Origin of the sequence: Streptomyces sp. NEAU-W12 (genome assembly GCF_026242095.1) — a bacterium.
Classification (GTDB): domain Bacteria; phylum Actinomycetota; class Actinomycetes; order Streptomycetales; family Streptomycetaceae; genus Streptomyces.
Genome location: NZ_JAPJDM010000005.1, coordinates 1 through 57,671, shown reverse-complemented (window position 1 = coordinate 57,671; position 57,671 = coordinate 1). Strand labels below are relative to the sequence as shown.

Sequence of the window (57,671 nt, the reverse complement as noted above, 5' to 3'; positions counted from 1 at the left end):
AGACCCGTGCCGGACCACCACGGAGACAGCTGGTTGCCGGTCGCTGAGCGCATAGCCGCACGTGCGTGCCTGGGCGAGGATCCCCCTGAGCCGGCCGCTGTCGGTGAGCGTGAACGGGGTGTGCCGGGGTATCGTCCGCGCGAGAGCCTCCTCCTGAACGGCTGCCGGTGCGTGAGCGAGCAGCACCAGTCCTGCCGCTGTCGTGGTGATGCCCAGCCGTCCTCCGACTCGTGTCAGCGTGGGCACGGCACAGCTCGGCGCGATGCGTTCGATGAAGACCACCTCGCTTGCGTCACGGACGGCGAGCTGGACGTTCTCACGGACGAGGGTGGAGAGGTCTTCCAGGTAGGGCAGTGCGCGCTCGCGCAGTCCTTGACTGCGCGGAGCCAAGGACGCGACCTCCCACAGTCGCAGCCCGATGCGGTAGCGGCCTTGCGCGTCGCGTTCCAGAGCGCCCCACACGAGCAGGTCGCCCAGCATGCGGTGCACGGTGGAGACGGGCAGACCTGATCGCCGGGCCAGCTCGCTCAGGGACAGGTGAGGATGTTGTGCGCTGAAGGCACCGAGGATGCGCAGAGCCCGGCCGATGACGGGCCCTGTTGCGGTGGCGGGCGAGGAACCGGATTCCTGCGGGGAAGGAGAGGAAGGCGCGCTGCGCAGGGTGTGACGGGTCAAGGCGTGAGTCCTTCCTCGCTACCTGGACATCCCGCGCTTCACCGACTCACGGGCCGTCGCTGAGTGCCTCGGCGTCCAGCGACGCGATTTTGCGGAGGACGTCGACGGCGAGCTTGCGTTCGTCACCGGGAAGCGCGTCGAGCAGTTGCTCGTTGACGGCCTTGGCCGGACCGATCAGGGAGTCGAGCAGTTCGGCTCCCTGATCGGTGAGGCTCAGCAGGGTCCGCCGACGGTCCTCCTCGTCGCGTACCTGACTGACGTAGTGCTGCTCGGCCAGCCGACGGACGATGTGGTTGACCGTCGAACGGTCCAGTGACGTGAAGCGCGCCAGGGTGCGCTGGTCGATGCCGGGGTCACGGCTGAGAGCGTTGAGGACGGCGAACTGCTGGGAGGTGATCTCCCTGGACACGTGCCGGTACCACAGGGCGGTGTGCACCTGTTCCGCGCGCCGGATCAGGTGTCCGACGTAGTTGTGCAGTTCCAGTGCGTGCGCCACAGTCTTCCGTCCGTCTGTCGCCGGGGTGGTGCCGGCCGGGTGCCGGCCGGTGGGGGGAGTCTACGAGTGCCGGCACCACCCCGGCGGCGACCGCGTGGTCAGCGGCTGCGGCGGCCGGGGCGCTGGTCGTAAGCAAGGGCACGAGAACCGTCGACACCGACCTCCAGGCGACCGACCTTCTCGATGTCCAGGACCACGCGATCTCCATGGCTGAGCGGTCCCACTCCGGCCGGGGTGCCGGTCGCGATCACGTCGCCCGGGTGCAGGGTCATGACGGAGGAGGTATAGGCGATCAGTTCGCGGACGCCGAAGATGAGGTCCGCGGTGTTGGTGCGCTGCCGGGTGGTGCCGCCGACGTCGCAGCGCAGGTCGAGGGTGTCCGGGTCCGGGATCTCGTCGGCGGTCACGATCCAGGGGCCGAGCGGGGTGAACGTGTCGAAGGACTTGCGGGTGGAGCGGTCCTCGCCGGAGCGGACGGTGATGTCCAGGACGCAGGTGTAGCCGAAGACGTGGTCCAGGGCTTCGTCCGTGCTCACGTGCGAGGCGGTGCGGCCGATGACGACGCCCAGTTCGCCTTCCTGGTCGGTGCGCTTGTCGGAGTAGGGGAGGAGGATGTCCTGGCCCGGGCCGATGACGGAGGAGTTCGCCTTGAGGAACACACCGAGGTCGGCCACCGAGGTGGTGTACTCCATCTCGGCCTTGTGGTCGAGGTAGTTGACCGGTGCGCCGATGATCTTCCCGGGGCGGGGGAGCGGGGCCTCCAGGACCGCTTCGGCCAGGGGGATGCGGGGCCGGCCGGCTGCTTCGAAACGGGCCGTCTCCCCGTCGGCGGCCGCCTCGACGTACCGCTGGAGCGCACCGACGGGGCCGGCGGTGTCGGCTCCGGCGACCTGGTCGGTCACGTCGACGAGGTCGTCACCGACGATGAGTCCGAGGCGTCCCTTGTTGAACAGTGCCAGACGCATGCTGGCCTCCTTGTGGGTGTCGGGTGGGAGGGTCAGGCGCCGGGGTCGGCGTCTTCGGTGCGGTAGAGGCCGAGGGAGCGCATGACTGGCTCGTCGCTGTAGGAGAAGAGGACGGCGTCCGCGGAGGCCGAGGTGTTGACGTGCCGGTAGGAGGCCCAGCCGGGGACGGCGAAGGTGTCGTGCTCGGACCACTCCAGCCGTTCGCCGTCGACGATCGTGGCGCCTTCGCCGCGGACGACGTTGAAGACGGTCGAGGCCGTGTGACGGCGGCCGGCTCCCTCGAAGCCAGGGCGCAGCCGCTGCACGCGGCAACCGATGGTGGGCATGACCGGTCCCCCGGTCCAGGGGTTGGTGTACTCCAGGACGACGCCGTCGACGTCGCTGCCGTCGGCCGTGTCGGCGATGGCGTCCAGGGCGCGCTCCGTCTCCTGCCAGGTGTACCGGGTGACGGGGGAGTTGGGGCCGTCCTGGGTGAGCCAGGCGGGGGTGAGCCGGCCGTGCAGGAACTGGCGGCTGCCGGCGTCGTCGGGCTTGGTCACGGGCTGGAGCCGCTGCGGGTACTGCTCGTAGAAGCCGGCTTCCAGGGCGTTGACGAGGGGGTAGTCGAGTGCGTCGAGCCAGATCATCGGCGCGTCACCCTCGTGGGTGTGGTCGTGCCAGTGCCAGCCGGGAGTGAGCAGGAGGTCGCCGGGGGCCATGAAGACCCGCTCGCCGTTGACGGTGGTCCAGGCACCGTCGCCTTCGAGGATGAAGCGGAAGGCGTTGGAGGTGTGCCGGTGGGCCTGTGCGGTCTCGCCGGGCAGGATGATCTGGAGGCCCGCGTAGAGGGTGTTGACCGTGGCCGGGGGGTCGGTGAGGCCGGGGTTGACGAGCATGAGGACCCGTCGTTCGGCCTCCTCCAGGGACAGAGTCTTGGAGAAGTGCAGCAGATGCGGGCGGAGTTCGCGCCAGTCCCAGCGGTAGGGGACGGCGCGGCTCTTGGGCTGGGCGGGGAACAGGTTGCCGTAGAAGCGCCACAGCGGGGCGGCTCCCAGGCCCTCCAGGGCCTTGTAGGCGAGTTCGTCGGTTGTCATGGTGTCCTCCTACGCGAGCCGGGTCACAGGGCGGGAGCAGGTGCGGGGGTGGGGGTCCACACCCAGGAGATGTCGTCGAACGCCTCGGGGCCGCGCGACGAGAGGAGCATGTTGCGCAGGGTGGCTCCCATGCCTTCGAGGTGGCAGATCTCGCCGAAGCGGCGGGCGTTGGTCTGGATGAGAGTCGCCCGTTCCCGACGTCGGTCCGCGTATGCGGCGAAGGCTTCGGCGGGGTCCGCGCTCTGGCCGAGAGCCTGGCCGAGCGCCACGGCGTCCTCCAGTGCCTGGCAGGCGCCTTGCGCGAGGTACTGGAGCATGGGGTGGGCGGCGTCTCCGAGAAGCGCGATCCGCCCGTGCACCCAGGTGCTGATCGGGGCGCGGTCGTACAGCGGCCAGCGACGGTCGCGGGAGACGAGCGGCAGCGCGTCGCGCACGGCCTCGCAGGCGCCGGCGAAGCGTTCCTCCAGTTCTGCCTCGGTGCCCCAGTCGTCGGAATCCGGCGTGTAGCGGTCGCTCTCGAACACGGCGACCTGGTTGTACAGCTCGCCGCGACGTACGGGGTACTGCACCAGGTGCATGCGCGGCCCGGCCCACACCATGACCGCTTCCGAGGCGGCGTGCTGGGACATCCGGCCGGTCATCTTCCCGGTGGGCAGGGCGCCGCGGAAGGCGACGTAGCGCGAGCAGACCGGTTCGCCGTCACCGACCAGTACCTGGCGCAGCCGGGAGTGCAGTCCGTCCGCGGCGACGACCGCGTCGGCGGTCAGCGGGGCGTGGCCCTCCGCGAAGTGCAGGTGTACCCCGGATCCGTCCTGGTCGGCCTCGGTGACGGTGTGTCCCGTGCGCAGCGTGACGGCGGGGTGCTCCTGACAGGCGGTCAGCAGTGCGGTGTGCAGGTCGGTGCGGTGGGTGACCAGGTACGGGTGCGCGAAGCGGTCGGTGTAGGCCGAGCTGCGCAGATCGAGGGAGGTGACCTCGTCACCGGTCAGGGCGTCCATCATGACCAGCCGGGGCGGGGCTACCGCGGATGCCCGGACGGCCGGCAGTACGCCGAGTTCGTCCAGGGCGAGGGAGGCGTTCGGGGCGAGCTGCAGGCCGGCCCCGATCTCGCCGAAGCGGGCGGCCCGCTCCACGAGCGTCACGCGATGGCCGGCGCGGGCAGTCGCCAGCGCGGCGGCCAGTCCGCCGATACCGCCTCCGACTACGGCGATGTGGAGTGGAGAGGTGAGGACGGGCATCTGGCCTCCAAAAGTCAGCTCGGGAGGACATCGGGAGCGGAGGCGGTCAGACCCGGCCTCCGATGGTCCGTACACCAATCATTGGTGTACGGAATATATTCTGAGAGTGTTTCCCCCGTGTCAATGGATCGTGGAGAAACTCTTCCGACCGCCGGTCAGCACGCGGCGGAGACACTGTCCGCCTTCAGGGCGGTGCCGGTGCGGGCGGTGATGTCCTCAACGGTGACGCCGGGTGCGGTTTCGACCAGGGCGAGGCCCTGGGGGGTGACGTCGAGGACGCCGAGGTCGGTGATGATCCGGTGAACGCACTGCTCGCCGGTGAGGGGGAGAGCGCACTCGTCGACGATCTTGGGGGTGCCGTCCTTGGCGGTGTGTTCCATGAGGACGATGACGCGGCGTGCGCCGTGGACGAGGTCCATGGCACCGCCCATGCCCTTGACCATCTTGCCGGGGATCATCCAGTTGGCGAGGTCGCCGCGGGCGGAGACCTGCATGGCGCCCAGGACGGCGGTGTCGATGTGGCCGCCGCGGATCATGCCGAAGGAGAGCGCGGAGTCGAAGAAGGAAGCGCCGGGCAGGACGGTGACCGTTTCCTTGCCGGCGTTGATCAGGTCGGGGTCGACTTCGTCCTCGGTGGGGTAGGGGCCGGTGCCGAGGATGCCGTTCTCGGAATGGAGGACGACGTGGACGCCGGGCGGGAGGTGGCCGGGGATCAGGGTGGGCAGGCCGATGCCCAGGTTGACGTAGGAGCCGTCGGTGAGTTCGGCGGCGGCGCGGGCGGCCATCTGGTCGCGGGTCCAGCTCATGGGCGTACGGTCCTCTTCTCGATGGGCTTGTCGGCTGCCTGGCCCGCGGTGAGCGCCACGACCCGCTGAACGTAGATCCCGGGCACGTGGATCTCATCGGGTCGGAGCGCGCCCGGTTCGACGAGTTCCTCGACCTCGGCGACGGTGACGCGGCCGGCCATGGCGGCGAGGGGGTTGAAGTTGGCGGCGGCCCGGCGGAAGACGAGATTGCCGTGGTGGTCGCCGCGCCAGGCCCGTACGAGGGCGAAGTCGGTGGTGATGCCGTGCTCCAGGACGTACGGGCGGCCGGCGAAGTCGCGTGTCTCCTTGCGTGGGGAGGCGACGGCCACGGTGCCGTCGGGCGCGTAGCGCCACGGCAGCCCGCCGTTCGCGACCTGCGTGCCGACGCCGGCCGGGGTGTAGAAGGCGGGGATGCCCGCGCCGCCGGCGCGCAGCCGCTCGGCGAGCGTGCCCTGCGGGGTCAGTTCCACTTCCAGTTCTCCGCCGAGGTACTGGCGGGCGAACTCCTTGTTCTCACCGACGTAGGAGCCGGTCACTCGGGCGATGCGGCCCGAGGAGAGCAGGATGCCGAGTCCCCGGCCGTCGACGCCGCAGTTGTTGGAGACGACTTTCAGGCCGTTCGTGCCCCGTTCGTACAGGGCGCGGATCAGGACTTCGGGGACGCCGCTGAGGCCGAAGCCGCCGACGGCGAGTGAGGCGCCGTCGGGGATGTCGGCGACCGCTTCGGCGGCGCCGGCGCGGACCTTGTTCACGTGCGGACTGCCTTTCGGTTCGGGGCGCCGGGCAGGACGGCGGACCAGCCGCCGTCCACTACGAGGTTGGCGCCGGTGATGTAGGCGGCCTCGTCGGAGGCCAGGAAGACGGCCGCGTTGACGACGTCGTCGGGGTGGCCCAGCCGCCCGAGCGGGATGTGACCGCAGATGTCGTTCATCGGGTGGTCGTCGGCGAGCAGGTTGTCGCGCGAGCCCTCGGTGTCGATCATCCCGGGGCTCACGCAGTTCACCCGGACGCCGTGCGGTGCTCCCTCGGCGGCCAGTTGGCGGGTGAGTGCGATGACGGCGCCCTTCGATGCCGAATGGGCCGTCCGGTGGTTGGTGAGGGAACCGGTCAGTCCCGCGGTCGAGCCGACGGTCAGGACGCAGCCGCGGCTGCGCAGAAGGTGCGGCCAGGCCGCCCGCGCGGTCAGCCACAGCGAGTCCAGCTCGGCCCGCATCGTGAACGCGAAGTCCTCGTACGGCTGGCTGTCGATCGCGCCGAACCGCACGGCGCCCGCGTTGGCGTACACGATGTCGATGCCGCCGAACGCGTCCACCGCCTCGTCCACCCAGGCACGGACGGCCTCCTCGTCGGTGACGTCGAGCGGGCCGGGGATGAGGGCGGTGCCGCCCTCGCGGGCGATGAGGCGCTGGGTCTCCGCGGCCTCCTCGTGCAGCAGGTCGCCGCCGACCACGAGCGCGCCCTCGGCGGCGAACCGCAGCGCGGCGGCCCGGCCCTGGCCGCGCGCGGTCCCGGAGATCAGCGCCACCTTGCCGTCCAGTCGCTTCACGGCGCTCCCTCCCGAAGGGCGTCGGAGACGGACTTGACGCCGCCGTGCGCGGTCATGCCGCCGTCCACCGGGATCTCCGCGCCGCTGATGAACGACGCGTCGTCGGACAGCAGGAACACGACCAGGGGCGCCACCTCGTCGACGGTGCCGGTGCGGCCGAGCGGTGTCTCGCGGAGGTTGGCCTCGCGGAAGGCGGGCGCGGCGGACGCGGTCATCTCCGTCTCGATGTAGCCGGGGTGGATGGTGTTGACGCGGATGCCGCGCGGGCCCAGCTCCAGGGCGGCGGTCTTCGACAGGCCGCGCAGCGCCCACTTGCTGGTCGTGTAGGCGACCGGGTAGTGCGCGGTGAAGGCCGCAGAGGAGCCGACGTTGACGACCGAGGAGCCGGGCGGCATGAGCGGGGCAAGGTGCTGGATGCCGAGGAGCGGTCCGGTGACGTTGACCGCGTGGACGCGGGCCATGTCCTCGGGGCGTACGCCGCCGAGGCGGGCCCGCCAGGTGATGCCGGCGTTGTTGACCAGGCCGTGCACCTGCCCGTATGCCTCCTGCAGCTCGGCGGCGAGTGCGGCCCAGTCCTGCTCGCGGGTGACGTCCAGGCGCCGGCAGCCCGGAGCTTCGGTGGCGTCGGTGGCGATGACCCGGGCGCCCTCGCGGGTGAGCGCCTCGGCCTCGGCGGCGCCCTGGCCCCGGGCCGCGCCGGTGACGACGACGACCTTGCCGAGCAGCCTCTTGGGGTGCAGGTCGCTCACGGCCGCTCCCGGGAGCGGCGCCGGCCTGTGGGGAGGGGGACGGGCTCGACGCCGGGGACGACGGTGTTGGTGAGGGTGCCGAGGCCCTCGACGGTGAGGGTGACGGTGTCGCCGGGCTTCAGCGGCGGCGGGGTCTGTTCTCCGCGCCGGCCCCACAGTTCGGCGAGGCAGCCGCCGTTGCCGCAGGTGCCGGAGCCGAGGACGTCACCGGGGACGACGCGGGTGCCACGGGAGGCGTAGGCGGTCATCTCCTCGAAGGTCCAGCTCATGTGGGACAGCAGGTCCTCACCGACCTTCTCGCCGTTGACCTCGGCGGTCAGGGCCAGGCGCAGGAATCCTTCGGAGTCCCGGTAGGGCTCCAGCTCGTCCGCGGTGACCAGGTACGGGCCGAGGGTGGTGGCGGTGTCCTTGCCCTTGCACGGGCCGAGGCCCACCCTCATCTCCGCGCCCTGGAGGTCCCGCGCGGACCAGTCGTTGAAGACGGTGTAGCCGACGATGTGGTCGCGGGCCTGTTCGGCGGTGAGGTCGCGGCCCTCCCGGCCGACCACGGCGCCCACTTCGAGTTCGAAGTCGAGCACGGCCGAACCGGGGGGTACGGGGATGTCGTCCCCGTGGCCGTAGATCGCGTGCGGATTGGTGAAGTAGAAGGTCGGGGCCGCGTACCACTGCTCGGGGACGCCGCCGGTGCCCTCCACGGACCTGCGCACCCCTTCCACGTGCTCCTCGAAGGTCACGAAGTCCCGCACGGACGCGGGCTGCAGCGGAGGCAGCAGCCGGACCTGGGAGACATGCGGGCCCGGGGGTACGTCCAGGGCCGCGGCGCCGGCGGCGAGCAACCCGGGGAGCCCGTCGGTCTGCTGGATCAGTGCGGTGAGCGAGGTGACGCCCGGCAGGGGGAAGAGGGTGCCGTCCTCTTCCACGACGGCCACCCGGTGGTGGTGTCGGTGTTCGTATGCGGCGAAACGCATGGTGCGGCTCCAGCGGAGTGTGATCAGGAGAGGGGGATGCGCATGAGGTCGTGGCCCACGGTGACGCGGCCCCGGTAACCGGCCGCCCGGGCGGAGGCGCGGGCCGCCGCGGCCCACTCGCGGTCGGGGAACTGGGTCGGGTCGGCCGGCGCGAGGTGGCTGAGGACCACTTGGCGCGCCCCCGCGGCGGCGGCGATCCCGCCCACCTCTGCGATGTCGGTGTGGACCTCGCGCATGTGCTCGACGACGGTGGCGGGCAGGCCGGTCTCCTCGAACCACGCGGCGTCGACGGCCTCGTGGACCAGTAGGTCGCAGCCGCGGGCCAGCGCGATGAGGTCGTCACTGCGGCTGGTGTCGCCGGAGAAGACGACGGAGCCGTCCGCGGTGTCGAACCGGTAGGCGTACGCGGGGGACATGTTGCCGTGCGGGACCCTGGTCGCCGTCACCTTCACGGTGGCCGTCTCGAGGACGGTCACCACCGTGCCAGGCCGCGCCGACAGCTCGGTCACGTCGAGCATGGACACGGGGTCGATGCCGAAGCCCTCGGCGACGAAGGCGTTGGTGGAGGCGGCGAAGGTGGCGTTCGCGCGCCGGGTGGTCTCGACGATGCCGGGCGCGGGCTGTTCGGGGGTGACGGGACCCGCGGTGACCGTGTCGCTCGGCCCCGGCCCCCATACGCGCACGATGCCGCCGAGTCCGGGCTGGGGCGGCATGACGCCGGCGCACAGCAGCGGGAAGTCGAAGTAGTCGACGATGTGGTCGGCGTGCAGGTGGGTGAGGAAGATCCCCTTGAGCGACGGCATCGACAGTCCCGCCCGCAGGTACTGGCTCACGGCGCCCCGGCCGCAGTCCACCAGGTAGGTATCGGTGCCGACGGTCACGGCGGAGGCGATACCCATGCGCTCGCCGTACGGCGGGGGGCCGCCCGCCGTGCCCAGCAGGTGCACGACCGTGCCCTTTCCCGGCCGGACTTTGTCCTGAGGCTCGGTGCGGGGCTCGGCGGCGGCCTGCGAGGTGACGGCGAGCGCGGTGGCGGCCGCGCCGCCGGCCAGCAGGCCGCGACGGGACAGCGGGGTCGTGCGAGGGGTCATCGGGGCGGTTCCTTCGATCGTCGTTGATGCGGGAGCCGTGGGGGGTGAGGAAGGGGGCGAGTGGGGCCGGGGACGCGGCGGTGGGAGTCAGGGCGTGGACACCGCTGCCGCGTCCCCGGCGTACGGGGAGCGGATCAGACCGGCGGGGCGACGAACACGCCGCGGTCGGGGTCGTTGAAGGACTCCTTGGCGACGAGTTCGTTCATTGGGTTGGCGGTGCCCCACTGGTCGGTGACCTCGGGCTGGGAGAAGTCGTAGACGTGGGGGTGCCAGGTGTCCTCGTCCAGGCACTCCAGCTCGGTGGTGTACTCGACGGTGTTCCCGTGCGGGTCGAGGAAGTACGTGAAGGTGTTGTCGCCCGCCATGTGCCGGCCGGGACCCCAGACCTTCTTGAAGCCCGCCCGGATGACCCGGCCGGAGCCGCGCATGTATTCGTCGATGCCGCGCATCTCGAAGGAGACGTGGTGCAGCGAGGTGTGCGGGCCCTTCGCCAGGGCCATGGAGTGGTGCTGGTTGCTGATCCGCATGAAGTGCATGACTTCGCCCATGTGCGGGGAGCTGAGCGTGTCGGAGAGGGCGAAGCCGAGGTGGCGCTCGTACCACTCGCGGGTGCGGTTCAGGTCCGGGCTGTTGAGGACGACGTGGGAGAGCTTGACCGGGATGGCCTCCTTCTCCTCGATCTTGCGGTGCTGCCGCACCTCGACGTCGGCCGAGACCTCGATGGTGCGGCCGTCGACGTCGAAGAAGCGGAAGCCGTAGCCGCCGCCGGGGGTGTCGACCTTGCCCGGCCGGGAGATCAGCTGCACGCCGCCCGCGAGCAGTCGTTCGGCGAGGGTGTCGACGTCGGCGGGGGACGCGGCGCCGTAGGAGACGAGGTCGAGGCGCTTCTCCTCGGCCTTGCGCAGCCGCACGACGTACTGCTCCGGGGAGCCCTCGGCTGCCAGGAAGGAGATGCCGGAGTCCTCGGCGACCTTGGTCAGGCCCCAGACGCCGGCGTAGAAGTCGAGCTGCTTGTCGTAGTCGGGCACGGCGAGGTCGACGTGCCGCAGGTGGGTGAGCAGGCGCATGATGGTCAGTCCTTCCGGAGGAGGGCGGCGGCGTTGCCGCCCCGGACGGCGTGGAAGTCGGCGTCGGACAGGCGCGCGGCGCGCAGGGCGCGGACCGGGTCCTCGGTGCCCATGTCGAAGGGGAAGTCGGAGCCGAGGAGGACCCGGTCGGCGCCGGCGACCCGGATCAGCTCGCGCAGCACGTGCGGGTCGTGGACGAGGGAGTCGAAGTACAGCCGCTTCAGGTAGCTGCTGGGCAGGTGCGCGCAGCCGGCGCTCGCGTCGGTGCGGGCCGACCAGGCGTGGTCGGAGCGGCCGATGTGGGTGGGCAGGTAGCCGCCGCCGTGCGCGGCGATCAGCCTCAGCTCCGGGTGGCGGTCGAGCACCCCGGAGAAGATCAGGTGGGACAGCGCGACGGCGTTCTCGGTGGGCTGGCCGACCGTGTTGGACAGGTACCACTGGTCCAGCCGCTCGTCCAGGGTGCAGCCGAAGGGATGCAGGAAGACGAGCGCGCCGGTCTCCCCGGCCCGGGCCCAGAAGGGCTCGTAGGCCGGGTCGGACAGCTCGCGTCCCGGGGCGTGGCTGGAGATCTCCACCCCGGCCAGGCCCTGCTCCAGGGCGTGGTCCAGGGCCCGGACCGCCTGCTCCGGGTGCTGGAGCGGGGCCAGCCCGAGTCCGCGCAGTCGGTCGGGGGCGGCTGCACAGTGTGCGGCCGTGGCCTCGTTGGCGAGCCGGTACAGCTTCTCGGCGGTGTCCTCGTCGGCCCAGTAGTGGTAGTGCGACGGGGAGGGGCAGACCAGTTGGACGTCGACGCCCTGGGCGTTCATCGCGGCCAGGCGCACGGCGGGGTCGGTCAGGCGGGGGATGCGCTCGCGCACCATGGGGCCGCTGACGGCGAGGGAGGCGGGGCCGTTGCGCCGAGCGTCCAGCTCCTTGGCCTCGGCGTGCCCGGGCAGGCCGGCGACGAGCGCCTCGACCTCGGGCAGCAGGACGTGGGCGTGCACGTCCACGGTGGGCGTGTTCACGGCGGTGGCGTTCACGAGAGCCGTGTTCTCGGCGGTCACGGCAACTCCCGGAGCATGGTCATGGTGCGGCCCATCAGGCCGGGCACATCCGCGTCGCGCACCCCGTCGAGCTGCCACTGCCCGATCTGTACGGACGCCTCCACGACCGGGCGGACGCGGGCGATCCGCCGGTCGTGGTACGCCTGGAACAGCGCGTCGTCCCAGTCGTCGGTCCCGGTCAGCATCTGCGCGAGCACCCAGGCGTCCTCCAGGGACAGTGCGGCGCCCTGGGCGAGGGTGGGCGGGCAGCAGTGTGCGGCGTCGCCGACGAGGACGACCCGGCCGCGGTGCCAGGAGCCCTCGACCAGCAGCCGGTCGAACCAGGTGTAGTTGACCTTCGCCGGGTCGGTGATGTGCTCGGTGATCTCCGGCCAGTGGCCGCCGTAGGAGGAGGTCAGGCGCCGCATCTCGTCGGCGTACGACTCCGGTGGGATCGACGCGCGGTCACGGTTGGCCTCTACGACGTACGCGTACAGGGTGGTCTCGCTGGTGGGGCAGTAGCCGGCGATGTAGGCCGGGCCGCCGTATGCGAGGTCGGTACGGACGACGCCCGCCGGACGCGGGGCGGCGATGCGCCAGATGGCCATGCCGGTCGGTTCCGGCTTGTTGGTGATGCCGATCGCGGCGCGGGTGGCGGAGCCGAGGCCGTCGGCGGCGACCACGAGGTCGTAGCGGTGCTCGGTGCCGTCGCTGAGGCGCACGGCGACGCCGTCGGCGTCCTGGTCCAGGATCTCGGCGGTGGTGCCGAGGCGGACGGTGGCGCCGCTGGAGCGCACGGCGTCGATGAGGATCTGCTGGAGCCGGGGGCGCTGCATGCCGACGGTGGCGGGCAGGTCGTCGCCGCCGGTGCGCAGGTCGTCCTGGGCGTGCAGGACGGTGCCGTCGGGGGCGGTGATGCCGACCGAGCCGAAGCCGTATCCGGATGCCTCCACCTGCTGCCAGACGCCGAGTTCGCGCAGGACGCGCAGGGCGTTGCCCTGGAGGGTGATGCCGGAGCCGGCGGTGGCGTTCCAGTCGTCCTTGGCCTCGATCAGGTCCACCGCGTACCCGGCGCGGCGCAGCAGGATCGTGACGGCATTGCCGGCCGCGCCCCCGCCGATCACCAGGACTTTACGGGCTTTGCTCATGGGGAACTCCCTTGTTCCGCTGGTTACTTGACGGCGATCGGGTTGACGGGTGAGCCGACGGCCCCGGTGATGGGCAGGGGTGCGGCGGTGAGCCAGAAGGCGTACTCCCCGTCGGCCGCGCAGTCCTCGGCCAGGGCGTCCAAGTCCCACATCTCGCCGATCAGCAGGCCGATGTGGGGGATGGCGACCTGGTGCAGCGGCTGGAAGGCGTGCTCGAACTCATTCGGGCGGACCTCGAAGCCCCAGGTGTCGGTGGCGATCGCGGCGATCTCGCTGCCGTGCAGCCAGCCCGCCGTGGTGAACGACAGCCCGGGCGCGGGCCCGCCGGCGTAGTCGCCCCATCCGTCGCGGCGCACCCGGGCGAGCTGGCCGGTGCGGACGAGGACGATGTCGCCGCGCCCCACCCGCACACCGTGCGCCTCGGCGGTCGCGGCCAGGTGCTCCTCGGTGATCGCGAAGCCGTCCGGCAGCTCACCGTCCTCACCGACGACCCGGCCGACGTCCAGGAGCACTCCGCGTCCGGCGACGTGCGGGGCCATGTGCTCGATGCCGGTGACCTGGTCGCCGTCGGAGGTGACGACCTTCTCGGCCGGGCGCCCGTTCCACGCCTTGCCGTGGTCGAAGATGTGCCCGAGCCCGTCCCACTGGGTGGAGCACTGCAACGGCATCGCTATGACGTCGTCGGCGCCGCCGATGCCGTGCGGCAGGCCCTGGTTGCCGAGGGCCGCGTCCGTGCCGGTGTCCAGCATGGTGTGCACCGGATTGGTGCGCTTGCGCCAGCCCTTCTGCGGGCCGTCGATGTCGAAGCGCTGGGACAGGGAGAAACTAGTACCCCGCCGTATCAGGGCGGCGCCCTCGCGGCGCTTGGCCTCGTCGAGGAAGTTGAGCGTGCCGAGCACGTCGTCCTCGCCCCAGCGGTTCCAGTTGGAGCACGCCTTCGCGGTCCGGGCGATCGAGCCCTCGGGGTCGGTGCGGTCCAGCGTCATCGAGCCGCCTCCGCCACGCATCGGGTGCGCTGGGCACCGAGCCCGGTGATGGAACCGTCCACGACGTCACCGTCGCGCAGCAGCCGGCCCCAGTGCATGCCGTTGCCCGCCGGGGAGCCGGTGAGTACCAGGTCGCCGGGCAGGAGGCGGGCGGTCTGCGAGGCGTAGGAGACCATCCGCGCCACGTCGAAGATCATGTCTTTGGTCGACTCGTCCTGCATGGTCTCGCCGTTGAGCTTCAGGGTGAGGCGCAGGTCGCCCGGGTTCGCGATCGAGGCGGTGGGCACGATCCAGGGTCCGAGCGGCGTGAAGCCCGGGGCGTTCTTGCTGCGCAGCCAGTCGGTCCCGATCTGCGGCATGTCCCGGCGGAAGACGGTGGCGCGGTCGGTCAGGTCGTTGGCGATCGTGTAGCCGGCGACGTGGCCCAGGGCCTCCTCGACGGACACCCGGTGGGCCGGGCGGCCGATCACCGCGGCCAGTTCCAGCTCCCAGTCGGGCTTCTTCGCCCAGGACGGCAGCACGACGTCGTCGTAGGGACCGGTGATCGCGCTCGGCAGCCCGATGAACACGTACGGCAGATCCTCGGCGGCCCGGCGGTCCATGATCTCGGCTGCCTCCGCGCGCCGCTCCGCCTCCGGCCGGTCGTCACCGGGCGCGCGGTGCGCGACGTGCAGGTCGATGACGTGCTGCCGGTAGTTGGCGCCGGACTGGAACACCTGGCGCGGCTCGACCGGTGCGTGCACCCGGAAGTCCGCCAGGGGCGCGCGTCGTGGCGCGCTGTCGCCGGCCAGGGCCGTCAACCGGGGCAGCACAGCCTCCCAGTCGTCCAGGAGGTCCCGCACGCTCAGGTCGGCGTCGTCCAGGGCGTCCCGCAGGTCGATCACCTGGGCGTTGGAGGTGACGAGAGCAGGGAAGGCGGCCCCGTCGAGGGCCGAAAGGGTGGCGAGGGCGAAGGGTCCGGCGAAGAGGGCGGACGCGGCTTCAGGTTTCACGGACATGTCCTCCTGATTGCGATGGCACTAATCTGGACTCGCCACCCGCGATCAGGGAAATAGATTCCGTGGATGACAGTCATCCATGAGTCGAATTTCCGCAGGTCACCGCCGAAAAACGAGAAAAGCCGCCGTGAATCTCAGTCGCCTGGACCTCAACCTCGTCGTCGCCCTGCGCGCTCTCCTCGAAGAGCGCAACGTCACCCGCGCCGGACAGCGCGTCGGTCTCAGCCAGCCGGCGATGAGCGCGGCGCTCTCCCGCCTGCGCCGGCACTTCGACGACGACCTGCTGGCCCGGGTCGGCGGCCACTACGAACTCACCGCCCTCGGGCAGGTCCTCCTCGACCGCGCGTCCACCGCCTACGACCTGCTGGAACGTCTCTTCGCCAGCCAGGCGGACTTCGACCCGGCCAAGGAGAGCCGTGAGTTCAAGCTCGTGGCGTCCGACTACGCGGTCGCCGTCTTCGGCGCCGAACTCGCCCGGGTCGTGCATCAGGAGGCCCCCGGCATCCGGCTGCGTTTCGCGCAGACGCCGAACACCGTGGTGGATGCCACGGACACTCTGCTGAGCACCACCGACGGTCTGCTCATGCCGCACGGTGTGATCAGCGACTTCCCGGCCACCGACCTCTACCAGGACCGGTGGGTCTTCCTCGTCGCCGACGATCACCCGAGCGTCGACGACCGGCTGACCCGGGAGGACCTGGCCCGGCTGCCCTGGGTGACCTACCAGCGCACCTACGACGCCCCGGCGGTGCGCCAGCTCGGCATGCTGGGCATCGAGCCCCGGGTCGAGGTCTCCGTGGACAGCTTCCAGATCATGCCGCTGCTGGTCAGCGGAACCCGGCGCATCGCCCTGATCCAGGCCCGCCTGGCCCGGCTCCTCGCGCCACTCGCCGCCGTGCGCGTGGTGGAGCCGCCCTACGAGGCGGTGCCGCTGCGGGAGGCGTTGTGGTGGCACCCGGTGCACACGCACGACGCGGCGCACATCTGGCTGCGGGAGACGGCCGCCCGGGTCGGCAGGCGGATGGCCGACGAGACCGTGGGATGAGCGAGGCCCCGCACGTGAACGGAGGGCCCTATTCACGTTATGGATGGAATTTATCCGTGAAGTGAATGACGGTGGGGGTGGGCAGGGCCGGCCGGCAGGACGCATGCTCGGACGGGGCCCGTCGGTGCGCTCTTGCTCGACGTCTCTATCCGACAGCCGGAGATGATCATCGTCTCCGCGGTCGACCCTCCCGTACCGTCGGCCGGAGTTTCGCCGTGCTCGTTTTCCATGCCGTACCCGTCATCGCTCCCCACGGCCCCGAGCCGACCCGCTCAGCGAGCGGGAGCCGCCATGGTCGACCGGCGTACGACCAGTTCGGGTTGCAGCACGACGTGGCGGTGCGTGTGCCTGACTCCGTGGGCCGTGTCCTCGATGAGCAGTCGGCCGGCCTGCCGTCCCATGGCGGATGCCGGTCGTCGCACCGAGGTGAGCGGTACCACGGCCGACGCGGCGAACTCGATGTCGTCGTACCCGACCACGGCGATGTCGTCCGGCACTCTCAGACCGGCCTCGTACAGGGCCTGAAGGACACCGAGGGCGAGCAGGTCGTTGGCGCAGAAGACGGCGGTGGGTCGCTCGGGCAGGCCGAGGATGCGGTGCCCGGCGTCCTTGCCGGCCGTCACGGTGAGGGTGTCGCAGGACAGTTCTCTCAGCGCGGTGGACGGCAGGCCGGACTCGCTGATCGCGGTGAGGGCGCCGCGGCGGCGGTCCCTCACCTGCTGGAGGCGGTCGGGGCCGCTGACGTAGGCGAGGGAGCGGTGGCCCCGTTCGAGCAGGTGCCGTACCGCGGCCCGTCCGCCCACCACGTCGTCGATGCCGACGGAGCATGCCGCGGGCTGGGGCGCGTACTGGTCGGCCACGACGAAGGGCACGGCGTTGCGGCGGAAGGCCGCGACGGTGCGCCCGACTCCTTCGCCGGAGGCCAGCACGGCACCGCGGACCTGGTGCGAAGTGATCAGCGACAGGTGACGTGCCGCCTCGGCCGGATCGTGGGCGCCTGTGCAGGCCATGACGCCGAGGTCCGCCTCACGGGCGGCCTGTTCCACCCCGGAGGCGAGTGCGGTGAAGAACGGGTTCGCCATGTCGAGCACCATGACGGCGATCACCCGGGAGGCCCAGCCGCGCAACTGCCGGGCGCCCTCGGCCCGGACGTAGCCGAGGGAGTCGATCACTTCCAGGACGCGCGAGCGCGTTCCCTCGGACACGATCTCGGGCCGGTTGAGGACGTTGGAGACGGTACCGAGCGAGACGCCTGCCTCCCGCGCAACGTCCTTGATGCCGACCCGGGGACGTGGGCGGTCGACAGGTCCGGCCACCGCCGTCGCTCCGTCGGAGCCACGTTCGCGGTGAGCTGGGGGAGCGGCGGTCGGTCGCCGGTCCACGGTCTAGCGTCCCTGCGGAGCGCCGGTGGTGGAGCGCACCACCAGACGGGGGGTCATCGTGGTCTGCATGGCTCTGTCCCTTCGGCTTTCGACGCGCTCGACGAGCATCCGGGCGGCGGCGGAGCCCATGGTGTGCCCCGCCTGGTCCACGCTGGTCAGTTGTACGGGGGCCAGGGCGGCGAGCGCGGTGTTGTTGTAGCCGACGAGCGACAGGTCCCGGGGGATGCGCAGCCCGAGTTCGTGCGCCGCGCGGTAGACGCCCAGTGCGGCGACGTCCGCACCGGTCATCACGGCGGTCGGCGGACGGTCGGCCGTCAGCAGTGTCATGCCCGCCTTGAAGCCGCCGTCGTCGGAATAGGCGGTGTGGTGGACCCGCGCGAACCGGTCGAGTCCGTGCCGTTGCATCGCGTGCAGATAGCCCTCGCTCAGCACGGTCTCCGGAGTGCGCTTCCACTTGTTGGCCCGGGTGCCCGGGGCCGAGACCAGGGCGATGTCACGGTGGCCGAGCGAGACCAGGTGATCCACCACCAGACCGGCGCCGAGGTCGTCGGCGTCGACGACCGAGTCGTAGGTGTCCGAGGCGTCGTGGTGCCCGATGACCGCGGTCGGCGTCGAAGCGGCCGTGTCCAGCACCTCCGCGCGCGGTGTCCCCGGGGCAATGAGGATCAGTCCGTCCATCTGCCGGTCCACCAGGGAACGAATGGTCCTGGCCTGTTCCTCGGGGTCGAAGCCGGCCGCGCCGATCAGCACCGTGTAGTCGGTGTGGCGGAGTTCGTCCCGGATGCCGTCGAGGATGTCGGCGAAGAACGCGTTGCGGACGTTGTCCAGCAGTACACCGATGGTGTAGGTCCGCCCGCGCATCCCTCGCGCCGCCGCGTGCGGACGGTAGCCCAGGTCGGCGATGGCCGCCTGGACCTTCTCCCGCATGGCCTCGCTCACGCCGTAGGCATTGCGCATCACCTTGGAGACGGCGGCCGTGGACACCCCGGCATGCCGGGCGACATCGGTGATGGTCACGCGCTTGTTCGGCTTGGCTGCGGAAGCCCCGTCCATGGTCCACGTCCCGAAGTGAGTAGTCGTAGGTATAACGGTCTACACGCTACTCCCCGCCACCCGTCAAGCCTTTCGTTCATCACTACGGTGTTACCCGCTTGTGTCTTGACGGTGGCGGAGGGGCGGTGCAGGGTGTTGCCCACTCGCTGTGAAGAACGTTTTACACGGTCTCTGCCGAGTTGCTGCCCGCGTGCTGCCGGGCCTCGTACTTCGCCCCTGGCGCTGTTTCCCGCACCTCGCCCCGCTCGTCATGATCCTTGGGAGTCCTCCGTGCCCCTTCGTACCTCCCGCGCCCGTCGTGCGCGACTGAGCCTGCTCACCGCCGGCGCCGCCTCGCTCGCGCTGCTCGCCACCGCGTGCGGCGGCAGTGGGGCCGGCGGCTCCTCCTCCGCCCCCGAGAACTTCGACTACCTGAGCGTCACCGAGAACACCACCGTGAAGACGGCGCTGACCACCATGTCCAAGGGTGAGTGCAAGGCCGCGAACGACGCTCTGCCGCTGAAGGTGGAGACCGTTCCGCAGGCGAGCCTGGACCAGAAGCTCCAGTTGCTGGCCGGCCAGGACGCGCTGCCGGTGCAGTTCGCGGCGGGCAACGCCCCGGCGCTCACCCAGCAGTTGGCCAAGTCCGGCAAGGTTGCCGACCTGGAGGCGAAGCTCAAGGAGCTGGGCGTTCTCGACCAGCTGGAGCCGGCTGCCGTCTCCACCATCAAGGCCCTGTACGGCGGGGAACTCCAGGTCCTGCCGTACGAGTACAACATCGAGGGCATCTTCTACAACAAGAAGGTCTTCGCGCACAACGGGATCAAGGTGCCGGGCACCTGGGAGGAGCTGGTGTCGGCCGCGGCGAAGCTGGAGGCGAAGGGCGTCCAGCCGTTCTCCGCATCCGGTCAGCAGGGCTGGCCGCTCACCCGTCTCATCAGCGGCTACCTCTACCGCAGCCTCGGCCCCGACGCCCTGCAGAAGGTGGCGGACGGCAAGGCGAAGCTGACCGACCCGGAGTACGTGAAGGCCGCCGAGGAGGTCGCGGCCCTCGGCAAGAAGGGCTACTTCGGCAAGGGCGTCGGCTCCATCGACTACGACACGGCGATGAACCAGTTCCTCACCGGCAAGGCCGCCATGTTCTACATGGGTAGCTGGGCACTGGCGAACATTTCCGACGACAAGCAGAACAAGATCGGGGCGGAGAACACCGGCTTCATGCCCTTCCCGGCCGTCACCGGCGGCAAGGGCTCCGTCGACCAGTACCCGTCCAATGTCGGCCTGGGCATCACGTTCGCCTCGAAGTCCTTGGACAAGAAGACCGGCGACTGGGTGTCCTGCATCGCGAAGAACTACGGCTCCACCGCGCTGAAGGACCACGGCTCCATCTCCGGCTTCAAGGTGAACACCGAGGTCAAGGACGCCAACGAGGTCACCACCCAGGTGCGGGACACCATCAGCGCCTCGAAGCAGAACGTGCTCTGGTTCGAGGCCCTGTTCAGCACCAAGGCGACCACCGTCAGTCAGCAGAACGCGGCGGGTCTAGTCAGCGGCAGCACGAGCCCCGAGCAGTTCATGCAGACCGTTCAGGACGCGCTGGCCGCCCAGTGACCGGCCGGGGACGGCCCGCTCGCTCCTGCCCGCCCCGCCGCGCGCGGGCCGTCCCCGTCCCTCCGAAGAAAGTGGACACCCACCCATGCACCGCGTACTCGGTGACCGCAGGGCCATCGCGCTCCTGCTCGGTCCCGCCCTCCTCGTCTATTCCCTGATCATGCTGGTCCCGATGGTGTGGTCACTCGGGTACTCCTTCACCAAGGGCAACACGATCAACGGCTTCACCGGAAACGGCGTCGCCAACTTCTCCCGTCTCCTGGACGACCCGGCCGTCCACGACGCGCTCTGGTTCACCCTGAAGTACGCCGTCGTCGTCACCGCCGGGCAGGTGGTCGCCGGGTATCTCCTGGCGCTGCTCTACGTCTTCTTCCTCAAGCGCGCCTCGGCGCTCGTCCGCACCCTGGTGTTCTTCCCGGTCGTGCTGCCCACCGTCGCCGTCGGCCTGCTCTTCCAGAAGTTCTTCCAGGTCGCCCCGCAGACCGGCCCGGTCAACTCCCTGCTCAACGCCGTGGGCATCGACTCGATCGACTTCTTCGGCAGCGCCGGCAGCGCCTTCTGGGTCCTGATCGCCATGGACATCTGGCGCTCCATGGGCTTCTACGCCGTACTCCTCTTCGCCGGCCTCGTCGACATCCCCGACGAGGTCCTGGAATCGGCCCGCCTCGACGGAGCCACGGGACTCAGGCTGGTCCGCCACATCGTGCTGCCGCTGTCCCTGCCGGTCCTGATGTCCTCGCTGATCTTCAGCATCAACGGCACGCTGAAGGTCTTCGACTCGATCGTCGCGTTGACCAACGGCGGCCCCGGCACGGGCACCACCCCGCTGACCCTGTACATGTTCCAGACGTCGTTCACCTACAGCGACTACGGCTACGGCAGCACGATCGCCCTGCTGCTGACCGTCGTGTGCCTGCTGGTGAGCCTGGTCGTCTACCGCGTCTCGCGGCGCGACCTCACGGAGGGCTGAGAGTCATGGCCACCATCGACACACCCGTGAAGACCTCCGCAAGCGGCTCCGGGCACGCGCCCGTGCGTGCCCCGCGGGCCCGGCGCGGCCGTCCGGGAAGCCGCCTCTGGGTCAAGGTCGTCGTCGCTCTCCTGCTGGTCGTCGAGGTCTACCCGATGATCTGGATGTTCCTCACCTCCCTGAAGTCCAACGACGACTACCTGAACAACTCCACCTGGAGCCTGCCCACCACCTGGGAGTGGAGCAACTACACCGAGGCGTGGACGACCGGCAACATCGGCCTCTACGTCCAGAACAGCCTGCTCGCCGTCGTCCCCGCGCTCGCGCTGATGCTGCTGCTGGGCACCGCCGCCGGCTTCGCCCTTCAGGTCATGGTGTGGAAGGGCCGCAGCCTCACTCTGCTGGTCTTCCTCGCGGGCATGATGGTCCCGCCGCAGATGATCCTGCTGCCCCTGTTCACGGTGTACTTCCAGACCGGCCTGTCCGGCACGCTGTGGCCGCTGATCCTCACCTACACCGGCACGGGCCTGCCCCTGACCGTCTTCATGATGGCCACCTACTACCGCAGCGTCCCCCGCGAGCTGTTCGAGGCCGCCACGATCGACGGCGCCGGCATCCTGCGCGCCTTCTGGACCATCAGCCTCCCCCTGGTGCGCAACGCCCTGCTCACCGTCGGCCTGGTGCAGTTCTTCTTCATCTGGAACGACCTGCTCATCGCGCTGACCTTCACCAACAACCAGGACCTGCGCACCATCCAGGTCGGCCTGCTCAACTTCACCGGCGACTTCGGCGCCACCCAGTACGGCCCCCTCTTCGCGGCCATCTGCATCAACGTCTTCGGCACCCTCGTGATCTACCTCTTCCTCAACCAGAAGGTCATGAAGGGCCTCACCTCGGGAGCGTTGAAGGGCTGACCCGGCCCTCGCCCCGGCCTGCCGTCTCCCCGGCCCTCGGCTCCGGGGAGTTCGCCGCGCCCACCCGTCACGCTCCCGACTGTGACCACACGTGAAAGAAGGGTCGCCCCTTGCTCCCCCCTCAGCCCTCCCCGGTCAGCTTCGAACACCTGCCGGACGGACTCGGCATCGGAGTCGCCTCCCCCCGGCTGACCTGGACCTTGCCCGCAGGCACCGGCCGCCAGGTGTCGTACGAGCTGGAACTCGAACGCCGTGGCGGCATCAGCCGCACCGGGCGCGTCGACAGCGCCGAGCAGGTCCTCGTTCCGTGGCCCGGCGACCCCCTGACATCCCGGGAACGCGCCACCGTACGCGTCCGCGTCTGGACCTCCGACGCCGCAGGCCCCTCGGAGTGGAGCACACCGAGAGACGTCGAGGCGGGGCTCCTCGACGCCGCCGACTGGCAGGCCGTACCCGTGGGCGCCGACTGGGACGAGGACCCCGAGGGCGAGCGCCGCCCCGCCCGCGTGCGCAAGGACTTCCGTCTCGACCGGCCCGTCGCCCGCGCACGCCTCTACGTCACCGCTCACGGCCTGTACGAGGTGGAGATCAACGGCCGCCGCGTCGGCGACGAGGCGCTCGCACCGGGTTGGACCGTCTATCCGCACCGGCTGCGGTACCGCACCCACGACGTCACCGCCCACCTCACCGAGGGCGCCAACACCGTCGGTGCCTGGCTCGGCGACGGCTGGTACCGAGGCAAGTACGGCTTCGACGGCGGGACCCGCAACATCTACGGCACCGACCAGTCCCTCATCGCCCAGTTGGAGGTGGAGTACGACGACGGCACCACGCAGGTCGTCGCCACCGACCGGACCTGGGAAGCGGCGCCCGGCCCGATCCTCACCAGCGGCCTGTACGAGGGCGAGACCTTCGACGCCCGCCTGCACGACCCCGCCTGGGCCACGCCCTCCGCGGCCGACGCGGAGGGCTGGGCGCCGGTCCGTACGGGCGTACGCGATCCCGGCACCCTTGTCGCCCCTCTCGGGCCGCCCGTGCGCTGCACCGAGGAGGTCACTCCGGTCACCGTCACCCGCACCGGCGACGGGCGTCACCTGCTCGACTTCGGGCAGAACCTCGTCGGCCGTCTCCGGGTCACCGTCGACGGACCGGCCGGCACCACACTCACCCTGCGGCACGCCGAGGTCTTGGAGGACGGCGAACTGGCCACGCGCCCGCTGCGCGAGGCGTACTCCGTCGACACCCTCATCCTTTCCGGCGGCGGACCTCTCACCTGGGAACCCCGCTTCACCCTGCACGGCTTCCGCTACGCCGAGATCAGCGGCTGGCCCGCCGAGCTGACGGCCGGCCAGGTGACCGCCCGCGTGTACCACACGGACATGCGCCGAACCGGATGGTTCGAGTGCAGCGATCCGCTCGTCAACCGCCTGCACGAGAACGTCGTGTGGAGCATGCGCGGCAACTTCGTCGACCTGCCCACCGACTGCCCCCAGCGCGACGAACGCCTCGGCTGGACCGGCGACATCCAGGTCTTCGCCCCGACGGCGAGTTTCCTTTACGACTGCGCCGGCCTGCTCGACTCCTGGCTCACCGACGTCGGCCTCGAACAGCTCCCGGACGGCACGATCCCCTGGTACGTCCCCGTCATCCCGGGCGAACCGATGTGGACGCCGATCCACCCCGGTGCCGCATGGGGCGACGTCGCCACCCTCACTCCCTGGACGCTCTTCCAGCGTTTCGGCGACCGGGACCTGCTGCGCCGCCACTACCCCATGGCCAAAGCGTGGGTCGAGCTGGTCGAACGCCTCGCCGGTCCTACCCGCCTGTGGGACACCGGCGTCCAGCTGGGGGACTGGCTCGACCCTGCCGCCCCACCGGACGACCCGGCCGCAGGCCGTACCGACCGCTACCTGGTCGCCACCGCCTACTTCGCCCACTCCGCGCGACATCTCGCCCTGGCCGCAGAGGAGTTGGGGTTCGACGCGGACAGCGAACGGTACGCGGGAGTCGCCGCCGAGGCAGCCGACGCCTTCCGGCGACGGTACGTCCTGCCCTCGGCCCGCCTCACCAGCGACAGTGCCACCGCGTACGCGATCGCCCTCGCCTTCGACCTGCTCACGCCGCAACAGCGCGGACCGGCTGCCGACCGCCTCGCCGAGATCGTGCTCGCCGACGGCGCGCGCATCTCCACCGGCTTCGTCGGCACCCCGCTCATCTGCGACGCCCTCACCGACAACGGTCACCTCGACGTCGCCTACCGGCTGTTGCTGCAGACCGAGTGCCCCTCCTGGCTCTACACCGTCACCATGGGGGCGACCACGATCTGGGAGCGCTGGGACAGCCTGCGGCCCGACGGCACCCTCAACCCGGGCGGCATGACCAGCTTCAACCACTACGCGCTCGGAGCCGTCGCCGACTGGCTGCACCGGGTGGTCGGCGGTATCAGCGCCACCGCCCCAGGCTACCGCCGGCTTTCCTTCCGCCCCCGCCCGGGCGGCGGCATCAGCTGGGCCCGTGTCCGCCACGACACTCCCTACGGGACGGCCGCACTGTCCTGGGAACTCACCGCCACCGGCATGACGGCCGACATCACGGTGCCGGAAGGCTGTACGGCCACAGTGGAACTCCCCGGCTGCGCACCCCTCGCCCTCGGGCCGGGCGACCACGTCCTGGACACCGCGGAACTCGGAGCGGCGGCCTGACCGTCTCCCCTACGCGAAGAAGAGGGACAGCCCGACGCATCACCCGATGCGTCGGGCTGCTATTTGTCTTGCGAATCCAGATCATCCAGAGCGTCGATGACAAAGAATCCCATCGGCCCGTTCAATTGAAATTTCAGGTCGCCGTTAAAATTCCAAGAAAGGAAACCTGCTGGTGAGGGCCTATTTTAAATAGGAGGTGCCGGAGGGTTGACCTTGCATCGGAGGAGGCCATAGTTTCCAGCCTGCTGGGAAAAACTTCGTGGCTGAATACGGCCGTGGCGCCGAGAGCTCACCGTGGGACGCGGCGAGCACTCTGCCGCCGAGAAGTGAAAAAGGGAATGCGATCCCTTGGAGCTCCGCGACCACGCGGCTGCTCCCAGAGCCCCCTCGAGCCGGGGCCGGCCGTGACCTGACCCCTCGGCCGGCCTCACCTCCCCCCAACCCGCGGCGGCGCGTCGTACTGCCGCCATCTCAGTCCGGAGAGCCGCTGTGAACCGACGAACGTTCCTATCCGCCGCAGCCTTCACGGCCCTGGCCGCAAGCATGGCCCCCGCGGTCACCGACCGAGCGGTCGCCGCGCCACGGACCGTGGCGCAGGACCGGGCCGCCGAACTGCTCGCCCGCATGACGGCCGGCGAGAAAGAGGCCCTCGTACGCTGCGACTTCGCCACCGTGGCCCACCTCGGCATCCCCGCCCTCACCATGGTCGACGCCTCCGCGGGGCTGCGCGGCGAGACGGGCGTCACCGCCTTCCCCGTACCGGTCGCCCAGGCGGCCACCTTCGACGAGGCGCTCGCCGGCCGGATCGGGAAGGCCATCGGCACCGAGGGCCGGGCCAAGGGATACAACAACGCCCTCGGCCCCACCATCGACCTGACCCGCACCTGGCACTTCGGCCGTCAGGCCGAAGCCATGGGCGAGGACCCGGTGCTCGCCGGACGGCTGGGCGCCGCCCTCACCGTGGCGATCCAGTCCCAGCACATGGCGGCCACCCTCAAGCACTTCGCCGCCTACACCCAGGAAGTCAACCGCTTCTTCATCGACACAAAGGTGTCCGACCGGGCGCTCCACGAGTACTACCAGGCGCCCTTCCGCCGCGTGATCGCCGCCGCCCCCGCCACCTCGGTGATGATGGCGTACCCGAAGATCAACGGCACGTTCGCGACGCGGCACACCGGCCTGTTCGACGACCTGAAGAAGAGCATGGGCCTCCAGGGCTACACCGTGCCCGACTTCTGGGCCGGGGACGACCAGGTCGCCGCCGCCCGGGCCGGCATGGACCTCGCCGGACTCGGCCCCGGCGGTGTCCAGATCCCGGCGGGTTCCCTCACCGGCGGCGCGATACCGGCCGCGCGGCTCGACGACGCCGCCCGGCGCGTCCTCGTCACCATGTTCGCGAACGGCCTCTTCGACCACCCCGCCCCCGCCCCAGCGGCCAACGTCAGCACCCAGGCGCACAAGGACCTCGCGCACGAGGCGGCCGTCGCCTCCACGGTGCTCCTCGCCAACCGCGCCGCGGCCCTGCCGCTCACCAGCACGGTGAAGTCGCTCGCCGTCATCGGCCCGGCCGGGTCCGACACCTTCACCGGCGTGTCCGGCTCCACATACGTGGACCCCGGGACCTGGACCACCCCGCTCGACGCGATCCGCGCCCGCGCCGGAAGCTCCGTCAAGGTCACCCACGCCCAGGGAACCAAGGGCGACCTCCCCCTCACCACGGTCCCCTCCACCGTCCTGCGCACCCCGACCGGGGCGGCCGGCCTGACGGCGAGCTACTACGCCAGTGCCGACGGCACCGGCACACCGGTCACGACCCGCACCGACACCACCGTCGACTTCACCACCGCCCCCGTCGAGGGCCTGCCACAGGTGTGGTCGGCCAAGTGGACCGGCACGCTGACGCCGACCACCACCGGCCTGCACCGCTTCTCCCTGCTGCCGTCCGGGACGACCTCGCTGAAGATCGACGGTCGGACGGTCGTCTCCGGCACCCGCCAGATGGCCCGCTTCTTCCTCGGCCCCTACGACTATCCGCTCCAGGGCACCGCCGAGCTGACCGCCGGACGCGCCGTCACCGTGGAGATCACCTACAACAACGCCACCGCCGAACCCGGAACGTGCGGCCTGACCTTCGGCTGGCAACCCGAGTCCCTCATCCCCGCCGCCGTGACAGCGGCCCGCACGGCCGACGCCGCCGTCGTCTTCGTCAACCGCGTCGCCGGCGAGGGCATGGACCACGACGGATACGCACTGCCCGGAGACCAGGACCAGCTCATCACCGCCGTCGCCGCCGCCAACCCCCGCACGATCGTCGTCCTCAACACCGACGGCCCCGTCGCCACCCCCTGGCTGAACGACGTGGAGGCAGTCGTGCAGGCGTGGTACGCGGGCCGCGGTGCCGGCACCGCCATCGCCGCCGTCCTCTTCGGCGACAGCGACCCGGCCGGCCGCCTCCCGGTGACCTTCCCCACCGACGCCACCCAGGGCCCCGGCACCACCCCCGCCACCTACCCGGGCACGAACGGCACCGTCTCCTACGACGAGGGCATCGCCGTCGGCTACCGCTTCCACGACGCCAAGAAGCAGGAACCCCGCTTCCCCTTCGGCCACGGCCTGTCCTACACCACCTTCGCCCACGGGGCGATGGAAGCCACCTACGACAAGGCCACCCAGCAGGTCATCATCGAGGTCACCGTGACCAACACCGGACGGCGCGAGGGCACAGAGGTCCTCCAGGTCTACGCCACGCTTCCCGCCTCGGCGGCGGCGGAGGCTCGCCGCCTGGTCGCGTTCCAGAAGGTCACCCTTCCAGCGGCCGGCTCCAAGCGACTGAGCCTGACGATCCCGGTCCAGGACCTCAGCGTCTGGTCGTCGGGCGCAATGACGCTCACCCCGGGGGTCTACACCTTCGCGACGGCGCGTTCCTCCCGCGCCGTCACCGCACAGCGTGCCCTCACACTCGGCTGACCACCGTCGGCCCCCTGGGGCGCGGGCGGCTCGTGTGACCGCTGCACGGTCGAGTGAACGTCACACGAGCCGCCGCCGGCCGACCCGGCCCTGACACCCCACGCCTCGCGCCAGCCAACCTCATTCCTCCTTCCCGCCCGGAGTCCGTCCGTGACACGCACCTCACACCTGCTCGGCCTCGCCATCAGCCTGGCGCTCGCGGCCACCACGACCACCGGATGCGGCCCGTTCGGGACCGAACAGGACGGGCCGGTCGAGTTGTCGGTCAGGGCAAGCGTCACCGACAGGTCCGCGATGGACGCCGTTGTCGCCGAGTTCCACCGCCTCAACCCCGACACACACGTCACGGTCGACTACTCCGACACCGGCGACCTCCAGCAGAAACTCCCAGGCCAGCTCCGCGCGGGTGACGGCCCCGACGTGTTCACCGTCTGGCCCGGCAACGGCAATCCCGCCTCCGTCACCGCGCTGGAGCACGACGACCTGCTGGAGAACCTGAGCCTTCGCCGCTTCAACCTCACGATGCCCATAGGCGTCAAACCGGTCACTGACGTGAACGGCAGCACGTTCGCGGTACCTGTGACCTTCAGCGGCATCGGAACGGTCTTCTCCACGGAAGCTCTGGACGCCATCGGAGGAGCACCTCCCCGGACCTGGACAGAACTCCTGACCCTCTGCGACAAGGCCCGCGACCACGGCAAGGTCCTCCTCGCCCTGGGCAACGCCACCCCCTGGGTCACCCAACTCATCACCTACGCCCTGGTCGCGACAACCGTCTACGCCGACGAACCAGACTTCGACAACGACATGGAACTCGGCAAGATGACCTTCGCCGGCTCCGGCTGGCGAACCGCCCTGCGTAAATACATGGAGATGGACGAGCGCGGCTGCTTCAACGCCGACCCACTGGACACGACGTACGAGGAGACACTCGACCAGGTGGCCACGGGCCGGGCCGTGGGAGTCGTCCAGGTCGCGAGCGTACTGTCCGAGCTACGTGCCGCCGCCCCCGGCCTGACACTGCGCATGACCGCACTGCCCGCCACAGATGACCCCGACGACACACGGATGCCGGGTGCGGTATCGGCCGCCTATGGCCTCAACCCCGACACCCCACACCGCAAGGAGGCCCTCGCTTTCATCGACTTCCTGGGATCCGATCGCGGACAGAACCTGTACAACCGCTCCGGCGCCACCCTCCCCGCCATCCCGAACCCCTCCTTCACCGTCGACCCCGCGATCAGGGAAGTCGCGGAGCGGCAGAAGGCCGGAACCACCGTTCCCTTCATGGATCAGCGCTGGCCGAACTCCGCCGTTCAGCAAGCACATTTCGCCCAGATCAAAGCTCTCTTCTCCGGGATCACGGACATTGGAGGGGCCTTGTCCGCTCTAGACAAGGCTTATCGAGAGCGACCTTGACGCAGGCATGAGAAGTGCACCCATGATGACTGACTTGGCGAGTGCCGTCGGAGCGGAGGAGACCGTGGTGAGGGGGCCGGGCGGTCTTGGGCTGGAAGACGTTGCTCACCAGACTGGACCGTCACCGACCAGTTCGACCCCCGTGTACGCGGTGGCAGACGCGAGGTCAGGACGGCGGTGAGGCCGGCAGCACGCTCCAGACCAGGAGCCCCGCGGTGATCTCGCCCGCTGTCCGTAGCCCGTCCTGCCAGCCGGAGGTGGCGGCCCGTCTGGTCACGACGGCCATGTCCGGCCCGGGCAGCATGGTCAGCACAGCCAGGACACCGACGGCGCATTCCCCCAGTCTCACCTCCGAGGCCGATGCTGTTGTTCACGGGCTTGCCTGCTGTCTGCGGAGGTAGCGGACCACCGATTCCACCTGAGTCCGGGCATCTGCCGTAGCTCCGCTTCCCACGCGGATGGTCTGTCGACCGTGACGCTCGTTTGACGCTCACGGCACCCATTCGATGCAGGGCGAGCCGAGAAACCCGCTCTGACCTGGTCTTTCTCTTAGCAGCCGCAGACCGACATCTTTCCGATGACGTCGCACGTGGAATGCGTGGCGATCCTGGAACCAGTCGGCAAGGGTGTCTGAGCTGCGGTTTTGTGGCCCGGGTGGATCGCTCGACCTGTTTCTCGCTGTGTAGCGGTTCGAGCGAATGGATCGCCTCTTGAAGTTCCTGACCTGAGCATTCATGAAAGGCACCCGTATCGGCGGACACCGTCGAGGTCTCGCCCGGAGATTCTCGACGCTCGCCCGACGCTCGAAGCGGAAGCCTCGACCTGCCGGACCTCTTCGGCCGGGGTCGTGTGGACCGGTTCCATCGGTACGGGGCAGGGACTTCGGTACAAGCGTCTCCTGAACTCGGCCCGGTACGGTGCCAGTCTCCCTGTTCCATCCAGACGATCGGGTCATAGCGGTCCACTGTCGTGTCGGTCCGGTGGATCAGCCAGAAGAACTCGATGCCACTGTCGTGTACGGGTGGCCGAAGAGTCTCCAGGCGGAGACCTTCCGGAGCACTTCGTCGTTGAAATCCCAGTCCCAGTCGTCCCCGAGGTCGATCAGGCCCAGTTCCGGAGGATCCTGGGGCATCCTGAGCGGCGAGCCACCGAGTTGCAGGGAACCGTCGGAGGGTACATAGCGGTCGCCCAGCAGCTCCATCGGCCCGACGCACCGCCCGTATGCCTTCTCCGCATCGATGAAACGACACCGTGCCACGGTGTCTACCTCATCTTGTCCTGAGCGACGAAGGCGGTCGTTTTTCCCAGAACCTCGATCGGGGCCTCCTGCTCGCGAACCTTCCGTCGCAGCCGGACCAACCCCTCACGCTCCGCAGTGGTCAAAGCCCCGGCGGGTCCCTCACCGCGGTCGACCTTCGCCTGCTTCACCCATCCGCGTAGCCCTTCCGGACTCACGCCCGGATCCCTCGCGACCTCGGTGACCGTCTTCTCCGAGGACAACGCCAAGGCGACCGCGTCCCGCTTGAACTCGGCCGTGTACCGCTTACTCATGTTGCTCTTGCTGCTCACTACCTGTGACTGCTTCCTGCGGGACCATCCGTCCCAGTATCAAGCTGTCCGGCCGGCAGGGGGAACCTCACACCGACTTTGAACCGCACCTGCGACGTCTTCGTTCCCTCTACGAGGCGGGTGATCTCTCTTCGACAGCCTGCGCCTCACATGCGTCGTGCGTTCCCCTCTCGTAGAAACGTGATCCTATGCCGATCAATGACCTGGGCAGCGATCTCCAATATGCGATAGATCTGCTGGCCATCTTCGCGTTCGCGCTGTCCGGTGCTTTCCTGGCTGTACGCAAGGACTTCGACTTCTTCGGCACCATTGTTCTCAGCGAGGCCGCCGGGCTGGGCGGTGGTCTCTTCAGGGATTTGGTCCTGGGCGTGATGCCGGTTGCCTTCACCGACCTCGGCTACTTCTTCACGCCTGTAGTGGCTGCTGCCGTGGTCTACTTCGGCCACGGTCTGTCCCTCGACCACAAGGTGCGCGACAACGCTCTCCTCAGCGTCTCGGACGCCGTCGCGCTGGGGATCTTCAGTGTCACCGGTACGATCAAGGCCCTTGACCACGGCATGAGTACCCCCGCTGCCGCCGCCCTCGGTATGGCGAGTGCCAGTGGTGGAGGAGCACTGGCCAGCTTGGTGGCGCTGGAGGTGCCGTCCCTGTTGCGATGGAACCGTGATCTGTACGCCCTGCCCGCCCTGGCCGGGGCGGGCGCGACAGCCGCCCTGCACGTCGGTGGTCTGCTCAACATCACGACTGCCCTTGGCGCGGCCACGTTCGCCGTGTGTCTGCGTCTGCTGGCTCTGCGGTACGGATGGCGGACCCCACGCTCGCAGTTCTGGCGCAAGCCGTTCGCTGGGCTCCGGCAGCAGGCGGTGCCCTCACACGTGCCGTTCCCTTCGGAAGAGGACACTGTCGTTTCGCGCCGCCCGGAGATCGATACGGTTACGTTTCGACTGTCCGCCCGGTCTGCCCCGGAAGGGCGGCACGTCACTGATCCTCGGCTCCTCATGATGCGCCGCGCGGACGGGGGATGCGAGAGCGGGCAGGGGCAGTCGGACGACCCCGCTGGAGCGGCGGCCACATGACCGTGTCCGAAGCTGTCTCCGCTTCGCGGCCGCGGGGCGACTGCATCGACGGCTGAAGCCCGGCGTTCTCGGCACGAACCCCCTGAACGTCCGCGAACGGCTGTGCGGCAGGGTTCCTTCTTCGACGCCGCAGCGCGGCGCCGCACGGTCTTCGCCCAAGACATCGGCCTGGGAGGGCAGCCGCTGGATCGGCGCCGGCGCCTGATCGGGGCTTCGCAGGTGTCCAGCGCCCGCTCCGCATTCAGCTGGGCGCTGTGCCCCCGTCCGTCACCACACTCACGGGCCCGCCCTCGCTCGCGCGACCCGTGTGCGAGAACCGCATCGACACCCTCGCGTCAGCCGGGCCGTGACCGATCGCAGGGCCGACGGCCGTACCGATGCTCTTCGAGTGCGCCCTGCTCCGGGCGTCGAGGTGGTTGACTCGCCGGCCTTTCAACTGTGGTCGGATGCCTCGGCGTTCTCTGCCGTGGCGTCGGTCGGCAGGCCGGCCAGCAGGCTGCGCCGGGCGGAGCCCACGTGCTCTTCGGCCCGGCGGGCAAGGGTCCGGCTGTCGCCGGAGCACAGGAGTGCGGCGAGTTCGCGGTGCTCGTCGACCACGCGCGCGATAGTGGTCGTGGGCCGCGTCGACGCGGCGCAGCTGGAACAGGTGCACCGTGGCGCCCACGGCGGACACCCGGCATCCGATCACGCAGACGTCGCTGCCGCACTGGCAGCGGACCTGGCGGCGGATGGTGGACGTCAACCTCCTCGCAGCGGCCGACCTGAGCTGGGCCGTGGCCCACCACCTGCTCGAACGCGGTAGGGGCGGCGCGATCGTGAACGTCGGCTCACGCGGCGCCTTCCGGGGGAACCGGACTTCCCGGCCTACGGCGCGACCAAGGCCGCGCTGCACGCTCTCGGCCAGTCACTGGCAGTGGCACTGGCCCCGCACAACGTCGCGGTCACCTCCGTCGCGCCCGGGTTCGCGGCCACCGAGCGGCAGGCGGCGAAACTGTCCGGTCCGGAGGGCGAGCCTCTGAGGGCGGAGAGTCCGTTCGGCAGAGTCGGCACCCCTGCGGAGATCGCTGCCGCCGTGCACTTCCTGGCGTCCCCGGCAGCCGCTTGGGCTTCGGGAACCGTCGTCGACCTCAACGGTGCCTCGCGCCTGCGCATCTGACTCCGCCGCACTCCCGGCAGGCGTCCAGGACCCCGAACTCTCCGCAGCTCTTCGTGCCGGACGGCACCGGCCGTTCGCCACCTCGCCCTACGAACCTCGGGTTGTTCGAACCTGTACCGCGTCAGCGCGGCCGCGCGGTGCGCTGACCCCACGCTGCCTCCGAACCGGTCGACACTGGACTGGCGGGGGCGGCGGGCCCGGTGCCGGTAACGCTTCGCCATGTTGAGTGATACCGGCTGGCCGCGGGAGGCTCGCCCGAGTGATGTCGGGGGAAGCGGCCAGGATCCAGGGCGAGTCGGCGGAGTTCGCCGCCGATGTGTTCGGGTCGCTTCCGCGGCGGGGTCAGCGGTGGTGGTGCAAGTGTCCTCTGCGGGGACCGATGCCGGCCGGCGCAGGTCGATCCGGCCGGTGACCGAGCGTTTGCCGGAAGGGAGTGTGCCGGCCCTGCAGCAGTTCGTGTCGCGTTCGCGGGCCTCCCGTGGCATCTCATCCCGCCCCCTCCACGTCGGGGGGCCCGAGGCCGAGCAGCGTCAGATCGATGACACGTACACCCGGCGGCCGTACGGCCTCGGTGCCCGACCCGGTCGTGAGCACCCTGTACCCGGCACACCGTGGTCGGCGACGACCCCGTGAGCGGCAGGTGCCGCGCCGGGTCGAACGCGAGGGCAGAGCGTGCGTCCCACGAGTTCATGGTCAGGATGCTGCCGACTGCCGCGGGTGTCAGCTGAGGACCTGGGTTCCGATGGAGTTCAGCAGGGCGAACTGGTCGGCTGTGGCAGTGCCCAGGGGCGGGGAGCAGACGGCGATGCGCAGGTCGTTGCCGGGGACGGTGAGGGTGTCGCAGTCGATGGCGACCGGTCCGAGATCGGGGTGGTGAACGGTTTTGCTGTCGGTGGTGTGGAAGCCCACCGTGTGGGCGTCCCAGAGGTCGTCGAAGCGGTCGCTGACGCCGCGCAGGTCGTTGATGAGGGCTGTGAGCCGGGTGTCCGCGGGGTAGCGGGCGGCGGAGGAACGCAGGTCGGAGACGAGGGCGGTTTCGAAGCGGCCCTGTTGGTCGGGGGTGTGGGTGACGCGCGTGGGCCGGTGGGTGAAGTGCCGCCAGGCGATGTTGCGTTCCTTGCCGCGCCAGGGGGAGGGGTCGCCCATGAGGGCGGCCCACAGGGGGTTGAAGGAGATGAGGTTCCACGCGGCGTCGTGGACGCTGAGCGGGCTGCCGCCGAGCTGATCGAGCAGCCGCTGGACGCTGGGCGGCACGTGCGGGGAGACATGGCCGCTGGTGGGCGGCGCCTGGTCGGCCAGCAGGTAGAGGTGGTCGCGTTCGGTCTCGTTCAGACGCAGGGCGCGGGCGAGGGCGGCAAGGACCTGCGGGGAGGGTGAGGTGGCCCGGCCCCGTTCCAGGCGGACGACGTAGTCGACGGACACTCCGGCGAGCTGGGCGAGCTCCTCGCGGCGCAGCCCGGGCGCCCGACGGACGCCGCCGAGGGGAAGCCCCAGGTCCTGCGGGCTGAGACGGTCGCGCCAGTGGCGCAGGGCCTGACCGAGAGCCACGGGATCGTCGTTCATGTGTCCATTGTCCGTCCCTCCCGCGTGAACAGCCTGGTACTGGCCGACCCCCCGCTGAGCAGAGCTCTCCCTGTCCCGTCCGGTGCCGCGCAGGCTGAACGGCATGACAACAGTCACCGTGATCACCGGGGCCAACAAGGGCCTCGGATTCGAAACGGCCCGCCGCCTCATCGAGGCGGGCCACACCGTCTACGCCGGAGCCCGCGATGCCCACCGCGGTCGGCAGGCCGCCAAGGCCCTCGGAGCCCGCCCGCTGCTCGTCGACGTCACCGACGACGCGTCCGTCGCCGCAGCCGCCGCACAGGTGCGTGCCGAGGCGGGAAGGGTCGACGTCCTGGTCAACAACGCGGGCATCGCCGGTCCCGCCGCCCCGGCCGGTGAGCTGACCGCCGCCGACCTGCAGGACGTCTTCGCCACCAACGTCTTCGGCGTCGTGCGCACCACCCGCGCCTTCCTGCCCCTGCTCCAGGCCGCGGCCCGGCCCGCGATCGTGAACGTGTCCAGCGCACTCGGCTCGCTGACGATCAACGCCGACCCGCCCGCCCACAGCGATCTGCTCCCGGCATGGGCGCCGCTGCTGGCCTACAACTCCTCCAAGGCCGCACTCAACATGCTGACCGCCGTCTACGCGCAGTCCCTCCCGCAGATCAGCGTGGTCTCGGTCGATCCCGGGTTCACCGCGACCGACCTGAACGGCCACCAGGGCACCCAGAGCGTCGAGGAAGGCGCCGCGGTGATCGTCGCCGCCGCCACCGCGGGGACCGGCACGCCGAGCCCTGCCTTCGTCGGCGCCACCGGCCCCGTGCCCTGGTGACTTCTCCGACCGTCCCGCCGCCGGCCGCGCACCGTGGCCGTACCGCACCACCCGAAAGAATGATCATGAACAGTCTTCATCAGAAGTCCCTTCGGACCGCCCAGGCCTTCGTCGCCGCGTTCGAGGACCGCGACCCCGCCACCGTCGCGACACTGCTCGCGGACGACGCGACCTTCGTCATCCCGCTGTCCATCGCGGGAACCCCGGAGCCCTGGTACGTCTTCGACAGCCCGGCCGCCGTCCTCGCCTACATCGAGTCGGTCGCGGCGAAGTTCGACCATGTCGCCTTCCTGGACAAGGTCTGGACCGTCAGCGAGGACGCCCGCTCGGTGTTCCTCCAGGCCAACGGCGACATCCTGTCCAGCGCGGAGAAGCTCGTCTACAACAACGTGTACATCTTTCGCATCGACGTCGCCGACGGCCGCATCGTGAAGGTGTGGGAGTACGCCAATCCTGTCGCCTACGCCAACCTGGGCATCACCGACTCCGAGGCCGAAGCCGCCGCCCAGACCAACTGACCAGCGGATTCCATGACCGTCGGCCCCTCCGGCAGGCAGGAGGGGCCGACGGCAGGGCGGAAGTTCCCTCGCGGAATCCCCCTCTGGGGGAGGTCGAAACCGCCAAATGCCGAACAAACGCCAGACACCAGACATCAGGCCCTGACCACGGACCGGCACGCAGGGCCGGGCGCCGACCGTACCGAGGACCCTGACCACCGCGCGGCCCGGCAAGGTCTGCTCGCTCGGATGCCACCGACGGTCCCTTGCCAGGTCTACGCGTCTTCACGTGCGTCTTCGGATCTCGTTTTCTGAGACGACGGACGCGGTGAACCGCTCACCGCACCTCGTCGTCGTAGGACATGTGGACAACGGGACGAACCCTGTTGGACGTCCGGCACCGTCGGCTCCATGGCGCCTCCTGTGAAGGCATCCCGGTGAACCGTCACAGGCGGATTCCCCCATCGCCCGCGGCACGGCCCCGGCGGCATCCGGCAGCCGTCGGGGCCACGTCGTCGCTCCCCGAGCCTGTCCGCCCGCCCCGGCGTGGAATTCCGACAGGTCGTCCGGGCGACCACATCCCGACGACCACCTACCAGATCGAGAGAACGGAGGACACTGTGACGGCGTATGCGGGGGACCCACCGGAGGACTCCTATGCTGACTTGCTGCTCGCGGCCATCATCGCGAAGCGCTTCTACCTGGAGAACGCCTCGAAGGTGGACATCGGCCAGGAGATGGGCCTCAGCCGCTTCAAGGTGGCCCGGCTGCTGGATACGGCCGTCGCCCGAGGCCTCGTCCGGATCGACATCACCTTCCCCACCACCATCGACGTGGAGCTGTCCGACTCGCTCGCGAGGCGCTACGGACTCAAGCACGCGATCGTCGTCGATCCGCACCAGGAGGATCCGGGCGGACCGGAGCCGTTCACCGAACTGCTCGCTTTTCCGGCCGCCCGGTTGGTGATGGACCTGCTGCACGAGGAGGACACGCTGGGCCTGGCCTGGGGGCGCGCGGTCACCGCCGTCAGCAGGGCCCTCACCCGGCTGCCGCCCTGTTCGGTGGTCCAGCTCACCGGCGTCGACCCGCGGCGTCCCATCACCGACAAGTCGGTCGAGGCGGTCGGTCTGGCCGCCTCCTTGTCGGGCAGTGCGGCCCATCCCCTGTACGCGCCACTGGTACTGCCCAACGCCCTGACCGCCGCCGTCCTGTGCAGCCAGCCCACCATCGCGCAGACGCTGGACCGGTTCGACACACTGACCACCGCCGTGCTGGCGGTCGGAGCCTGGGGGCCCGGCCTGTCGACAGTCCATGACGCTCTCTCCGAAGCGGAGCAGCGCCACCACGCGGACATGGGCGTGGTCGCAGAGATGGCCTCACTGCTGTTCGACGCCGACGGCACACTGGTCAGCAGCGGTATCGGCGATCGAGTGATCGCCGTGAACGCCGACCAGTTGCGCCGCACACCGGAGATCATCGCCGTCGTGGGCGGCCGGGCGAAGGCCCGGGCTGTGCGAGCGGTGCTCAGGTCCGGCCTGCTCACCGGCATTGTCACCGACGCCGCGACAGCCCGTACCGCGCTTGCCTCCGGTGCCGCCCAGCCGGGGCCGTCCCGTCAAGCGGATGCCCGAACACTGAGCGGGCTCAGTCGACAGACACGGTGAGCGTGCGTCATGGCAGCGGCCTTGACCTCGTGCACACAGCCGGCGTCTGATACGGGCCGTCCGGCGCGGCCCAAGAACGGTCCAGCGCAACGAACTAGTCCGCCACGACGCACGCCACGTCCCGGCACAGGCCGGGCGGCGCGACCGCGTACAGTCATGCGTCCCGTCGTGGGACGCGCTCGGCACCCGGCATCGAAGGGGTGCCTGTTCTGCGACGTGGCATCCGTCCGGTGATCACCGGACCGGGCCAGGAGCATGGCTCCGACGGGGAGTGGCGACCGATGTGTCGGCTCAGGGACCGGGACACCTGACCGGTACTCCGCTTCACCGTCCAGCCCGTGTCCCAGGAGGTATGCAACTCACCGGGCCGCAGCGTGTCCTGCGCCTGGTCGAGTCGGCACAGGTGATGAGGACGGGACGATCCCGCGCCCCGTACGGGCGTTGAGCCGCACGTACCGCTGCTGCCGACGCCAGACCTTCCGTACACCTCATGCCTGTTTCCCGGGTCGAGGAGGCCGAGGACTCCCGGTCCGATCTCGAAGGCCAGGGTGACACCGGGATTCTTCGGTGGCAGAGAAGCGGACGGGGACGTCCGCGTCTTTTTCGTGACCGGGCCCCGTGAGGAGGTTGTTCCGGCGGTGGCGGCCCCTTTCCGGGGCCGCTGCAAAAACCGTTGAGGTCATTCCGGCCGATGGGGCCGAGGAATTCGGGAGCTCCACTGCGGCACCACTCGCGTCGCGGCATTCGTGCAGGACGTCACCGGTCTGCGGCCGGGCTTTCAAACCGAGTTGGAAAAGGTTCCATGCAGGACACGGCCTCAGGCCGTGTCCTGCATGGAAAGCCGGCGGCTCAGCTTTGCTGAGTACCTCAAGGCGGTTCGCTCACCGTTCTTGAGCCGGCCGTTTCCGGTGCACATGGAGACACGGCGGTGCGCCGTTGCGCATACCCACTCATGTCACCGCACCGTGTGAACGCGTCCTACCCGGAAAGCACCTGTAGGGCCAACAGCAACTACCTGGTGGACTCCCAGGTCGTCACCGCTGCGTCGTGTCCTGAGGCGGCCTTCGGTTCGCCGACGTCAGCACGTCTTTGCAACGAAGACACCGGATGGGGCCATTCAGAGAATGCGCAGGCGGGTGATTTTGTCATTTTTTCCATCCATGGCCCTCTTCGTCTGCCACTTCCCCATGTTCTCGATCCGTCCGTTGACCACGAAACGGACCTTGTTGTTGCCCGAGGAGACCCGGACCAGCTTGTCGAACTTCCTGTTCGTCACGCCGGCGTTGGCCATGCAGAACGTCTTACGGCCCTCGTCGTACGTGACCTTGACGAGGTCGGTCCTCTTGCCGCACGGCGTGCTGTTGATGGCTGCCGCTGAACTCATCGGCAGGGCGACGGCCACAACTCCCGTTGCGAGGGCACCGACGATAACCCGCTTGAGTGAGCGTTTCATTGTTTCTCCTAGTGCAGCTTGCGTTTTGCCGTGTGAACGAGGATCGACCTCGCCTCACATCCTGAGAACGACCTCTCGGGACGCCTGGTTCACTCCGTCTCCGCCCATCTCGCTCTCCGTCGATCCCGGCCCTTCCTGACGGCCCGTTCGTCTGCGGCCGGACGGAGGTCGAGTCCCGCCGGCGACCGCCGGTTCCGGGCCGTCAGGGAGCGTGTGGTCCACGGGCGCACCGCCGGGGCGAAGGACGCGTGGGGGCGCACCTCGTGGCCGGAAGGGGTCGCCGGGGCGCTCACCTGGCCGCCCGGTGCGGTGCGGGGGCGGGCGCGTCCGGCAGGTCCTGGGGGAGGAGTGTCTTGAGGTCGGCGACACTGGGCAGCTCCACGGCAGTGAGCCGTCGTGCCTGACGGGTGATCATGTTCTCCAGCAACTGACGGGCCAGGCGGGCGTTGCCGAAGGAACGGTCCCGCGGGATGGCGTCCACCTGGGCGCGCAGCGCGGCCAGGGTGCCGGGTGCGCACTCGTAGCCGGAAGACTCCGCGTGCCGCTCGACGATGGTGACCAGCTCGTCCGTGCTGTAGTCCTCGAACTCCACGGTCCGGGAGAAGCGCGAGGCAAGTCCGGGGTTGGACGCCATGAACCGCTCCATCTCCCCGGTGTAACCGGCGACGATGACCACCACGTCGTCGCGGTGGTCCTCCATGAGTTTGAGGAGGGTGTCCACGGCCTCGCGGCCGAAGTCGTTGGAGGACGCGCCCTCGGGGGTGAGGGTGTAGGCCTCGTCGATGAACAGCACCCCGCCCCGCGCGCTGGTGAAGACCTCCTTGGTGAGCTGGGCGGTGTGGCCGACGTACTGGCCCACCAGGTCGGCACGGGCCACCTCCACCAAACGGTCCGAGCGCAGCACGCCCAGGGAGTGCAGCAGTTCGGCGTAGAGCCGGGCGACGGTGGTCTTGCCGGTGCCGGGCGGGCCGGTGAAGACCAGGTGGTTGCTGAGCCTCGGCGTCGGCAGTCCCGCCGCTGCCCGCTGCCGGGAGTTGGACAGCAGGCTGACCAGGTCGGCCACTTCGTGCTTGACCGCCCCCAGGCCCACCATGGTCTCCAGCCGCTCCAGCGGACCGGGCCCGTCCACGCCGCCGGAGCCGTCGGCGGCGCCGCTCGCGACGGCGGCGGCGGCGTCGCTGACGTCCTGCGGCAGCAGCAGCGTCAGGTCCTCCTCGCCGGGGTCGGCCATGGCGGCGAGCCGGAACGCCTGACGGTCGATCATCTCCTCGAACACCCCGCGGGCGGCACGGCCGTTGCCGAACGTCTCGTTCCGCGTCATCTGCTCGAAGTGCGCGGCCAGTGCCTCAAGGGTGCCTGGCCCCAGGGCGTACTGGTGGTGGGTGCACATGCTCTCGGTGATGGTGACCAGGTCGTCCACCGAGTAGTTGGCGAACTCGATGGTGCGGGTGAAGCGGGAGGCCATGCCGGGGTTGGTGGACAGGAAGGAATGCATCTGCTCGGAGTAGCCCGCCGCGACCACCACCACGTCGTCGCGGTGGTCCTCCATGAGTTTGAGGAGGGTGTCCACGGCCTCGCGGCCGAAGTCGTTGGAGGACGCGCCCTCGGGGGTGAGGGTGTAGGCCTCGTCGATGAACAGCACCCCGCCCCGCGCGCTGGTGAACGCCTCGGTGGTCTTGATGGCGGTGCCCCCGATGACCTGTGCGACCAGGTCGGCGCGGGAGACCTCCACCAGATGGCCGCTGCGCAGCACGCCCAGCTCCGCCAGGATGGCGCCGTACAACCGGGCGACGGTGGTCTTGCCGGTGCCGGGTGGTCCGGCGAAGACCAGATGGCGGCTCATCGACGGCACCGGCATGCTCAGCCGGCGACGGCGCTCGGCGAGCTGGTTGAGGTTCACCAGGGTGCGCACCTGGTGCTTGACGTTCTCCAGGCCGATGAGGGACTCCAGTTCCTCCAGGGGGCTACCGGACCCGCCACCGTCCCCGGACGCGGAGCCGGACGCGGAGCCGGAGCCGGCTGTGCCGATGACGACGTCCTCGCCCCAGGTGTCCTCGGCACCGTTGTCACTGCTGACGAGGTTCTCGACGGTGACGTGTTCGCCCGGCCGGGTCTGCCGGACCCCGGCACCTCGGTTGTCACGTACGGCGCACCCGGTGACGGCGGAAGCCCGGTCCGTCTCGACGCGGAAGCCGTCGCCGCGGGCGCCGGTGACGGTGCAGTCGGAGATGTCGGCGCGGGAGCCGTGCAGCAGGTGTATGCCGTGGGCGCCGGCATCCTCCACCCGAAGCCGCACCAGGACGGCGTCGGCGCCGTCGTGGAGGGCGACCCCGGCGTCACCGCTGCCGATGAGGTGGCAGTCGCGCATCTCGCCCAGGGCACCCTCGGCGAAGACCGCTCCCGCCGCGGTGGGGGAACGCAGCAGACTGTCGCTGATGCGAGGGCGGGCGTCGTCGCTGATGTGTACGGCCGCCCCGCCGGCGCCGTCGATCTCGCAGTACTCGATACGTCCGCGTCCGTCGTCGCTGACCTCGATGCCGTGGCCGCCGCTGCCGGTGACGCGCGCGTGCCGCAGCAGCGGGTCGGCCGCGGAGCGGATGGCGATACCTGTGCCGACCGCATCGACGATCGTGAGCTGGTCGAACTCGGCCACCGAGTCCTGCTCGACGAGGACCGCGCCGCCCTCGTGGCCGCAGTCGCGCACCGTCGTGTCCCGCAGCAGGGGGGAGCTGCCCTCGGTGACGCGGATGGCCGGCTCGTCGCGCGCGTTGTGGAACGCGCACTCCTCCAGGGTGCCGCGGGAGCGGTCCATCACCAGCAGACCGCTGTGCTGGGTACGACGGGTGGTGCAGCGGCGCAGGTACGGGTCGGAACCACCGGTGATGACGATGGCGTTGGTGGAGATCGCCTCGAAGACGGTGTCCTCCACCTCGGGCCGGGCGACGCTGGTGACCAGCAGGCCGACGGCGGTGTCGTGGACGCTGGTGCGCACCACCCGGGTGGAGCTGTGTCCCTCCAGGGCGATGGCGGGTTTGTCGCTGCCGGAGATGTCGCAGTCCTCCACCACGCCGGCGGACTCACCGTTGGCCAGGATGCCGTTGCCGCGGGCACCGCGGATCCGGCAACTGCGCACGGTGGGCCGGCCCTGCTCGCCGATGACCACCGCGGAGGTGCCGAAGTTGTCGAAGAGGCAGTCCTCGATGGTGCTGGAGGACTCGGAGGTGTCCACGATTCCGGCGCCGCCGGGGTTGGTGACACGGCAGCCCCGGACGGCCATGGAGCCGGAACCACGGGCCAACAGCGCGGTCCAGCCCGCGCCGTTGACGGTGCAGCCGTCCAGGGCCACCTGGCCGGCGAAGACGTCCACCACCGGAGCGTCCTTGTCCTGTCCCCGCAGAGTCAGTCCGGTGAGCATCACCGCGTCGGCCCGCAGGCTGATCGCGCTGCCCCGGCGCGGGCAGATCTCGACCTGGTTCGCGGAGCCTTCGCCGACCAGGGTCACCCGGGTGTCGATCCGCAGGTTCTCCTGGTAGCGGCCGGGACCGACGCGAATGACCGCTCCGGTGCGGGCCTGGACCAGGGCCTCACCGATGGTCGCGAAAGCGCCCGGCGTTTGGGAACCGACCGTCAGCAACTGCCGTGACACGGGCCTTGAACCTCCTGGAGATCGTCGTTGCCGTCCACCGCGGGAAGCGTGGGTACGACGAGGGAGTGGAGCGGAAGAGCCGGTAGCGGAGACCGGCGGTGTACGGCGCCGTGCGAGGCGGGCCGGACGACCACTCGAAAGGGAGTGTGCCTCACCCGGACACCCCATCCGAGGGGGCCGCGACCGCCGGTGCGCATCGGGAAAGTGTGCTTATCATGCGCGCCATGTCCAGCACTCTTGTCAAGCGCATCCCCGCCCTGGCCGCCGTTCTGGCTGCGGCCGCAGTGGTCACGGCCACAACCCCGTCGGTGGCGCGGGCCGAGTCCCTGTCCGACGCCGGCGTGTCCCAACAGTGGGCCGGGGAAGGGGAGACGAGGCTGCTTCCCCCTCTCCCCGTCCGGTTGGGAGAGGGCGAACCGTGCACCGGGCCCTCGGCACAGAAGGCCACCGGCGCCCCCTGGTCCGTGCCGGTCCTCGGTCTTGGCCAGGCCCATCGGCTGGCGGACGGACGGGGCGTGAAGGTGGCGGTCGTCGACACCGGTGTGGCGCCCGGCATACCCGGCCTCGAGGACCGGGTGACGGCCGAAGGCGCGGCGGGCGAGGACTGCGTGGGACACGGCAGCTTCGCCGCCTTCCTCATCGCCGGGGCCGTACGCCGCGACAGCGCGGTCGCGGGGATGGCCCCCGGGGCGGACATCCTTGCCCTGAAGGGCACCGACGACCGCGGGGTGCCCTCCTCGGAGTTGGTTTCCGCCGGCATCCGGAACGCCGCCGACCGTGGTGCGGACGTCATCTACGTCGGCCACACGCTGCGTGACGGCCGCGCGGAGCTGACCGCCGCCGTGGAACACGCCGAGCGCGAGGACGCCGTGGTGGTGGCCCCGGCCGCGCCCGACGCCGTACCGCGTGAAGAACTGGACGCGGACGGGCAGCCACCGCGCGGGCCGTACTGGCCCGCGGCGGTACCCGGCGTGCTGTCGGTGGTGGAGTTCGGCCCCGACGGACAGCGGCAGCGTGATGCGCCGCCCGTCCACGACCCCGACCTTGCGGCGCCGGGAACGTCGGTGGTCAGCACCGGCCCTGGCGGAAAGGGCCACTACATCGCCTCTGGCGCGTCGCTGGCGGCCGCCAGTGTCGCGGGGGCAGCGGCACTGGTGCGCGAGCGCCATCCGGAACTGAGCGCGAAGCAGGTCACCCACCGGCTGATGGCCACGGCCTACCCGGCGAACCCCAAGCGGGTGGATCCCTACGCCGCGCTCTCCCTGACCACCGGTGGCAAGGGCAAGGCGGCCGCCCTGCCCGCCGCGCGGGTACAGCCCGCGGCCGACCCCGCACCACGTACCACCGCCCTGACCGTCAGTGCCGTCTCGGCAGCGCTGGTCGCGGTGCTCGCCGCCCTTGCGCTGGTGATTCCCCGGGGCCGGACTCGTCGCTGGACGCCCCCCGGGCTCCCCGGATCCCGGTAGGGCGCGGTGGCAACCCACCGGATCCGCCGCCGGGCGTCCGTCCGCCCGGCGGCACCCGCGTATGCGGCTTTCCGTCATGCGCTCTCCTCCAGCAGGGGTGTCTGGATCTGCAGGCTCTTGCGGCGGACGATGCGCAGCGCCCGGCCGGGGATCAGCTCGCGCCCCTTGACGTTGCCGAACAGATAGCCCTCGCTGGGTGGGCAGGACATCAGCAGGGCGGGGGTGTTGACCTCCTGCATGCGGCGCAGCAGCGGATCGTTCAGACCGCGCCCGGCGCCGGCGGCGGAGCGGGCGACGATCACGTGCAGGCCGACCTCGTGGCCGAGGGCGAGGTGGTCGTACAGCGGGGCGAAGGGCTGGTTCGCCGGACCGGAGCCGATCATGTCGTAGTCGTCGACCAGGATGAACAGCCGCGGCCCCTGCCACCAGTCGCACAGCCGCATGCGGGCGGGAGAGACGTCCTCGCCGGGGACACGCTGCCGGATGGCGCGGGCGGCACCTTCGACGAACTCCTTGAGCGCGTCCGCGGACACCGCGTGGCCCAGGCGGTACTCCTCCGGGACGGACTCGACCAGCTCGCGGCGGTAGTCGACGGTCATGATGCGGGCCTGATCGGGGGTGTAGTGGTCGGTGATGCCCTTGGCGATCACCCGCAGCAGGTTGGTCTTGCCGCACTCGGTGTCGCCGACCACGAGCAGATGGGGAGTCTCGGCGAAGTCGTGCCGGACAGGGGAGAGTGTGTCCTCCCCCAAGCCGATGGGGAGGCGCAGCGTGTGGTCGCCCTCGGCGGGGGTGGGCAGATCGGAGGAGGGCAAGGTGGCGGGCAGCAGTCGCACCGGCGGAGCGACCGGACCCGTCCAGCTCTCGGTGAGGGCCGCGGTCAGTTCCTCGATGCTCTCGGCGAGGTCCTCGGTGCTCTCGGTGCCGTCGATGCGGGGCAGGGCGGTGAGGTAGTGGAGCTTGTCGGAGGTCAGGCCGCGGCCGGGGATGCGCGGAACGGAGGCGGCGTTGCGGGAGTTGATCTGGGAGTCCATGGGGTCTCCCATGCGCAGCTCCAGCTTGGTGCCGGACTGATCGCGCACGGAGGCCGAGAGTTCGACCCAACGGGCGGTGGTGACGATCAGGTGGATGCCGTAGTTCAGTCCGCGGGCGGCCAGCGCGTTGAACGTGGGGAGCTGCCGGTCCAGTTCCTGGCGGACGGTGGACCAGCCGTCGATGACCAGGAACACGTCGCCGTGCGGCTCGTCGGCGAACTCCCCGGCGGCGCGGCGGCGGCGGTAGGTGGGCATGGAGTCGATGCCGTGGTCGAGGAAGAACTTCTCGCGTCGGGTGAGCAGCGAACTGACCTCGGCGATGGTGCGGTTCACCCGTTCGGTGTCCACGCGGGAGGCGATCCCGGCCACGTGCGGCAGTCCGGCCAGCCCGGCCAGGGTGCCGCCGCCGAAGTCCAGGCAGTAGAACTGCGCTTCGCGCGGGGTGTGAGTCAGTGCGAGGGCGGTGATCAGGGTGCGCACCATGGTGCTTTTGCCGCTCTGCGGGCCACCGGCGATGGCGACGTGGCCGCCGGCCCCGGACAGGTCCACCGTCAGTAGATCGCGCAACTGTTCGAAGGGTTTGTCGACGACGCCCACGGGGACGGTCAGCCTTCCCCTCAGGTGCCAGCCGACGGTGGTCAGGCCCAGGCGGGGGTCGGGGGTGAGCGGGGGCAGGATCTGGTCGAGGGTGGGCGGGGAGTCCAGCGGGGGCAGCCACACCTGGTGGGCGGGCGGGCCCGAATCGCGTAGCCGCTCCAGCGCCACCGACAGCAGTGTCTCCCCGGTCTCCTCGTCCGGCCCGTCGGCGCCGGGCTCGTCCGGTTGCGGGTCGTCGGCGTCGGCGGGGACGCGCGGCACCACCCAGCCGGAGCTCCAGGGCACGATCTGACTGGCCACCTGGGCCGCGGCCCGGCTCCGGCGCCGCTTGTAGGGGCCGGACACATAGGCGGCACGGAAGCGGGTGAGGGCGTCCACGCCGCTCTTGAGATAGCCGCTGCCCGGCTGCGGCGGCAGTTCGTAGGCGTCGGGGACGCCCAGGACACCGCGGCTCTCCATGGCGGAGAAGGTACGCAGACCGATGCGGTACGAGAGGTGGCCCTCCAACTGGTGGATACGGCCTTCGTCCAGACGCTGGGAGGCCAGCAGCAGGTGGACGCCGAGGGACCGGCCCAGGCGTCCGATCATCACGAAGAGATCCATGAAGTCGCGGTGGGAGGCGAGCAGTTCGCTGAACTCGTCGACGACGACGAACAGGCTGGGCAGCGGCTGGAGAGGGGCGCCGGCGGCACGGGCCTTCTCGTACTCCAGGGCGGAGGTGTGGTTCCCGGCCGCCCGCAGCAGCTCCTGACGGCGGATCAGCTCACCGTGCAGGGCGTCCTGCATGCGCGCCACCATGGCGACCTCGTCGGCGAGGTTGGTGATGACCGCCGAGGTGTGGGGCAGTTCGTCCAGGCCCAGGAAGGTCGCGCCCCCCTTGAAGTCCACCAGGACGAAGTTCAGCGTCTCGGAGGAGTTGGTCAGGGCCAGCGACAGCACCAGGGTGCGCAGCAGCTCGCTCTTGCCGGAACCGGTGGCGCCGATGAGCATGCCGTGCGGTCCCGTACCGCCCTGCGCGGACTCCTTGATGTCCAGCTCCACCGGCCGGCCCTCGCCGCTGACCGCGATGGGCACGCGCAGCCGGGCACTGCCGGTGTACCGCTCCCACAGCACCGGTGGATCGTGCAGGTGCAGGTCCGGTATTCCCAGCAACTGGGTGAGTTCCACGTCACTGGAGAGCGGCTGGGTGGTGTCCACCCCCGTGGTGTTCATCCGGTAGGGGGCCAGCAGCCGGGCCAGGGCGCCCGCGGTGACCGGTCCCAGGGCGTCGGGGGCGCCCAGCACGGTGGTCTGCTCCTTGCGTTCCCGGTCGGTGCGCACCAGCGCCACCTGACCGCCGGTGACCTCCAGCCGCAGAGTGGTGCGCCCCGGGCGCCAGGTCAGCGACCCGTCAAGGTCGAGTACGACCGCGTTGCGGAACCCCAGGGCGTCGAAGCGGTGACCGCCCGGGACCGTGACACCGTCGACGACGACGACCGTGAAGGGTTCCTCCCGGCCCACCCCGGCATCGGGATCGGCCGCCGGCCGCTCGGCGAACTCCGCGCCCAGCAGGTTCTCCAACTCGCCGAAGGCCGAGACGATCATCCGTACCGGACCGGCGCCGTCCTGCTCGTGCCGGTGGAGACTGTGCGGCAGCCACTTGGCCCACTCCCACTCGCCACGCCGTTCGTCGGCCACGCACAGCGCGATCCACACGTCCTCGGGAGAGTGGAACACCGCCAACTGGGCCAGCAGGGCCCGCACCAGGGCGCGCGCCGGCTCGATCTCGCCGCGCAGGAGGATCTTGGACCAGGCCCGCAGGTAGATCGCGATGGGCTGGTCGGGGACGGTGGAGTAGGCGCGGGTGAAACTGCGCAGCGCGTGAGCGCTCAGCGGCTCCAGGTCCTCCACCGGCTTGGTGGACAGCGGCGTCAGCTTCAGCGCCATGCGCTGGTCGCCCACACCCATGCGGACTTCCCCGAAGTCCTCGTCGGTGGCGCGGCGTTCCCACAGCCGGGTGGTGCGCACCAGGTTCTCCAGCGCGTCGGGGTGGGGGTGGCGCCAGGCCAGGGCCTTCTGCTGGTCGCCGATGGCCGTGCGTACCTTGCGCCGTACCTGTCCCAGGTAGCGCAGGTAGTCGCGGCGCTCCCCCTTCAGGGTCTGCTTGCGTTCGGCGTTGCGGCGCATGACCTGCCCCAGCATCATGGCCGCGGAGGCCACCACCATCATCCCCAGCGCCAGGTAGATGAAGCCGCCACTGGAGCGGCTCATGCCCGGCCGCATGAACATCAGCATCATGGACACCGACATCAGGGCCATCGGCAGATAGGTCCACACCGCGGAGGAGTCGGGCGTCACCTCCGGGAGCGTCGGCGGTTCCTGGAGGCTCAGCTCCCCGGACGGCATGTCCGGGCCGCGCCGCCGGGCCGGCCTGCGGAACAGGATCAGGTTCAACGAAAACGGCCTCTTCTCGTAATCTCGCGGTATTCGATGAATCTGGGTCAGAGAGGCGCGGGAACCGACTCCGCTCTGCGGTCGGTCTGATTCCTCCCCGACCCGTCGGTATTCCCGCTACGGAATGATGGGCGACAGGGTGAATAAACCCCCGGCAGGACGACCGCCCCGGGGCCGGTAAAAAGGGCTGCCTTCGCTACCTTTTCTCTGCCTGCCTGTCGACCTGCCCGCCGAACGGCGTAATGTATTCGAGCGGGTGGCCGGACATGCCGATCGTTGTCAGACAGGCGGTCACCGGTCAAACCCATCGGCACGCGGCACGCCGTCCGGTTCAGTCCGCGGCGCCCGGGCCCCACCCTTTTCGGTGTTCTCCACGCCACCGCGACGAACGCGGTCTGCCAGGAAGTGCGAACCACCACCATGACTGACGTACATGCCCCAGCCCTGTGCCGCCTGACCGTACAGGCCCCCGCCCGCACCATCGACCTGGCCGTGCCGGCCGATGTGCCCGTCGCCGACCTGTTGCCCACAGTGATCGGCTACGGAGGGGAGGACCTGGCGGAAGCCGGGCTGGAACACGGCGGCTGGGTACTCCAGCGCCTGGGCGGTCCACCGCTGGATCCAGAGAGTACCTTGGACGAACTCGATCTGCGTGACGGCGAGGTGCTGCATCTGCGGCCTCGTGACGAGGCCCTGCCCGAGGTGCACCTGGACGACCTGGTGGACGGCATCTCCACCACGCTGCGAGACCGTCACCACGGCTGGAGCCCGCAGGCCAGTCGTCGGCTGCTGCACGGCATGGCCGCCGCCACCCTTGTTCTGGGCCTGGTACTGCTGGCTCAGCCGGGAGCCGCCGCCTGGGTGCGGGCCCTGGCCGCCGCCGTCTTCGGGCTGCTGCTCGTCGCCGGAGCCGGCGCGGCGGCCCGCGCCGTGGGCGACACCGGCGCCGCGGCCGTCCTGGGGGTGATGGCCTTCCCGTACTTCGCGCTGGCGGGCTGGCTGCTGCCCGGCGACGCCCCCGCCCACGGCAACGTCCCCCTGGCCGCCTCCGCGGCCGCCGCCGGCGCCGCCGTCCTGGCCCTGGCCGCGGTGGGCACCTACCCGGCGCTGTTCCTGGGCCTTGTCGCCACCGCGGTGGCCGGGGCCATCGGTGCCGTCCTGCTGCTGGCGGGGCTGGCCGGCGAGCAGGCGGCCAGTGTGGTGGCGGTGGCCGTCGTCCTCTTCGGCGGTTTCGTGCCCTCCCTGTCCTTCCGGCTGGCGGGGATGCGGATGCCTCCGCTGCCCACCAACGCCCAGCAACTCCAGGAGGGCATCGAGCCCTACTCCGCCGATGACGTCGAGGCCCGCTCCACCCTGGCCGACGGCTGGATGACCGCCTTCTACGGCGTCATCGGCCTGGTGTGCCTGCCGTGCATGGTCGCGCTGACCGCCGAACCCGAATGGGCCGAGATCTGTGTGTCGGTCGCCCTGTCGCTCCTGCTGCTGCTGCACAGCCGGGGCCTGGGCAATGTCTGGCAGCGCCTGGCTCTGAGCGGCGCCGGTGTCTGGGGAACCGCCCTGCTGGTCCACGCCGCGGGCCGTGGGATGGACGGCGGCGACAGGATCGTCCTGGCCGTCGCCCTGCTGGGCCTCACCGCCACCCTCGCGATCGCCTCGTGGACCGTGCCGGGACGCCGTCTGGTGCCCTACTGGGGCCGCGCGGCCGAACTGCTGCACTCCACGGCCGCGATCAGCATGCTGCCCCTGATGCTCTGGTCGGTGGGCGTATACGGCCTGCTGCGCGGCCTCAACGGCTGAGCCAGCCCCTCCACCGTCCACCAGATCCGGGAATCCCACTTCACCATGCAGAACAAACGCGACCAAGTCCAAGCCCACCTGTTCGTGATGGGCCGGCTGGCCTCGGCCATGCTGCGCGCGGACCCGGACGACCCGGAGAGCCCGTCGGGACGCACCAGCCGCGGAGCCGCGATCGGCCTGATCATCGCCCTGCTGGTGTGCGCCGGGGCCTTCGTCCTCGGCCTGATCAGACCCGGCGGGAACACCACCTGGAAGTCCGAGGGCCAGCTCGTGGCCGACAAGCAGACCGGTGCCTCCTATCTGTACCTGAACGGCCGGCTGCGCCCGGTGCGCAACTACGCCTCGGCCCGCCTGATCACCGGCGGTGCCCCCGAGTCCTCCTCGGTGGGCACCTCTTCCCTGAACGGCACGCCCCACGGAACCCCGGTGGGCATCCCCGGCGCCCCCGCCGCGCTGCCCGGCACCGGCGACCTGGACACCGGCCCGTGGCTGGTGTGCTCGGCCACCGAACCCACCGAAACGGGCACACCCCGGGCCCGGACCGCCCTGGCCATCGGTGCCGGAGAGGTGACGGACATCCCCGGCGCACGCCGGCTGGACACCAGGACCGGGGTGCTGGTGGCAGGCCCCGAAGGCGGGGAGTACCTGCTGTGGCGGGGCACCCGGCTGCGTCTGGACGAGGACGCCGACGCCGTCCGGGCGCTGGGCTACGGTTCCGTCACTCCGCGTCCGGTCTCCGCGGCGTTCCTCGACGCCTTCCCCCAGGGCCCCGACCTGGCCCCGCCCGAGGTGCCCGGCCGCGGGGAAGACGGCCCGCGCCTGGGCGACCGGGCCACCCGTGTCGGCCAGGTCTTCCGGGTGGACGTGCCCGGTTCCGACCCCCGGTACCACGTGCTGCGCGAGGAGGGACTGGTCCCGCTCAGCGACACTGCGGCCGCGCTCCTCCTGGGTGATCCGCGTACCGCCGAGGAGGCCTATGGCGGCGGTGAGGCACAGGTGACCACCCTCGGCGCCGATGCGCTCACCGGTCATCTGGCCCCCGACTCGGCCGGGCGGGGCGAGGAGACCGGACTGCCTCCCACTCCGCCGGAGCCCGCCCGGGGCGCGGCCGGCGAGGTGGTGTGTGCCGATATCACCTCCACTGGGAGCAGAGCCCGGGTGGGTGCCGCGGTCCTGCCCGGCACGGTGCTGACGACCCCCGCCCAGGGGCCGGAGCCGGAGTTCGAGCCGGCCTGTCTGCCGGTGGACACCGTCTTCGTACGGCCCGGCGCGGGTGTGCTGGTGCGGGCGCTGAGCACGGCCGGGACCCCTCTGGGGGACACCGCGTTCCTGGTCACCGACACCGGTGTCAAACACCGCCTGCTGTCCCAGGAAGCCGTCGAGGCCCTGGGCTACGGCGAGGCGCGTGAGCAGACCTTGCCTGCGCACGTGCTGGCGATGCTGCCCACCGGCCCCGACCTGACCAAGGAGTCCGCCACCACCGGTGAGCCGCGCATCTCGGTGCGCTGTGCCCGTCCCGACGGGGAAGGGGAGTAGAGCCCGCAAGCGGGCTCGCACCGGCGCCGGCACCCGCGGGGGGGGGGGGGGGGGGCCGGGCGGGGGGGGGTGCCGGCGCCGGTGCGAGCGGTGGAGTTCCTGATCCGGCCGGGCAGCCGTGGGTCATCATTCTCGGTACCTCGACCGGCGGTCTTATGTCCTTTATGGATGTCTTCAAATCCGGCCTTCGCTCAATCGAGCAAACGATTCCCGGGAAATGGCTGCTCAATTGAGTAATGCGGCAAAGAACTGGGTCGGGGGATGTTTGCCTACCTTGTTCGGGTGTGCTTATCATCTGGCTCAACTCAATGACCCCTTTCCCTGTCGTGAGGTGTGCCGCAAAAGGCCTGGTGCCCGCGTGCGGCAAGCGGAGGCCGGGCGGCGTGAGGGGAAAAGCAGCGGAGAAAAGAGGAAGCCTCCATGGCTTTGCAGCAGTCAGAGGAAGGCGCCACCCGGAACGGGATCCAGGCGCTCCAGATGGCTTACACCGGCGTGCAGCGCTGCCAGCAGGACGTCCAGAGCACCCGGAACAACCTCGGCACGTCGTACGGCGGTAGTGACGGTGGTGCCTTCGGGAAGCTGCTCGACCAGTGGGACCAGAACGTGGACACGATCCTGCTCAACCTGGACCGGATGGTCGACGAACTGAACGAGACCCTGCGCGAGCACGGTCTGACGCAGGGCGCGTCCAACGACGCCATCGTTCAGCAGCAGGCCCGTTCCAGCACGGTGTTCGACGGCCTCACCCCGGCCTGACCGAAGAGGACCTCCCGGGCGCTCGAACCGGTTGAGCGGCCCGAGCCGCTCGGCGGTCGCCCTTCCGGCCGGCGCGTTCACCGCCGGTCCGCCACCTTCGCCGGCCCCGCCCCGCCCACAGACGGGAGCCGCACCACTGCCGCATTCGCGGTGAATCGAGGACCCCATGGATCTGAGCGATGGCTACATCTACATCGACTACAAGCACGCGGAGAACGCGGGCGACGACATGGTCTCCCAGTCGCAGGCCATCATGAGCATCATCGAGAACCTCGAGATGGAGCTGACCGAGCTCAAGACGAGCTGGATCGGTGAGGACAGCGACGTCTACAAGCAGGTACAGGCCAACTGGAACCAGGCCGTGGAAAACATCAAGCGGCTGCTGGCCGACAACTCGGTCCTGCTGACCGACATCTCCGACAACTACCGCTACACCGAGAAGGCGCTCTCGGACCGCTGGTCGAACATCACGATCGGTACCCGCTGACCCTCCTTCCGTGCCGGACGGCCGGGCCGTGCCCTCTGCTCCGTATGCCCCACGGCGACCCGGGCCGGCGGACGCGAAGCACGGGAAGGCCACGGCACACCCTGCACGGGGCAGTGCCTGTTTCCCACCGTGCCGGGTGAGAAGCGGCTCCCGGAGCCCCGTGCAGCACATGTCGCGCCCGCGTCGTCCTCCGGCGGCGCGGGCGTCAGCGGTACCGACGCCACCAGAAAGAAGGTGAGGACATGGCCGACAACAAGACCACGGTGCTCGACAGCGGGTTTCTGAAGGCCTTCATCAGCGATGAGGTCGTCGAGTTCAAGGCCGTCCTGGACAAGATGCTCAAGGACTCCCCGGACGGGCCGGCCGCTTCTTCCCTCGGCGACCCGGCCGTCACCACGCTCAAGTCCACCCGGCCCTTGGTGATCGGGCAGATGGCGGGCGAGAACGGAGCCGGCGGAAAGGAGCTGAACGAGCAGATACAGGAGGCGGCGGACGCGATCCACCGCATCGTCAAGGACCACCGGGTGCTGTTCGACGACATCGAGGAGGCCCTCGAGGAAACCATCAAGGAGCTGACGGACAACCAGAAGGGCAGCCTGGACAAGATCACCGCCGAGACGTTCATGGACATCTTCGAGGACGTCGACGCCGGCATGGAGGGTGGCGGCACCTACGCCGGCGGCGACACCGGCGGCGGCGGCGACGCCGATGACTGATCCGAGTCAACACCCCTGCCCCTGCTCGGTCTTCCTTCTCCCGTAACGCCCCGCGGAGTCTCAGTGCCCAGTGAGAACGGTTTCAACAACAACGACGACTACTGGAAACAGGCAGTCGACATGCTCACCGGCTATGTCCTGCCGGAGCGCAGCACGCTGTTCGACACCCTCAAGGGCAATGACGACATCCCCTTGATGCACGTGCGACTGCACAAGATGGGGGATGCGGACTCCGGCCATCAGTCAGGTTTCTACGCCGCGATCGGCTGGCGCAAGCAGAGCACCGACCTGATCATCCCCTACTTGAAGCCGGCCGAGAGCCAGCCGGAGGACATCGGGGCGGGGACCTTGCTCAACCACTACTACGCGTACATCACCATCCTGGGCACCATCGATGAGCAGATCCCCAGCGGCGAGGACATCCTGGCCGGCGCGGACCACACCAGCTCGGTCCTGAAGGACAAGGGCGGGTGGAACAAAGAGGGCGAGCACATCAAGTGGAGCACCACGCCCATGACGCAGTACATACACGGGTCGGCCCTGGCACTGACACACCTCAGGGACAACCACTCCACCGTGGGCTTCACCGACCGTGGTCTCCAGGTGGACGACAAGGACTACGTCGATCTGACGTCCTTCACCGAGACCGCCAAAGCCTTCGAGCGAGCGGTGAAGTTCTTCCAGGACAGCGCCCAGACGGTCGGTGAGTGGGAGAAGAAGGACATCGGCGAGGGCAGCGAGTCCTGGGCCGGCACCGGAGCGAGCATCTTCAAGGAACTCGTCGAGAAACTGGCCCGCAACTACAGCGGCTACGTCGACCAGCTCAGTGAGGGAGCCGAGGGCGGCCAGTGGACCGATGTCACCGTCGACGGCTACCCCGTCTCCACCGCGCCCGGCCGCGCCCTGGCCCGTATCCAGCAGACGATCCTCGACGAGGTGAACAACCTCGTCACCGCCTGGACCGCCTGGAGCCCCGTACGGTCCCCGCAGCGCTGGCTGTACGACCTGCTGGAGAAGGCCACTTTCGAGCTGTTCGACCACCAGTACGACAGGATCGATTTCGAGACCCGCGGTGGCGGCGGCCTGCACGCGACCTCCCGCACGGTGGTGGTGGCCGGAGAGGGTTTCAAGAACGCCATCATCATCGACGGCGAGTCCTACGGAACGCCCGATGACACGGCGACCTGGAAGAAGATCGGTGAGAAGGCCGTCAAGGGCTGGGAAGACGCCGCGAAGGCCAGTCTGAACGAAATCGCCGCCATCGCGATCAAGAACGTCTCCCAGGCCTTCGCCGACGCGAAGGACAGCTTCGCCCCCGAGCTCACCGACAAGGACAAACGCGCGTTGTCCGACATCGCGGCCAAGGAGGAGGCGGACAAGCAGAAGGGAGAGGTGGACAAGCAGCAGAAGGAGAGCGAGGACTTCCTCAAGCAGCAGAAGGAGGACTACAAGAACGACAGGGAAGAGGCCAAGGCCGAGAAGGCTGCGGCCAAGGCTGAGCAGGAGCAGGAGAAGGCTGCTGCCAAGGCCGAGCAGGAGCAGGCCAAGGCGGAGGCTGAGAGCGAGAAGGCTGCGGCCAAGGCGGAGCAGGAGCAGGAGAAGGCTGCCGCGAAGGCCGAGCAGGCTGCGGCCAAGGCTGAGCAGGAGCAGGAGAAGGCTGCGGCGAAGGCTGAGCAGGAGCAGGAGAAGGCCGAGGCCAAGGCTGCTCAGGACGAGGCTCAGCGGCAGGCGGAGCAGGACCGCGCCGAGGCCAAGGCGGAGCAGGAGCAGGAGCAGGCTGCCGCGAAGGCCGAGCAGGCTGCGGCCAAGGCTGAGCAGGAGCAGGAGAAGGCTGCGGCGAAGGCTGAGCAGGAGCAGGAGAAGGCCGAGGCCAAGGCTGCTCAGGACGAGGCCCAGCGGCAGGCGGAGCAGGACCGCGCCGAGGCCAAGGCCCAACAGGAACAGGACCGGCAGGCAGTACAGGGCCAGCAGGCTCTGGCGGTACAGCAAGCCACTCAGCAGCGCGCGGAGGCCAAGGCGGAGCAGGAGCGGCAGCGCAAGCAGGTCGAGGAGGAGCAGGCTGCGGCCAAGGCGGAGGCCGAGAGCGAGAAGGCTGCGGCCAAGGCTGCTCAGGACGAGGCTCAGCGGCAGGCGGAGCAGGACCGCGCCGAGGTCAAGGCGGAGCAGGAGCAGGAGAAGGCTGCCGCGAAGGCCGAGCAGGCTGCGGCCAAGGCGGAGGCTGAGAGCGAGAAGGCTGCGGCGAAGGCGGAGCAGGAGCAGGAGAAGGCCGAGGCCAAGGCTGCTCAGGACGAGGCTCAGCGGCAGGCGGAGCAGGACCGCGCCGAGGTCAAGGCGGAGCAGGAGCAGGAGAAGGCTGCCGCGAAGGCCGAGCAGGAGCAGGCCCAGCGGCAGGCGGAACAGGACCGCAGTCAGGCCATGGCTGCTCAGGACGAGGCTCAGCGGCAGGCGGAGCAGGACCGCGCCGAGGTCAGGGACCAGCAGGAGGAAGTCCGGCAGCAGGCCCTCAAGGAGCAGGCCCAGGCCAGGATCGAGGCCGAGCAGGCCAAGAACGACGCCCAGGAGCAGTTCCAACGCGAGCAGGCCGAGGTACGTACCGAACGGGAGGCCGCCGAGACGGAGGCCAACGAACGCGAGGCCGAGGCCCGCCGGGAGTACGAGCAGGCGAAGGAGACCGCCGGGGAGCAGCGCGAGCAGGCCAGGGCAGATGCCGAGGCCGAACGCTCCGAGGCCAAGGCGGAATACGAACGCCAGTTGGACGAGGGGCGCGTCAGCCAGGAGGAGGCCCGCGCTCAGTACCAGGAGCGGCTCGACGAGATCGACAGGGCCGAGGCCGAGGCCGTCGCCGCCGCCGATGAGACCCAGCAGCAGGCCAGGGCCGAGTACGAGCAGGAGAAGGCGGCCGCCCGCGAAGCCCGTGAGGAGGCTCGCTCGGAGGCCGAGGAAGCTCGCCGGGACGCCCGGGCCCGCTACGACGAGCGGATGGCCGAAGTCCAGGCTGAGCAGGACCGTCTGAACAGCGGCAACAAGGGCATCAGCGAACTGATCCAGCAGCGCCTGGCGGACATGCCTCCCCCTCCCGAGCCCGGCATCCCCGCCGGAGTCGGCGCGAACTCCTCCTACGCCTCCACTCCCTACGCCTCCGCCTTCAGCGACAACCTCTACGGCTCCGACGTCACCGGCGCCGCTCTGGGCCGCCAGGACGCCGCGGTCGGTGCCAACTCCTCGCAGGCCAGTTCGCCGGGATCGCCGATGTACCCGCCGATGATGGGCAATGGCGCGGGTGGCGCCGGCGGGAGCAACGCCGTGGGCGAGCGGGGCCGCCAGGTGATGGACACCACCATCACCCGCCCCACCCGTGCCGTCGGTGGCTCGGCAGCGGACGAAGAGCACCGGGTGGCGCCGCGCGGAACGCAGACCACCAGCAGCGGCACCCCTTTCATGCCCCCCATGGGCCCGATGGGTGGGGGAAGCGGGGACCAGCAGACCCAGAGCCGCGACCGCGAGCGCACCACCTGGCTGGCCGAGGACGAGGACGTGTGGGGCACCGACGAGGGCGGCGCGCCACAGGCGCTGGGCCGATGAGGACCGGCAGAGGAATAGGGAGAGGGAGAGGGCGTTGAGTGATTCGCTGGAGGACCGCATCGCCAGGACCACGGCAGAGGTGGAGCAACTGGAGAAGGACGTGGTCACCGCCCAGGCGCAGTTGGAGGGCGCCAGGCATACCGCCCATTCGTCCGACCGGTCGATGCAGGTCACTGTCAACGGCAGGGGCGAGTTGATCGCCGCGGAGTTCCTCGACGGCAAGTACCGGACCATGGCCGCCGCTCAGTTGTCCGCCGCGCTGCTGGAGGCCGTCACCGCCGCCCGTGCCGCCATGGCACGCGCGGCGGTGGAGATGCTCGACCCGGTCACCAGGCGCGCCCCGGCGGGCAGCCCGCGGCAGGTACGGGGCGTCGACTGGAGCCAGGTGTTCGGTTCGTTGCTCGATGACGACCTTGGACAGCAGCCGAGGCGGTCCAGCCGTTTCCGCGACGAAATCCATGAAGACGACGACGTGCCGGCTGCCACGCCTGGTGAGTCTGTCGGCGACTGGCAGAGGCCGAAGGACGGTGTGTGATGAGCGAGTTCTCCGCAAACGCTGGGAAGATCCTGGAAATCGGACAGCTGCTGGGACTTTTGAGGAGCGGAAAGGAGATGGCGCAGAATTTCCAGGACGGCACCTCGTACTACAAGGGTTGTTGGGGTGTGGAGGGCGACGATGCGTTCGCCAACGCTGTGGTTCCCCAGGTGGAGAAGATGGTAGAGGGCCTTACCCTGGCGGTTGGGGCAGTGGACCAGGTGGTTCACGGTGTCGTCGAGGCTCTCGGGGGTGATGCGTTGGCGGTGAAGAAGCCGCAGGATGCGGCGTTGGAGGATATTCAGCAGCAGGGTGGCGTGAGGCGTTGAGTTTCTGATGGCGATTGATTTCCCGCCGGCGATGGCGGAGTTCTTGGAGGTGTGGCTGGGGGCGAGTGTTGCCCGTGGGAATGAGGATCTGGGGT

The 57,671-nt window shown here is 70.0% G+C and carries 46 protein-coding genes and 1 pseudogene (1 of these 47 running past the window's edge); 21 read left to right on the top strand and 26 right to left on the bottom strand.

What is annotated here, in order from left to right; all coding sequences use genetic code 11:
* From ORI94_RS07865 to ORI94_RS07790, 16 genes are all read right to left on the bottom strand, one after another.
* A protein-coding gene (locus ORI94_RS07865) for an IclR family transcriptional regulator (RefSeq protein WP_266073654.1) crosses the window boundary here: on the bottom strand, positions 1-675 show its 5' portion. Its footprint begins 81 nt before the window's first position; only the first 675 of its 756 coding nucleotides appear in the window; it begins with the start codon at positions 673-675; its stop codon lies off the left edge, out of view.
* Between the two features lie 46 nt (positions 676-721).
* Entirely contained in the window at positions 722-1,171 is a 450-nt protein-coding gene (locus tag ORI94_RS07860) for a MarR family winged helix-turn-helix transcriptional regulator (RefSeq protein WP_266073653.1), read from the bottom strand.
* A 98-nt stretch (positions 1,172-1,269) separates the two neighbouring features.
* Positions 1,270-2,136, bottom strand: coding sequence for a fumarylacetoacetate hydrolase family protein (locus tag ORI94_RS07855; protein WP_266073652.1), 867 nt, complete (start codon positions 2,134-2,136; stop codon positions 1,270-1,272).
* A 32-nt stretch (positions 2,137-2,168) separates the two neighbouring features.
* Positions 2,169-3,209, bottom strand: a complete 1,041-nt coding sequence (locus ORI94_RS07850; RefSeq protein WP_266073651.1) for a cupin domain-containing protein — start codon at positions 3,207-3,209, stop codon at positions 2,169-2,171.
* A gap of 23 nt (positions 3,210-3,232) precedes the next feature.
* Positions 3,233-4,447 (bottom strand): FAD-dependent monooxygenase, encoded by a 1,215-nt coding sequence (locus ORI94_RS07845; RefSeq protein WP_266073650.1) that lies wholly within the window; start codon positions 4,445-4,447, stop codon positions 3,233-3,235.
* Between the two features lie 155 nt (positions 4,448-4,602).
* Entirely contained in the window at positions 4,603-5,253 is a 651-nt protein-coding gene (locus tag ORI94_RS07840; protein ID WP_266073649.1) for a CoA transferase subunit B, read from the bottom strand.
* The gene (locus ORI94_RS07835) at positions 5,250-6,005 is read right to left on the bottom strand and encodes a CoA transferase subunit A (RefSeq protein ID WP_223780751.1); all 756 of its coding nucleotides are present in this window, start codon (positions 6,003-6,005) and stop codon (positions 5,250-5,252) included. The genes ORI94_RS07840 and ORI94_RS07835 overlap by 4 nt, the downstream gene beginning before the upstream one ends.
* On the bottom strand, positions 6,002-6,799 hold the full coding sequence (locus ORI94_RS07830) for an SDR family NAD(P)-dependent oxidoreductase (RefSeq protein ID WP_266073648.1): 798 nt from the start codon (positions 6,797-6,799) through the stop codon (positions 6,002-6,004). Before ORI94_RS07830 ends, ORI94_RS07835 begins: the two co-directional genes overlap by 4 nt.
* Complete coding sequence (locus ORI94_RS07825) at positions 6,796-7,548, bottom strand: SDR family NAD(P)-dependent oxidoreductase (RefSeq protein WP_266073647.1); 753 nt, start codon at positions 7,546-7,548, stop codon at positions 6,796-6,798. Before ORI94_RS07825 ends, ORI94_RS07830 begins: the two co-directional genes overlap by 4 nt.
* Positions 7,545-8,516 carry a fumarylacetoacetate hydrolase family protein gene (locus ORI94_RS07820; RefSeq protein ID WP_210984949.1) on the bottom strand — a complete coding sequence of 324 codons (972 nt, stop codon included), beginning with the start codon at positions 8,514-8,516 and terminating at the stop codon, positions 7,545-7,547. Before ORI94_RS07820 ends, ORI94_RS07825 begins: the two co-directional genes overlap by 4 nt.
* 23 nt (positions 8,517-8,539) lie before the next feature.
* Complete coding sequence (locus tag ORI94_RS07815; RefSeq protein WP_266073646.1) at positions 8,540-9,607, bottom strand: MBL fold metallo-hydrolase; 1,068 nt, start codon at positions 9,605-9,607, stop codon at positions 8,540-8,542.
* A gap of 134 nt (positions 9,608-9,741) precedes the next feature.
* On the bottom strand, positions 9,742-10,674 hold the full coding sequence (locus ORI94_RS07810; RefSeq protein WP_266073645.1) for a VOC family protein: 933 nt from the start codon (positions 10,672-10,674) through the stop codon (positions 9,742-9,744).
* A 5-nt stretch (positions 10,675-10,679) separates the two neighbouring features.
* Entirely contained in the window at positions 10,680-11,678 is a 999-nt protein-coding gene (locus ORI94_RS07805) for an amidohydrolase family protein (protein WP_266073854.1), read from the bottom strand.
* A gap of 35 nt (positions 11,679-11,713) precedes the next feature.
* On the bottom strand, positions 11,714-12,844 hold the full coding sequence (locus ORI94_RS07800) for an FAD-dependent oxidoreductase (protein ID WP_266073644.1): 1,131 nt from the start codon (positions 12,842-12,844) through the stop codon (positions 11,714-11,716).
* 23 nt (positions 12,845-12,867) lie between these two features.
* On the bottom strand, positions 12,868-13,830 hold the full coding sequence (locus tag ORI94_RS07795; RefSeq protein WP_266073643.1) for a cyclase family protein: 963 nt from the start codon (positions 13,828-13,830) through the stop codon (positions 12,868-12,870).
* Positions 13,827-14,828 (bottom strand): fumarylacetoacetate hydrolase family protein, encoded by a 1,002-nt coding sequence (locus ORI94_RS07790; protein WP_266073642.1) that lies wholly within the window; start codon positions 14,826-14,828, stop codon positions 13,827-13,829. The genes ORI94_RS07795 and ORI94_RS07790 overlap by 4 nt, the downstream gene beginning before the upstream one ends.
* Positions 14,829-14,955: 127 nt before the next feature.
* Between ORI94_RS07790 and ORI94_RS07785 the strand changes: the two genes are divergently transcribed.
* On the top strand, positions 14,956-15,873 hold the full coding sequence (locus ORI94_RS07785) for a LysR family transcriptional regulator (RefSeq protein WP_266073641.1): 918 nt from the start codon (positions 14,956-14,958) through the stop codon (positions 15,871-15,873).
* Positions 15,874-16,145: 272 nt separating this feature from the next.
* Here the strand turns inward: ORI94_RS07785 and ORI94_RS07780 are convergent, their stop codons facing one another.
* Together ORI94_RS07780 and ORI94_RS07775 are read right to left on the bottom strand one after the other, a co-directional pair.
* Positions 16,146-17,189, bottom strand: a complete 1,044-nt coding sequence (locus ORI94_RS07780; protein ID WP_266073640.1) for a LacI family DNA-binding transcriptional regulator — start codon at positions 17,187-17,189, stop codon at positions 16,146-16,148.
* A gap of 69 nt (positions 17,190-17,258) precedes the next feature.
* Positions 17,259-18,308: a LacI family DNA-binding transcriptional regulator gene (locus ORI94_RS07775; protein WP_266073639.1), complete on the bottom strand. Its 1,050-nt coding sequence runs from the start codon at positions 18,306-18,308 to the stop codon at positions 17,259-17,261.
* 270 nt (positions 18,309-18,578) lie between these two features.
* On the opposite strand from ORI94_RS07775, the gene ORI94_RS07770 reads away from it, so the two are divergent.
* From ORI94_RS07770 to ORI94_RS07745, 6 genes are all read left to right on the top strand, one after another.
* The gene (locus ORI94_RS07770; protein WP_266073638.1) at positions 18,579-19,898 is read left to right on the top strand and encodes an ABC transporter substrate-binding protein; all 1,320 of its coding nucleotides are present in this window, start codon (positions 18,579-18,581) and stop codon (positions 19,896-19,898) included.
* 85 nt (positions 19,899-19,983) lie between these two features.
* Positions 19,984-20,868 (top strand): carbohydrate ABC transporter permease, encoded by an 885-nt coding sequence (locus ORI94_RS07765; protein WP_189557649.1) that lies wholly within the window; start codon positions 19,984-19,986, stop codon positions 20,866-20,868.
* A gap of 5 nt (positions 20,869-20,873) precedes the next feature.
* A complete protein-coding gene (locus ORI94_RS07760; protein ID WP_266073637.1) occupies positions 20,874-21,782 on the top strand; it encodes a carbohydrate ABC transporter permease in 909 nt (302 codons plus the stop codon).
* 110 nt (positions 21,783-21,892) lie between these two features.
* Positions 21,893-24,484: an alpha-L-rhamnosidase gene (locus ORI94_RS07755; RefSeq protein ID WP_266073636.1), complete on the top strand. Its 2,592-nt coding sequence runs from the start codon at positions 21,893-21,895 to the stop codon at positions 24,482-24,484.
* 543 nt (positions 24,485-25,027) lie between these two features.
* The gene (locus ORI94_RS07750) at positions 25,028-27,451 is read left to right on the top strand and encodes a beta-glucosidase family protein (protein WP_266073635.1); all 2,424 of its coding nucleotides are present in this window, start codon (positions 25,028-25,030) and stop codon (positions 27,449-27,451) included.
* Positions 27,452-27,601: 150 nt separating this feature from the next.
* Positions 27,602-28,870 (top strand): ABC transporter substrate-binding protein, encoded by a 1,269-nt coding sequence (locus ORI94_RS07745; protein ID WP_266073634.1) that lies wholly within the window; start codon positions 27,602-27,604, stop codon positions 28,868-28,870.
* 166 nt (positions 28,871-29,036) lie between these two features.
* Here ORI94_RS07745 and ORI94_RS07740 read toward each other — a convergent pair whose 3' ends face one another.
* The 3 genes from ORI94_RS07740 to ORI94_RS07730 all read right to left on the bottom strand — a co-directional run bounded on the left by ORI94_RS07740 (position 29,037) and on the right by ORI94_RS07730 (position 30,439).
* Complete coding sequence (locus ORI94_RS07740) at positions 29,037-29,219, bottom strand: hypothetical protein (protein WP_266073633.1); 183 nt, start codon at positions 29,217-29,219, stop codon at positions 29,037-29,039.
* A 636-nt stretch (positions 29,220-29,855) separates the two neighbouring features.
* The gene (locus tag ORI94_RS07735; RefSeq protein ID WP_266073632.1) at positions 29,856-30,128 is read right to left on the bottom strand and encodes a hypothetical protein; all 273 of its coding nucleotides are present in this window, start codon (positions 30,126-30,128) and stop codon (positions 29,856-29,858) included.
* Between the two features lie 5 nt (positions 30,129-30,133).
* Positions 30,134-30,439, bottom strand: a complete 306-nt coding sequence (locus tag ORI94_RS07730) for a transposase (protein WP_266073631.1) — start codon at positions 30,437-30,439, stop codon at positions 30,134-30,136.
* Between the two features lie 188 nt (positions 30,440-30,627).
* On the opposite strand from ORI94_RS07730, the gene ORI94_RS07725 reads away from it, so the two are divergent.
* On the top strand, positions 30,628-31,515 hold the full coding sequence (locus tag ORI94_RS07725) for a trimeric intracellular cation channel family protein (RefSeq protein WP_323056030.1): 888 nt from the start codon (positions 30,628-30,630) through the stop codon (positions 31,513-31,515).
* 432 nt (positions 31,516-31,947) lie between these two features.
* On the opposite strand, the gene ORI94_RS07720 is transcribed toward ORI94_RS07725, so the two are convergent.
* Complete coding sequence (locus ORI94_RS07720; RefSeq protein WP_266073630.1) at positions 31,948-32,112, bottom strand: hypothetical protein; 165 nt, start codon at positions 32,110-32,112, stop codon at positions 31,948-31,950.
* 44 nt (positions 32,113-32,156) lie between these two features.
* On the opposite strand from ORI94_RS07720, the pseudogene ORI94_RS07715 reads away from it, so the two are divergent.
* Positions 32,157-32,671: pseudogene (locus ORI94_RS07715) on the top strand (SDR family NAD(P)-dependent oxidoreductase); the annotation flags it as partial.
* Positions 32,672-33,391: 720 nt separating this feature from the next.
* Here ORI94_RS07715 and ORI94_RS07710 read toward each other — a convergent pair.
* Positions 33,392-34,234, bottom strand: a complete 843-nt coding sequence (locus ORI94_RS07710; RefSeq protein ID WP_266073629.1) for a helix-turn-helix domain-containing protein — start codon at positions 34,232-34,234, stop codon at positions 33,392-33,394.
* Positions 34,235-34,337: 103 nt separating this feature from the next.
* On the opposite strand from ORI94_RS07710, the gene ORI94_RS07705 reads away from it, so the two are divergent.
* The 3 genes from ORI94_RS07705 (at position 34,338) to ORI94_RS07695 (ending at position 37,209) form a co-directional block, all read left to right on the top strand.
* The gene (locus tag ORI94_RS07705; RefSeq protein WP_266073627.1) at positions 34,338-35,048 is read left to right on the top strand and encodes an SDR family NAD(P)-dependent oxidoreductase; all 711 of its coding nucleotides are present in this window, start codon (positions 34,338-34,340) and stop codon (positions 35,046-35,048) included.
* Positions 35,049-35,113: 65 nt separating this feature from the next.
* On the top strand, positions 35,114-35,566 hold the full coding sequence (locus ORI94_RS07700) for a nuclear transport factor 2 family protein (RefSeq protein WP_266073626.1): 453 nt from the start codon (positions 35,114-35,116) through the stop codon (positions 35,564-35,566).
* Between the two features lie 644 nt (positions 35,567-36,210).
* Entirely contained in the window at positions 36,211-37,209 is a 999-nt protein-coding gene (locus ORI94_RS07695; RefSeq protein WP_266073625.1) for a sugar-binding transcriptional regulator, read from the top strand.
* Positions 37,210-38,326: 1,117 nt separating this feature from the next.
* On the opposite strand, the gene ORI94_RS07690 is transcribed toward ORI94_RS07695, so the two are convergent.
* The gene (locus ORI94_RS07690) at positions 38,327-38,593 is read right to left on the bottom strand and encodes a beta/gamma crystallin domain-containing protein (protein WP_266073623.1); all 267 of its coding nucleotides are present in this window, start codon (positions 38,591-38,593) and stop codon (positions 38,327-38,329) included.
* Between the two features lie 358 nt (positions 38,594-38,951).
* Entirely contained in the window at positions 38,952-42,308 is a 3,357-nt protein-coding gene (locus ORI94_RS07685) for a right-handed parallel beta-helix repeat-containing protein (RefSeq protein WP_266073622.1), read from the bottom strand.
* Positions 42,309-42,532: 224 nt separating this feature from the next.
* Here ORI94_RS07685 and ORI94_RS07680 point away from each other — a divergent pair, with 224 nt between their 5' ends.
* On the top strand, positions 42,533-43,774 hold the full coding sequence (locus ORI94_RS07680; RefSeq protein WP_266073621.1) for a S8 family serine peptidase: 1,242 nt from the start codon (positions 42,533-42,535) through the stop codon (positions 43,772-43,774).
* Positions 43,775-43,848: 74 nt separating this feature from the next.
* On the opposite strand, the gene eccCa is transcribed toward ORI94_RS07680, so the two are convergent.
* Positions 43,849-47,832, bottom strand: coding sequence for a type VII secretion protein EccCa (gene eccCa / locus ORI94_RS07675; RefSeq protein ID WP_266073853.1), 3,984 nt, complete (start codon positions 47,830-47,832; stop codon positions 43,849-43,851).
* A 426-nt stretch (positions 47,833-48,258) separates the two neighbouring features.
* Here eccCa and eccD point away from each other — a divergent pair, with 426 nt between their 5' ends.
* The 8 genes from eccD (at position 48,259) to ORI94_RS07635 (ending at position 57,576) form a co-directional block, all read left to right on the top strand.
* Positions 48,259-49,635, top strand: a complete 1,377-nt coding sequence (gene eccD, locus ORI94_RS07670) for a type VII secretion integral membrane protein EccD (RefSeq protein WP_266073620.1) — start codon at positions 48,259-48,261, stop codon at positions 49,633-49,635.
* A gap of 45 nt (positions 49,636-49,680) precedes the next feature.
* Positions 49,681-51,171, top strand: a complete 1,491-nt coding sequence (eccB, locus tag ORI94_RS07665; protein ID WP_266073619.1) for a type VII secretion protein EccB — start codon at positions 49,681-49,683, stop codon at positions 51,169-51,171.
* A gap of 420 nt (positions 51,172-51,591) precedes the next feature.
* Complete coding sequence (locus tag ORI94_RS07660; protein ID WP_266073618.1) at positions 51,592-51,927, top strand: WXG100 family type VII secretion target; 336 nt, start codon at positions 51,592-51,594, stop codon at positions 51,925-51,927.
* A gap of 166 nt (positions 51,928-52,093) precedes the next feature.
* Positions 52,094-52,414, top strand: coding sequence for a WXG100 family type VII secretion target (locus ORI94_RS07655; protein WP_266073617.1), 321 nt, complete (start codon positions 52,094-52,096; stop codon positions 52,412-52,414).
* A 242-nt stretch (positions 52,415-52,656) separates the two neighbouring features.
* Complete coding sequence (locus ORI94_RS07650; RefSeq protein WP_266073616.1) at positions 52,657-53,130, top strand: type VII secretion system-associated protein; 474 nt, start codon at positions 52,657-52,659, stop codon at positions 53,128-53,130.
* 63 nt (positions 53,131-53,193) lie between these two features.
* Complete coding sequence (locus ORI94_RS07645; RefSeq protein WP_266073615.1) at positions 53,194-56,712, top strand: AAWKG family protein; 3,519 nt, start codon at positions 53,194-53,196, stop codon at positions 56,710-56,712.
* A 34-nt stretch (positions 56,713-56,746) separates the two neighbouring features.
* The gene (locus ORI94_RS07640; RefSeq protein WP_266073614.1) at positions 56,747-57,247 is read left to right on the top strand and encodes a YbaB/EbfC family nucleoid-associated protein; all 501 of its coding nucleotides are present in this window, start codon (positions 56,747-56,749) and stop codon (positions 57,245-57,247) included.
* Complete coding sequence (locus ORI94_RS07635; RefSeq protein ID WP_266073613.1) at positions 57,247-57,576, top strand: hypothetical protein; 330 nt, start codon at positions 57,247-57,249, stop codon at positions 57,574-57,576. The genes ORI94_RS07640 and ORI94_RS07635 overlap by 1 nt, the downstream gene beginning before the upstream one ends.
* Positions 57,577-57,671 lie beyond the last annotated feature (95 nt).

Bases quoted from the DNA above. Each gene is read 5' to 3' on its own strand.
- ORI94_RS07635 (WP_266073613.1), top strand. From the start codon at position 57,247: ATGAGCGAGTTCTCCGCAAACGCTGGGAAGATCCTGGAAATCGGACAG.
- ORI94_RS07660 (WP_266073618.1), top strand. From the start codon at position 51,592: ATGGCTTTGCAGCAGTCAGAGGAAGGCGCCACCCGGAACGGGATCCAG.
- ORI94_RS07795 (WP_266073643.1), bottom strand. From the start codon at position 13,830: ATGACGCTGGACCGCACCGACCCCGAGGGCTCGATCGCCCGGACCGCG.
- ORI94_RS07775 (WP_266073639.1), bottom strand. From the start codon at position 18,308: ATGGACGGGGCTTCCGCAGCCAAGCCGAACAAGCGCGTGACCATCACC.
- ORI94_RS07765 (WP_189557649.1), top strand. From the start codon at position 19,984: ATGCACCGCGTACTCGGTGACCGCAGGGCCATCGCGCTCCTGCTCGGT.
- ORI94_RS07800 (WP_266073644.1), bottom strand. From the start codon at position 12,844: ATGAGCAAAGCCCGTAAAGTCCTGGTGATCGGCGGGGGCGCGGCCGGC.
- ORI94_RS07725 (WP_323056030.1), top strand. From the start codon at position 30,628: ATGCCGATCAATGACCTGGGCAGCGATCTCCAATATGCGATAGATCTG.
- ORI94_RS07790 (WP_266073642.1), bottom strand. From the start codon at position 14,828: ATGTCCGTGAAACCTGAAGCCGCGTCCGCCCTCTTCGCCGGACCCTTC.
- ORI94_RS07680 (WP_266073621.1), top strand. From the start codon at position 42,533: ATGTCCAGCACTCTTGTCAAGCGCATCCCCGCCCTGGCCGCCGTTCTG.
- ORI94_RS07850 (WP_266073651.1), bottom strand. From the start codon at position 3,209: ATGACAACCGACGAACTCGCCTACAAGGCCCTGGAGGGCCTGGGAGCC.
- ORI94_RS07815 (WP_266073646.1), bottom strand. From the start codon at position 9,607: ATGACCCCTCGCACGACCCCGCTGTCCCGTCGCGGCCTGCTGGCCGGC.
- ORI94_RS07700 (WP_266073626.1), top strand. From the start codon at position 35,114: ATGAACAGTCTTCATCAGAAGTCCCTTCGGACCGCCCAGGCCTTCGTC.
- ORI94_RS07650 (WP_266073616.1), top strand. From the start codon at position 52,657: ATGGCCGACAACAAGACCACGGTGCTCGACAGCGGGTTTCTGAAGGCC.
- eccB (WP_266073619.1), top strand. From the start codon at position 49,681: ATGCAGAACAAACGCGACCAAGTCCAAGCCCACCTGTTCGTGATGGGC.
- ORI94_RS07750 (WP_266073635.1), top strand. From the start codon at position 25,028: ATGGCCCCCGCGGTCACCGACCGAGCGGTCGCCGCGCCACGGACCGTG.
- ORI94_RS07710 (WP_266073629.1), bottom strand. From the start codon at position 34,234: ATGAACGACGATCCCGTGGCTCTCGGTCAGGCCCTGCGCCACTGGCGC.
- ORI94_RS07840 (WP_266073649.1), bottom strand. From the start codon at position 5,253: ATGAGCTGGACCCGCGACCAGATGGCCGCCCGCGCCGCCGCCGAACTC.
- ORI94_RS07655 (WP_266073617.1), top strand. From the start codon at position 52,094: ATGGATCTGAGCGATGGCTACATCTACATCGACTACAAGCACGCGGAG.
- ORI94_RS07820 (WP_210984949.1), bottom strand. From the start codon at position 8,516: ATGCGTTTCGCCGCATACGAACACCGACACCACCACCGGGTGGCCGTC.
- ORI94_RS07760 (WP_266073637.1), top strand. From the start codon at position 20,874: ATGGCCACCATCGACACACCCGTGAAGACCTCCGCAAGCGGCTCCGGG.
- ORI94_RS07690 (WP_266073623.1), bottom strand. From the start codon at position 38,593: ATGAGTTCAGCGGCAGCCATCAACAGCACGCCGTGCGGCAAGAGGACC.
- ORI94_RS07855 (WP_266073652.1), bottom strand. From the start codon at position 2,136: ATGCGTCTGGCACTGTTCAACAAGGGACGCCTCGGACTCATCGTCGGT.
- ORI94_RS07810 (WP_266073645.1), bottom strand. From the start codon at position 10,674: ATGCGCCTGCTCACCCACCTGCGGCACGTCGACCTCGCCGTGCCCGAC.
- ORI94_RS07845 (WP_266073650.1), bottom strand. From the start codon at position 4,447: ATGCCCGTCCTCACCTCTCCACTCCACATCGCCGTAGTCGGAGGCGGT.
- eccD (WP_266073620.1), top strand. From the start codon at position 48,259: ATGACTGACGTACATGCCCCAGCCCTGTGCCGCCTGACCGTACAGGCC.
- ORI94_RS07705 (WP_266073627.1), top strand. From the start codon at position 34,338: ATGACAACAGTCACCGTGATCACCGGGGCCAACAAGGGCCTCGGATTC.